Source organism: Spirulina subsalsa FACHB-351 (assembly GCF_026130165.1).
In the GTDB taxonomy this organism is placed as follows: Bacteria; Cyanobacteriota; Cyanobacteriia; order Cyanobacteriales; family Spirulinaceae; genus Spirulina_A; species Spirulina_A subsalsa_A.
This window is the reverse complement of record NZ_JAIHOM010000026.1, coordinates 1-49,624: the sequence shown is the minus strand read 5'-3', so window position 1 is coordinate 49,624 and position 49,624 is coordinate 1. Positions and strand designations below refer to the sequence as shown.

The 49,624-nt window shown below is 48.0% G+C and carries 40 protein-coding genes, 4 pseudogenes and 1 CRISPR repeat array; of the genes and pseudogenes, 20 read left to right on the top strand and 24 right to left on the bottom strand.

Translation table 11 applies throughout. From position 1 onward, the window contains the following. Together K4A83_RS23110 and K4A83_RS23105 are read left to right on the top strand one after the other, a co-directional pair. Positions 1-112, top strand: a pseudogene (locus K4A83_RS23110) (RNA-guided endonuclease InsQ/TnpB family protein); the annotation flags it as partial. A gap of 4 nt (positions 113-116) precedes the next feature. Then, a pseudogene (locus K4A83_RS23105) lies at positions 117-242 on the top strand (CRISPR-associated endonuclease Cas2); the annotation flags it as partial. Between the two features lie 68 nt (positions 243-310). Next, positions 311-1,073: a CRISPR direct-repeat array (repeat unit 37 nt; unit sequence GTGAAATAACCTTAGATCGCCGTTAGGCGTTGATCAC). Positions 1,074-1,143: 70 nt separating this feature from the next. Here the strand turns inward: K4A83_RS23105 and K4A83_RS07205 are convergent. The 10 genes from K4A83_RS07205 to ccmS form a co-directional block, all read right to left on the bottom strand. Continuing rightward, positions 1,144-1,776 (bottom strand): ribonuclease HII, encoded by a 633-nt coding sequence (locus K4A83_RS07205; RefSeq protein WP_265263790.1) that lies wholly within the window; start codon positions 1,774-1,776, stop codon positions 1,144-1,146. A gap of 107 nt (positions 1,777-1,883) precedes the next feature. After that, complete coding sequence (locus tag K4A83_RS07200; protein WP_265263789.1) at positions 1,884-3,941, bottom strand: Rne/Rng family ribonuclease; 2,058 nt, start codon at positions 3,939-3,941, stop codon at positions 1,884-1,886. A gap of 1,509 nt (positions 3,942-5,450) precedes the next feature. Next, positions 5,451-6,629: a cysteine desulfurase family protein gene (locus tag K4A83_RS07195; protein WP_265263788.1), complete on the bottom strand. Its 1,179-nt coding sequence runs from the start codon at positions 6,627-6,629 to the stop codon at positions 5,451-5,453. A 112-nt stretch (positions 6,630-6,741) separates the two neighbouring features. Further along, complete coding sequence (locus K4A83_RS07190; protein WP_265263787.1) at positions 6,742-7,329, bottom strand: DUF1997 domain-containing protein; 588 nt, start codon at positions 7,327-7,329, stop codon at positions 6,742-6,744. Between the two features lie 134 nt (positions 7,330-7,463). Further along, the gene (locus tag K4A83_RS07185; protein ID WP_265263786.1) at positions 7,464-8,540 is read right to left on the bottom strand and encodes a hypothetical protein; all 1,077 of its coding nucleotides are present in this window, start codon (positions 8,538-8,540) and stop codon (positions 7,464-7,466) included. A gap of 110 nt (positions 8,541-8,650) precedes the next feature. Continuing rightward, positions 8,651-9,202 (bottom strand): diheme cytochrome c, encoded by a 552-nt coding sequence (locus K4A83_RS07180; RefSeq protein WP_265263785.1) that lies wholly within the window; start codon positions 9,200-9,202, stop codon positions 8,651-8,653. Between the two features lie 19 nt (positions 9,203-9,221). Then, the gene (locus tag K4A83_RS07175; RefSeq protein ID WP_407809934.1) at positions 9,222-10,130 is read right to left on the bottom strand and encodes an AAA family ATPase; all 909 of its coding nucleotides are present in this window, start codon (positions 10,128-10,130) and stop codon (positions 9,222-9,224) included. A 100-nt stretch (positions 10,131-10,230) separates the two neighbouring features. Beyond that, entirely contained in the window at positions 10,231-11,238 is a 1,008-nt protein-coding gene (locus K4A83_RS07170) for a bifunctional riboflavin kinase/FAD synthetase (RefSeq protein WP_265263783.1), read from the bottom strand. A 3-nt stretch (positions 11,239-11,241) separates the two neighbouring features. Beyond that, on the bottom strand, positions 11,242-12,144 hold the full coding sequence (locus K4A83_RS07165) for an MBL fold metallo-hydrolase (protein ID WP_265263782.1): 903 nt from the start codon (positions 12,142-12,144) through the stop codon (positions 11,242-11,244). A 443-nt stretch (positions 12,145-12,587) separates the two neighbouring features. After that, a complete protein-coding gene (gene ccmS / locus K4A83_RS07160; RefSeq protein ID WP_265263781.1) occupies positions 12,588-13,028 on the bottom strand; it encodes a beta-carboxysome assembly chaperone CcmS in 441 nt (146 codons plus the stop codon). A 192-nt stretch (positions 13,029-13,220) separates the two neighbouring features. Between ccmS and K4A83_RS07155 the strand changes: the two genes are divergently transcribed. After that, positions 13,221-13,646 carry a hypothetical protein gene (locus K4A83_RS07155; RefSeq protein WP_265263780.1) on the top strand — a complete coding sequence of 142 codons (426 nt, stop codon included), beginning with the start codon at positions 13,221-13,223 and terminating at the stop codon, positions 13,644-13,646. A gap of 318 nt (positions 13,647-13,964) precedes the next feature. Here K4A83_RS07155 and rpe read toward each other — a convergent pair whose 3' ends face one another. After that, positions 13,965-14,666: a ribulose-phosphate 3-epimerase gene (gene rpe, locus K4A83_RS07150; RefSeq protein WP_265263779.1), complete on the bottom strand. Its 702-nt coding sequence runs from the start codon at positions 14,664-14,666 to the stop codon at positions 13,965-13,967. Positions 14,667-15,074: 408 nt separating this feature from the next. Between rpe and K4A83_RS07145 the strand changes: the two genes are divergently transcribed. After that, positions 15,075-16,190, top strand: a complete 1,116-nt coding sequence (locus K4A83_RS07145; protein ID WP_265263778.1) for a hybrid sensor histidine kinase/response regulator — start codon at positions 15,075-15,077, stop codon at positions 16,188-16,190. A gap of 72 nt (positions 16,191-16,262) precedes the next feature. On the opposite strand, the gene uraH is transcribed toward K4A83_RS07145, so the two are convergent. Then, on the bottom strand, positions 16,263-16,622 hold the full coding sequence (uraH, locus tag K4A83_RS07140; RefSeq protein WP_265263777.1) for a hydroxyisourate hydrolase: 360 nt from the start codon (positions 16,620-16,622) through the stop codon (positions 16,263-16,265). Between the two features lie 130 nt (positions 16,623-16,752). Between uraH and K4A83_RS07135 the strand changes: the two genes are divergently transcribed. From K4A83_RS07135 to K4A83_RS07095, 9 genes are all read left to right on the top strand, one after another. Further along, positions 16,753-16,920, top strand: coding sequence for a DUF3285 domain-containing protein (locus K4A83_RS07135; protein ID WP_265263776.1), 168 nt, complete (start codon positions 16,753-16,755; stop codon positions 16,918-16,920). Positions 16,921-16,930: 10 nt separating this feature from the next. Continuing rightward, positions 16,931-17,449: an rRNA maturation RNase YbeY gene (gene ybeY / locus K4A83_RS07130; protein ID WP_265263775.1), complete on the top strand. Its 519-nt coding sequence runs from the start codon at positions 16,931-16,933 to the stop codon at positions 17,447-17,449. Between the two features lie 145 nt (positions 17,450-17,594). Beyond that, a complete protein-coding gene (locus K4A83_RS07125) occupies positions 17,595-18,092 on the top strand; it encodes a diacylglycerol kinase family protein (RefSeq protein WP_265263774.1) in 498 nt (165 codons plus the stop codon). A gap of 12 nt (positions 18,093-18,104) precedes the next feature. Continuing rightward, positions 18,105-18,695, top strand: coding sequence for an anthranilate synthase component II (locus K4A83_RS07120; RefSeq protein ID WP_265263773.1), 591 nt, complete (start codon positions 18,105-18,107; stop codon positions 18,693-18,695). Positions 18,696-18,822: 127 nt separating this feature from the next. Next, positions 18,823-19,605 carry an MBL fold metallo-hydrolase gene (locus K4A83_RS07115; RefSeq protein WP_407809933.1) on the top strand — a complete coding sequence of 261 codons (783 nt, stop codon included), beginning with the start codon at positions 18,823-18,825 and terminating at the stop codon, positions 19,603-19,605. 261 nt (positions 19,606-19,866) lie between these two features. Next, complete coding sequence (gene metG / locus K4A83_RS07110; protein WP_265263771.1) at positions 19,867-21,504, top strand: methionine--tRNA ligase; 1,638 nt, start codon at positions 19,867-19,869, stop codon at positions 21,502-21,504. Positions 21,505-21,662: 158 nt separating this feature from the next. Beyond that, positions 21,663-22,262, top strand: coding sequence for a LabA-like NYN domain-containing protein (locus K4A83_RS07105; protein WP_265263770.1), 600 nt, complete (start codon positions 21,663-21,665; stop codon positions 22,260-22,262). After that, positions 22,255-23,415 carry an LPS export ABC transporter periplasmic protein LptC gene (gene lptC, locus K4A83_RS07100; RefSeq protein ID WP_265263769.1) on the top strand — a complete coding sequence of 387 codons (1,161 nt, stop codon included), beginning with the start codon at positions 22,255-22,257 and terminating at the stop codon, positions 23,413-23,415. The genes K4A83_RS07105 and lptC overlap by 8 nt, the downstream gene beginning before the upstream one ends. Before the next feature lie 85 nt (positions 23,416-23,500). Further along, positions 23,501-24,154 (top strand): peptidoglycan-binding domain-containing protein, encoded by a 654-nt coding sequence (locus K4A83_RS07095; protein ID WP_265263768.1) that lies wholly within the window; start codon positions 23,501-23,503, stop codon positions 24,152-24,154. A gap of 223 nt (positions 24,155-24,377) precedes the next feature. Here K4A83_RS07095 and K4A83_RS07090 read toward each other — a convergent pair whose 3' ends face one another. The 11 genes from K4A83_RS07090 to K4A83_RS23100 all read right to left on the bottom strand — a co-directional run bounded on the left by K4A83_RS07090 (position 24,378) and on the right by K4A83_RS23100 (position 36,162). Then, complete coding sequence (locus K4A83_RS07090; protein WP_265263767.1) at positions 24,378-24,914, bottom strand: hypothetical protein; 537 nt, start codon at positions 24,912-24,914, stop codon at positions 24,378-24,380. A 50-nt stretch (positions 24,915-24,964) separates the two neighbouring features. Then, on the bottom strand, positions 24,965-25,771 hold the full coding sequence (thiD, locus tag K4A83_RS07085; RefSeq protein WP_265263766.1) for a bifunctional hydroxymethylpyrimidine kinase/phosphomethylpyrimidine kinase: 807 nt from the start codon (positions 25,769-25,771) through the stop codon (positions 24,965-24,967). Positions 25,772-25,784: 13 nt separating this feature from the next. Continuing rightward, positions 25,785-27,086 carry a cell division protein FtsZ gene (gene ftsZ, locus K4A83_RS07080; RefSeq protein WP_407809931.1) on the bottom strand — a complete coding sequence of 434 codons (1,302 nt, stop codon included), beginning with the start codon at positions 27,084-27,086 and terminating at the stop codon, positions 25,785-25,787. A gap of 145 nt (positions 27,087-27,231) precedes the next feature. Then, complete coding sequence (locus K4A83_RS07075) at positions 27,232-28,149, bottom strand: alpha/beta fold hydrolase (protein WP_265263763.1); 918 nt, start codon at positions 28,147-28,149, stop codon at positions 27,232-27,234. Beyond that, the gene (locus K4A83_RS07070; RefSeq protein ID WP_265263762.1) at positions 28,150-29,832 is read right to left on the bottom strand and encodes a CTP synthase; all 1,683 of its coding nucleotides are present in this window, start codon (positions 29,830-29,832) and stop codon (positions 28,150-28,152) included. 138 nt (positions 29,833-29,970) lie between these two features. Next, positions 29,971-30,789, bottom strand: coding sequence for an inositol monophosphatase family protein (locus K4A83_RS07065; RefSeq protein ID WP_265263761.1), 819 nt, complete (start codon positions 30,787-30,789; stop codon positions 29,971-29,973). 3 nt (positions 30,790-30,792) lie between these two features. Then, the gene (locus tag K4A83_RS07060; RefSeq protein ID WP_407809930.1) at positions 30,793-32,226 is read right to left on the bottom strand and encodes a BCD family MFS transporter; all 1,434 of its coding nucleotides are present in this window, start codon (positions 32,224-32,226) and stop codon (positions 30,793-30,795) included. Next, positions 32,199-32,354 carry a hypothetical protein gene (locus K4A83_RS07055; RefSeq protein ID WP_265263759.1) on the bottom strand — a complete coding sequence of 52 codons (156 nt, stop codon included), beginning with the start codon at positions 32,352-32,354 and terminating at the stop codon, positions 32,199-32,201. The genes K4A83_RS07060 and K4A83_RS07055 overlap by 28 nt, the downstream gene beginning before the upstream one ends. Before the next feature lie 79 nt (positions 32,355-32,433). Beyond that, entirely contained in the window at positions 32,434-33,963 is a 1,530-nt protein-coding gene (locus tag K4A83_RS07050) for a YifB family Mg chelatase-like AAA ATPase (protein WP_265263758.1), read from the bottom strand. 46 nt (positions 33,964-34,009) lie between these two features. Then, on the bottom strand, positions 34,010-35,278 hold the full coding sequence (locus tag K4A83_RS07045) for an ABC transporter ATP-binding protein (protein ID WP_321161003.1): 1,269 nt from the start codon (positions 35,276-35,278) through the stop codon (positions 34,010-34,012). Between the two features lie 65 nt (positions 35,279-35,343). After that, positions 35,344-36,162: a BMC domain-containing protein gene (locus K4A83_RS23100; protein ID WP_407809932.1), complete on the bottom strand. Its 819-nt coding sequence runs from the start codon at positions 36,160-36,162 to the stop codon at positions 35,344-35,346. A 493-nt stretch (positions 36,163-36,655) separates the two neighbouring features. Between K4A83_RS23100 and K4A83_RS23095 the strand changes: the two are divergent. From K4A83_RS23095 to K4A83_RS07005, 7 genes and pseudogenes are all read left to right on the top strand, one after another. Beyond that, positions 36,656-36,718: pseudogene (locus tag K4A83_RS23095) on the top strand (IS200/IS605 family transposase); the annotation flags it as partial. A 114-nt stretch (positions 36,719-36,832) separates the two neighbouring features. Then, on the top strand, positions 36,833-40,219 hold the full coding sequence (gene dpdE / locus K4A83_RS07030) for a protein DpdE (protein ID WP_265263757.1): 3,387 nt from the start codon (positions 36,833-36,835) through the stop codon (positions 40,217-40,219). Then, complete coding sequence (gene dpdF, locus K4A83_RS07025; RefSeq protein WP_265263755.1) at positions 40,216-42,774, top strand: protein DpdF; 2,559 nt, start codon at positions 40,216-40,218, stop codon at positions 42,772-42,774. The genes dpdE and dpdF overlap by 4 nt, the downstream gene beginning before the upstream one ends. Then, positions 42,771-43,655 (top strand): protein DpdG, encoded by an 885-nt coding sequence (dpdG, locus tag K4A83_RS07020; RefSeq protein ID WP_265263754.1) that lies wholly within the window; start codon positions 42,771-42,773, stop codon positions 43,653-43,655. The genes dpdF and dpdG overlap by 4 nt, the downstream gene beginning before the upstream one ends. Before the next feature lie 5 nt (positions 43,656-43,660). Continuing rightward, positions 43,661-46,741 carry a protein DpdH gene (dpdH, locus tag K4A83_RS07015; protein WP_265263752.1) on the top strand — a complete coding sequence of 1,027 codons (3,081 nt, stop codon included), beginning with the start codon at positions 43,661-43,663 and terminating at the stop codon, positions 46,739-46,741. A gap of 5 nt (positions 46,742-46,746) precedes the next feature. Next, entirely contained in the window at positions 46,747-47,454 is a 708-nt protein-coding gene (locus K4A83_RS07010; protein WP_265263751.1) for a hypothetical protein, read from the top strand. Between the two features lie 279 nt (positions 47,455-47,733). After that, positions 47,734-48,603 (top strand): crotonase/enoyl-CoA hydratase family protein, encoded by an 870-nt coding sequence (locus K4A83_RS07005; protein ID WP_265263750.1) that lies wholly within the window; start codon positions 47,734-47,736, stop codon positions 48,601-48,603. Positions 48,604-48,705: 102 nt separating this feature from the next. Here the strand turns inward: K4A83_RS07005 and K4A83_RS07000 are convergent. After that, positions 48,706-49,624, bottom strand: a pseudogene (locus K4A83_RS07000) (hypothetical protein); the annotation flags it as partial.

The following is a 49,624-nucleotide window of genomic DNA, read 5'->3' as shown; positions in this document are numbered from 1 at the left end:
TACGGTAGGGCATACCGGATCTAAAGCTTGGGGAGATTTGCCCTCTAGCCTGGTTGGAGCAATCCTGCTAGGTTATGGCGAGTCTGTGAACCAAGAATCCTCGTGCCTTTAGGCCGAGGAGTGTCAAGAAGGAGGATGATTTGATTTTGATTCGGTTGTCTCGGCAGTGTGTGCAGGATTTGCCGAAGTATAATCGGCCAAATACTTGGCTGTTGGATGAGGGTGGGTTTCGGGTGAGTTGATGGAGGTGAAGGAGGTGCTTGCAAAACTGTCTGAGGGGTGTTGTCCTGTAAGGGTTCTGGCGGGTGCCGTGAAATAACCTTAGATCGCCGTTAGGCGTTGATCACGGTTTTAAAAAGATTGAACAGGCAGCCTCTGAAATTGTGAAATAACCTTAGATCGCCGTTAGGCGTTGATCACACCGACTCGATAGAGGCTAAATTGAGCCACTGGGAGTGAAATAACCTTAGATCGCCGTTAGGCGTTGATCACACAGGTTTTTGGTGCCTAGAACGAGATTTCGAGTCGTGAAATAACCTTAGATCGCCGTTAGGCGTTGATCACAATCATCCTTCTTAGGTCTCTACTCGTTCTAGGCGTGAAATAACCTTAGATCGCCGTTAGGCGTTGATCACTATCTATCCAAAAGAGGCTTATATCGTTTCTACGGGTGAAATAACCTTAGATCGCCGTTAGGCGTTGATCACAAATAGTCCTCAACGGCTAAAGGCCCCTCAGTCAAGGTGAAATAACCTTAGATCGCCGTTAGGCGTTGATCACGGATTACACGATTTACGAGCTGCCCGCCTTTGACCGTGAAATAACCTTAGATCGCCGTTAGGCGTTGATCACACTAGGCTGCAAACAACCATCTCCCTCACTCAACGTGAAATAACCTTAGATCGCCGTTAGGCGTTGATCACAGATTGAGGCTCTTAAGGCTAGGGTTAGGGAGTTGGAGAGTGAAATAACCTTAGATCGCCGTTAGGCGTTGATCACGTCAGGAATCCTAGCTGAGTAGTTCCTCAACCAGAATGTGAAATAACCTTAGATCGCCGTTAGGCGTTGATCCGTAACGGCTTGAATGGTTAGGACATGGAATCAAGGAAATATTCAGCACGCGATCGCACCCAATCAAAAGCATTAAGAAAAACTGGTGTTGCGCGAACAAGGTTTAAACGATAAGCGATGGTAGGGAGAAGGTCCATATTGTTGCAAGGCTACTAGATGGCTTGGAGTGCCATATCCTTTATTGGCCAGGAGATCATACTGGGGGTATTCTGCGGCTAACTCTATAATCTGTTGATCTCGCCAGACCTTGGCGACAATGCTAGCTGAGGCAATGACGACAGATTTCTGATCCCCCTTGATAATATTTTGCTGGGGTAGGGCTAAATGGGGGATGGGGAATTTTCCATCCACAAAACAGATAGAGGGGGGAGGATTTAAGGCTTCAACAGCGCGACTCATGGCTAATAAAGAGGCCTGAAAGATGTTGATTTGATCAATTTCTTGGTGGGTGGCTTGACCAATTTGAACATCAAGGGCGATCGCATAAATTTGTTCTGCCAGAGCTACCCGTCGTTTAGCAGACAAGCGCTTACTATCCCGCACCCCCGCCCTCACCAATTCCAAACAAGCGACTGGAGACAAAACAACGGCCGCCGCCACCACTGCCCCAAACAAAGCACCCCGCCCCACCTCATCCACTCCCGCCACAGTTTCATAAGACGTTGCCAGCTCCGGTAATTCACTTTCTACAAAATAGGAAGACATGAATCAAGCATTAATTATCAATTAATAACTATCAACTCCCAACAGACACCTCCTAAAAGGGGATTTTAGGAGGTGTCTATAAACAGATAACTAATTATGACTCTGCCCTAGCGAGCAGAAGAACGACGACGACGGCGACGGATGACGGGACGATCTTCCTCCTCCTCAGTATTAGAGCCATTAGACTCTAACTCTGGATCATCAATCCCGGATTCCACAGACTCCACAGATTGAACAGACTCCACAGACGGCACAAACTCCTCGGAGATCACCGGACTATTTTCCTCAATCTCCTCCTCGTCCGGCTGACTATCCAACTCATTGACCGTGCTAGGAGACTCAACGGTATTGTTCAGAATCGGTTTTGCGGGTTTTTCCCGTTCCTCTTCTACCCCTTCGTCGGTTCCGACAGGACGAACAGAGACAATGACAGCTTTAGGATCTTTCAACTCGCGATCGACACGAATCAGGGGCGAAATCCCCATTATGGCGTAAATATCTTGTTCAACAGGAGTCATTTCTACCGAGACTTTTTCGGGAATAATAGTTTCCCGAATCCGAGAACTGCGGCTGGAACTGTATTTGTCACTACTATCCCGTTCTCGACCCCCAGAAGAATCTCGCAAAATTCCGTAGGACTCGTTATTGCCACTGTAATCGTTGTCTGTATCGAGTTTTTGCCCATTAGTACCCGAAGGACGGGGTTTACTCTTGTTCCCTAGTTCTAACTCACTTAAACGCCGTCGCCGTCTGCGTTTGTTGTTGCCGCCGGGTTCTTGGTAACTGGGATGATGGAGTAAATCTAAATCCGCACTACTCTCATCGCCTCCCACGTCAAACAGACCCTCAATTTCTTCCTCCCGTTTTTCGGGAGTTCTAACTAAGGTTGGGGTGGTGGAAACTACTCGTTCGGGCAGTTCTTCGCCACTTTCGCCGGGCAGTTGAACTAAATGCCCTAAACCACCACAGTGGGGGCATTCTTTGCCAAATAGTTCATAGAGGTTTTGACCTTGGCGTTTGCGGGTCAGTTCCACTAGCCCGAGTTCGGAAAGTTGGGCAATTTGGGGGCGGGCTTTGTCAGCGCGCAGGGTTTTATTAAAGTGTTCCAATAAAGCCAATTGATCCCGCCGGGAGTCCATATCAATGAAGTCCACCACAATTACGCCCCCCATGTTCCGCAGTCGCATTTGACGGGCGATTTCGGTGGCGGCTTCGTAGTTGGTCCAGAGGACGGTTTCTCGTGCCGTGGCGGAACGGGTAAAGGAACCGGAGTTCACATCAATGACGGTGAGGGCTTCGGTGGGTTCGATGATGATATACCCGCCGGAGGGTAAATCCACTCTGGGTTTGAGGGCTTCCCGAATGGCCGCATTGACGCGGAAGTATTCCAGAATGGGCAGGCGATCGCGATGATGATCAATTAACACCCCTTCTGGCGACCGTCCGCCACTCCAGTTCATTAATTGTTGTTTCACCCGCTTAACACCAGCCGCCGAATCTACTACAATCCGGTTCACTTCGGCGCTGTAAATATCCCGTAGAATCCGTTGGATAAAATCTTCATCCCGATTCAACAAGGCCGGAGGTTTGGTCATGTTGGCCTGTTGTTGGATGGACTCCCATTGCCGTTGGAGGTATTCTAAATCCTCCATAATGGCATCTTCGCCTTTTCCTTCGGCTTCAGTCCGCACTAATAACCCCATCCCGGCTGGTTTAATCAGAATGGCGAGGGCCCGTAAACGGCTGCGTTCGGCTTCATTTTTGATGCGACGGGACAGGTTTACCCCGCGTCCATAGGGCATTAAGACTAAATAACGTCCGGGGAGGGTAATATTTCCCGTTAAACGAGGGCCTTTGTTCCCCGTAGGTTCTTTCATGACTTGAACCAGAACCGTCTGTTGAGGGGTTAAAAGTTCCGTAATCGCTCCGGCACTTTTGCGCAAGCGTAAAGGCCCTAAATCGGTAACGTGCATAAAGCCATTGCGTTCGGCATCGCCAATGTTGACAAAAGCAGCATCAATGCCTTGAATCACATTTTCTACGGTGCCGAGGTAAATATCGCTAACTTGTTGATTACCAGTAGAGACAACAAGTTCTTGAATCTGATCTTCTGCAAAAACGGCTGCGATTTTATGCTGTTCAGCAATAATGATTTGCTTTGGCATCCAATTTCCTCAAAAAATAATTAGGTTAAGCATCTGTGCGTGATCAAAGGTTTTTCAGCCAGTACCTTGAACGAGAATCAAACGGAGTCAAACTAGATTGCCGGAAAGTGGAGGAGGACGTAAGCTATCCCATCGGGTTTCGGTTTTGATTGCTTCACCCCTTGGATAATCAAGCCAGTAGGATAATACTGAGGCAGCATCTCTTAATATTGGGCTGCACTGGGGGTGATGTGATGTTCAAGCGTGAGTTTTTAGCTGGGGGTTTTCCCTGTAATCAATTGAATTTAACTTTGATCGCGTCACAGAAACACAACTGTACAATTCAAGCCAGACGACTCACCCCCCTAAACTCCGCTCTGGTTACAGAACAGGGGATAAGTTGAACAAGACAACCACGATGAATTGAGGGGATGGGTAACACCATCGGATGAGCATGATCTGATTAACACAATCTAAATCCATACTATCTAATCAATACTGCCCCATAATCTGTTTCAGTTAGGGGGACGGGTGGCTGTCCAACAATCCTAGGTTAATGTTCTCCTAATCTTTGCTGTCCTAAGTGTTAGGGTCTAGCTTACGAACTGTATTCAGGGATTACGCCATGAAGCCCACTCTACAGTATTCACGGCTCTAGACCCACTTAGGGAAGAAAAGGGGAATTCTCAAGGGGAAATTTTGATTTCAGAGTTTTTAGGATTCGGTGTTTTCTGTTCTGTTCATCTTGCCTAGCCTCTCTAACCCCATCTCTCCGGGCGAAAACCTTGCTGAGAGAAAACCTCATTAACAGGAAACCTTACTCTGATTCATCAATGGGATGAAGGAGAAAGATTCAACCGGAAGATTCAACCGGAAGATTCAACCGGGAGATTAGGCCTAAGATTTCAGGAAAGATCAAGGAATCAGCTTAAAAGATTGCCCTCATCTTCTTTTTGTTTCTTCTGCTACTTGTCTTGAAGGGGTTGGAGTTCTCTAACCTGCTTTCTATGACTATGAATCAACAGTCGTCAATAGTTATACAATATACTCGCGCTTCATTGATCTCATGAGCCAGATTAAAACGCCGTCAGATATAAAACCCACTTTTCAAGAATTTTGAAGCAGCTGCCAAGCAGTAGAGCGCCCAAGCCACAACCGCTACTTTCCGCTCATTTTCACGAATAATCGGCGTGGACTCTCACCTAGTTTAGGATGAGGAGGAAACGCCTGAACTACATCGTAATTGATGCTAATTTTTGGGGTGCTGATTTTTCTGGGAGATAGCCCTAAGAACCAGCAAACTTTTGCCTGATCTTTAACCTGCTAACGCGGGATTTAGATTCCGTCGGGACGACAAAGGTCTAACCTTTGGCACAGGCTGCGTTTAGGGTGTACAGGACACCACAATTAAGGGTTGGTTTTGTGAACCACACTAGCCCAAGATTTAGAGAACACTAGTTTCATAATAAACCAGTCGTTCCTACTACGGGGTTTCTTAAGATAGCGACCTTCCCATTTTAGCACAAAGAGCTAGTGGGGAGGTTTCTTTGTTTTTGGATTGGCTTTGCGTAGGGCTTGAACGGTGGAAATGATGGCGGGGGCGACTTGATCGATTTCTTCTGGGGTGTTGAAACGCCCTAAGCCAAAGCGTAGGGAGGCGTAGGCGAGGGGTTCGGGGCGACCGAGAGCGGTAAGGACGTGGGAGGGGGCGATGTGGGTGGAGGAACAGGCGGAACCGGAGGAGAGGGCGACGATGGATTGGAGTCCTAGGAGGAGGGCGTTTCCATCAACGCCTTCGATACTGATATTGAGGTTGCCGGGGAGACGTTGGGTGGGGTGTCCGTTAAGGATCACGCCGTCGAGGGTTTGGAGTTTGCTCCAAAGGCGATCGCGCATTTCCCGCAATCTCTCCCCTTCGCCCGCCTCACTTAGCCCTAATTCAATGGCTTTCCCCAGTCCCACGATTTGGGGGGTATAAAGGGTTCCTGAACGCAAGTCTCGTTCTTGTCCGCCGCCGTGAATTTGGGCGGCTAGTTTGACTCTGGGGTTGCGTCGTCGAACATATAACGCGCCAATCCCCTTGGGACCATACACTTTATGGGCGGTAATGGACATGAGATCAATTTGCATGGCTTCCACATCAAGGGGAATTTTGGCGATCGCCTGAGCCGCATCGGTATGAAACAAAACCCCCTTTTCATGGCACATTGCGCCAATTTCTGCTAAGGGTTGTAACACCCCAATTTCATTGTTGGCAGCCATCACAGAAACTAAAATGGTATCGGGGCGGATAGCTTGGCTTAACACTTCTAAATCCACAAGTCCATCGGGTTGAACCGGGAGTTTGGTGACTTCAAACCCCAAGGAAGCCAAATAATCATAGGGATCTAAAACTGCCCGGTGTTCGGTGGCGAGGGTAATAATATGTCGGCCCTGTTGAAAATAGGACTCAGCCACCCCTTTAATGGCTAAATTATTGGCCTCGGTTGCCCCACTGGTAAAAATCACTTCATCGGGGCTACAGTTGAGGGCTTCGGCGATCATTTGGCGGCTTTTTTTGACCGCCGCTTCCGCTTCCCAACCATAGGCATGGGTAATGCTGGAAGGGTTGCCAAAATGCTCGGTAAAAAAGGGTAACATGGCCTCTACCACTCGGGGATCTACCGGAGTGGTGGCATGACCATCCATATAAATGGGACGCTGGGACATAAGGGAATTGGGGGGTAGGAGTTGGGAGTCGGGAGTTGGGAGTCGGGAGACGAGGAATTAAGAATTATTACCTATTACCTCTCCCCCTCTCTCTGTTCCCTGACACTGAAGTCTAGGGATCAATCAGTAGCCCATAATTCACGCCTAAAGCGGCATCTGAGGGGATTTCTTCCCCTCTAGCCCAGTGGTGATAATCGGCGATGAGATGGGAGAGTAGACGCTGTTTAATGCGGGAGAGAACCCCGCGCATTAACCCTTTCCCTGTGGTTTCTAACAGAGATAAAGGCGTGAATAACAATAACGGCGGGAGTTCTACACTCACCTCTACATTGGCCTGACCTTCTAGATAGGTCATCCCATCCCGAATGATTGGGGAGAGGATACCACGGACTCTCAGACTAAAACGGTCATTAATATAATCAATCCCTCGAATTTCGCAGGATTCGGAGTTGAGATAGACATTTCCCTTGCCATCAGCCCAAACGCGGAGGACAACCGTAGGCTGAAAATGGTAGATATCCAGTAGGTTGAGGGGGTGCATTTTTAAACGATAGCGATCGCCTCCTAAACACTCCATCAGGGAAGAATCGGCGATCGCATGAACCAAACGTTGGGGTTGGCGCAAATAGTGGTTAATCGGAATCGTTTCCGCTTCGACGGCAATAGCAACTGTTTCCGCCGCCGCTAAATAAAGTTTCATAAAAATACTAGAAAAATGAGAAAATTAAGCCCTTCGTTTAATCTTACTTTACACAATTGCCAATTAATGCCCCTCAATTGTGAAGTTTCTCAACGAAGTTTCTCAACATTTCTAGCTCGCGCCCTCTCTATTTTCTAGATCACAGGATCATCCTCCATGCCATCCTCCCTAAGATAGAACAACCACTGGCGTTGAGCTTGGTACTGATCAATAGCTTCCTTTATTTGTTCTAAATTCAGCCCAAACTGTTGGACTAGAACCAATGGATTATCCCCAAAATCGTCAAAATGTGCCGTATTTTTAGGAGTGAATGGCAAATTTTGTCGATCTACTTTTTGATGCAGTCGATGAGCCATTTTTAGGGACTCTGTTACCACAAAATAGGGTGAATCTTGCCCTGAATTCTTCACCACAACCCTCGCCTCTAATTCAGGAGCATCTTGAACAGTAATCTGACCCTCTAAAGAGTGGAGAGGAGTATTGTGAGGAAGGACTGTAACTCTTTGTGGTTGGTGGGGAGAAAGCTTGATCGGTTGTCCGGTTACAACAAAAGCAGGAGTATTAGGGCGGTGATCCGGGGGAGATCCTGCGATCGCACAATGCTCCCCCTGACAAATACTCTGCCCGGTTCCCTGTTGTAAGGCCAAATTCGTTAAACGAACCCGGTTTTCCACCACCCCAGAGGGTATACTGCGCTGAATCACTAAAGCAGAAGGGGTTTCCCTCTGAATAGGCATTGGCTGGTCTTCTGACATAGCTAGCCTTGCGGGTTTAACTCCTGTCACCCCAGGACGCAACGGCACAGGTTCAGGACGAGCAAAACGGATGGGAGAAACTGGAGGCGGAAGAGATTGTAAACGTTCTCTTAACAAACTACGCCCGTCGGGGATGGGGGCAGGCAGAGGGAGAGTTTGACTTAACAAAGCTTTTTGAGCTTCAGCCTCTTGTATAGCCTTTTCGACCTCTGGTAAATCAGGGATAATGCTACCATGAGCCTCTGGCACCCCTTGAGGAATCGGTTCAGTGAATTGCCATTGCCCAGACTGGGGAGACTGAACCGGAAGAGACTGACTTTTCCCTCCCCCACTTACCATAACCCAAGTGATCAAAGTTCCTAAACCCGCCAAAGCAAATAAACTGGAACTTTGCCACCAACAATGATTTAACCCAGACTGCAATGAATAGGAAAAATGAATTGATTTTTTTTTCATGAATTTTGGGGCGATTTGGTCAGAGTTACTAATCCCAAAAGCAGTATAGCGTTTGATTCTTGATCCCGCCTCACCCCATTGAGGATTGATGATCAATGACCAACAATGGATTAAGGGGCGTTTTCCCATTCAGGATTTAACGCCCGGAAATTGTATTCATTAGCACGATAATGGCAACTCACACAAGTTCGAGAAGTAGGAGGCTCAGGAAACTCTACTTTCGGGTGTAGGGCAGCAAAATAGCGGGACTCCGTGACCCGGAACGGAATCGTTTCCCCAGTCTGATGGGGGCGGGAAAAAGCGCTTAGATATTGCCACATTAAGTAAATCTCAGGTCGGAAGATATTCGGTAAGCGCACCCCATAATGTTGATTAGGGTTTTGTAATAAATCCCGCCAGGTTGCTGTAGGAAAAACTTCCGGGGGAAGGGCTAAATGACAACTACTGCAATTGTCTACATACACTTCTGCGGCTAGTCGCAGTTCAGAAGGAATCGGATCAACAGACTTGGAGAAGGAGGCCGGAGATTCTTTAGGACTCATGGCTTGAGCCATGCCTGTTCCTAACAGTACACTCCAACCGATCACCAACAGAAATAGGAACCAAGGGGATTTCCGTTGTTTTTTGGGGGGGGTCTTGTGATCCGATTTAACTTGATTCATGAGTCTGGTAAAGGTTCAGTTATTCCACGGGAATGGTGCGCAATAGTCGTTCTACGATAGTACGGCCTTGTTTGCCACCTGCGGGAATCAGACGATGAGCAAGGACATGAGGTGCCAAGAATTTCACGTCGTCGGGGATGGCGTAATCTCGTTGATTGAGTAAGGCGTAAGCTTGGGTCGCTTTTTGTAGGGCAACGCTGCCACGAGGACTAACACCTAGAACAATTTCTTCGTCAGTACGGGAGGCGCGGACGAGGTTCAGAATATATTGTTGAAGTTCGGGGGCAACGCGCACTTGTTGGGCTTGTTTTTGCAGGTTTAAGACTTCTTCGAGGGAAATACAGGGTTCGAGGGAGTCTACGCTAATGTTATTGTGCTGACGTTGGAGCATGAGCATTTCCTCGCTTTCGGAAGGATAGCCGAGCGTCAGGGAGAGGGTAAAGCGATCCATTTGGGCTTCGGGGAGGGGAAAGGTGCCTTGATATTCAATGGGATTCTGGGTGGCGATGACGAAGAAGGGCTGGGGGACTTTGCGTGCTTGTCCGTCTACGGTGACTTGGTGTTCTTCCATGACTTCGAGGAGAGCGGACTGGGTGCGGGGGGTGGCGCGGTTGATTTCGTCGGCTAGGAGGACGTTGGCAAAGGCGGGGCCGGGGAGAAATTCAAATTCTCGGCTGCTGGGATTCCAGATGTTGGTTCCGGTGATGTCGGTGGGGAGGAGATCGGGGGTGCATTGAATGCGCTGGAATTTGCCGTTGACGGAACGGGCAAGGGATTTGGCGAGGAGGGTTTTTCCGACTCCGGGGACATCTTCGAGCAGGGCGTGTCCACCGCTAATCAGGGCGACGAGGACAAGGCGGATGGCGTTGTCTTTGCCGACGATGGTCTGCGCTAAGTTTTCGGTTAGTTTGGAGATGCGATCGCTCATAAAGTCTAATGACAGGGGGTTCACAAGGGAGGTAGACATACAAATCAAGGAGTAGATGCTAGGTTTTTCCTGTAGCTACAGCCCAATCTTAGCGGTTTCTTTAGACTTCGTGGGGGGATTCGGGATGCAAAAGTTGTCGGGTGGTTAAACAATCTTGGGCGATTTGTTGTTTTAATTCATCGAGGGAGGAGAATTTCTGTTCTGGTCGCAGAAATTGTTCTAGGGTAATGGTCAGAGTTTGACCGTAGAGGTCGCCAGACCAGCCGAGGATATGGATTTCTAGGGTTCTCTGGTGGCTATTGTCCACAGTGGGACGACAGCCAAGGTTCATCACGCCGATTTGGGGGGCGCTGGGGGGAGAGGCTTCGGGATTGGACCAAACACGGACGCTATACACTCCGTGACGAGGGAGGAGTTTGTCTTCACTGACTTCTAAGTTGGCGGTGGGGAAGCCAATAGTACGCCCTAGCTGTTGTCCGGTGACGACGGTTCCGGTGATGCTGTAGGAACGTCCAAGGAGGTTATTGGCGCGGAGGATGTCGCCGTTAATCAGGGCTTGACGAATTTGGGAACTACTAATGCGTTCGGTTTCGAGACGATGGAGGGGGGTGATCAGGACTTCACAGCCGAATTTTTGCGCGATCGCCTGTAAGTCCTCCACGGTACCGGCCCGCTTATGACCAAAGCGGAAATCAGCCCCCACAGCAATCCGGGTGGCTTGCAATTGGTTAATTAATAAATGCTCTACAAAGTCTTGGGGACTCAGGGCGGCTAAGTCCTGATCAAAGGGCAATAACACCAGTTGCTCAATGCCTAACCGTTCTAAAATTTGGGCTTTTTCCCCTAAGGGGGTTAAGAGTTGGCGTTTTTGACCACTAAAAAATTCTTGGGGGTGGGGTTTAAATGTGACCACCGTTGGATAGACATGAACGCTCCCTCGTTCTTGTCCGGTTGGAGGGTGGGAATGAACAATCACCCGATCGGAGTCCAAAACCGGATCTAAAACCGGGCGCACGACCTTCTGATGCCCTCGGTGAATGCCGTCAAAGTTGCCGAGCGCGATCGCAGTTGGGGTTAAAACAGTAGTAGGAGATGATGTAATCCACACGCTTTACATTTTGACACAATTTGACCCGCTCTGGGGTTCAATTTTGTGATGACCGACAGCCATTAAATCAATACATTGTTTTTCCTTCGCCACAAATGCCCCCGGATAAGCCGCGCTCACCTGCTCATGGACTTGATCCAAAAATTCATCATTATGCAAGGGATCATGATGAAAAATAGCCAATTGCTTAACATTAGCGGCCTTGGCGACCTTAACCGCTTCTTGCCAAGTGGAATGACCCCAACTTACCTTACTGCTCGTTTTGGAGTGATATTCCTCATCAGTATAGGTAGCATCGTAAATCAATAAATCCGCATTGTGGGCAAGGTGGAGGACATTTTCATCTAAACGATCGGGGAAATGTTCCGTATCGGTCACATAGGCCGCGCTCAATCCCTGCCAACTGACTCGATATCCTACTGCTTCGCCGGGGTGGTTCAGTTTAGCATTCTCAATGGTGACATCCTCTAGGTGTAAAACTTCTCCCACTTCTAAATCATAAAACTGTAAATTCGCCTGCATAATTTGCAAGGGAACCGGGAAATTGGGGTGCAGCATTTGGTCATTATGCCGTTGCTTAATCGTCGCGCCATTGGGGGCAACGGTGCCATAAATATGGAATTGATTCCCCGGAATAAAGGCGGGGGTAAAAAAGGGAAAGCCTTGGATATGATCCCAGTGGGTATGGGTAAAGAACATATGAGCTTCAATGGGCATTCGAGACAGCAAGGACTGTCCCAACACTCTTAATCCCGTTCCCCCATCAAAAATCAGGTTTTTATCCCCGACTTCCATGGCGATACAGGGGGTATTTCCCCCATAGCGTACTGTTTCGGCACCGGGACAGGGAATGCTTCCTCGCACACCCCAAAATGTAATCTTGAACTGTTGGTTTGGTTTAGACATCGGCGTTTACAAAACAAGATAGGCGTTGCTGACTGATCCCCTTATGGTCAAGCAAGCGGGTATTTTTGGCTTGCATTGAGCGATCGCGAAACGTCTCGCCTGGCGAGAATCGCGAAAACAATCACTGATTCTATTTCCCTCTTTTCTAGCAACTCAACAGGAATAAAGCGTATCGGGAAAAATTGTCAGCCAAGGCAAAATCAATAGGTAAGAACTAGGATGGCGTTCTTCTACTCTCATGTTGTACCCATGAAGCATCTCGCCTGAACCTTAGACCCGACCACTCCTTAACCCCTAGCTGTTCCTATGTGGGGACGTAAAGTGCGTCGCTCTTTTTGTTCAACCATCCTCAACCAACTTTACGACTCTGGAGGGCTTGATGTTTCTAGATTAACAAAGGACAGAGGGGATTCTAGCGGATGGATTCAAGGCAGACGGTGACGTTAATCACACTCAAGGGGAAACAACTCAGCTAACCGCTCTTCTAGTAAGGTTAACAAAGACTCTGGCTCTTGGTTTACTTCCTCGAAACACAAGGGAGGAGAAGGATTAGGGGCAAAGTAAATCAGTTTGATTTGCCCTCGACCAATCCCCAACATCAGCACTTCTGCCTCGGGTTTATACCCATCGATTAAGCCCAGAATTTCTTGTAAATGATTGCCCACTTTTTCGTTGAGAGTGATCAGGGCGCTTTTCGTAAACGAGACAAAATGAGGGCGAGGGCGCAGGTCAATGCCAAAAATGGTATCGGGATCTTGATGCTCTTGCCATAGTCCCCAAGCGAGTGCGGCTAATTCCTGTTGGTGCGTTTCAGCAAAATAGTCTAACTGCTGTCGCCAGGCCTGTTGTTCTGGAGGGGGTTGGGGAGTGCCAAAATTAAACATTCGGGGTTGCAGTAGAGTGTTCTCGATCAATTATCGGGGAAAACTTGGCACTAGGGGGATCTCCCCGAGAAATACTCTAGAACTTGCTGTGCCACTTCGTGGAGCTATGCCTACACCCTTGTAGGTGGGATAGTTCACCCTTAAAATGAGAACAACACCAGCTGCCACCAATGAGGTTAAGAGTTAGCAACTATGCGTAAAATACAAGCCTTTTTAACAATTCTTTGCACCCTGTTGTTAGTCTGGGGAACAACGGCTTGTGGGGGGTCTGTAGAGGCGATCGCACCCCAAGCACCTACATCCATCCCATCCGAGTTAGGCATTGACGCAGTCCTAGACAATGCAACTCCAGCAGAAGTTACGAGTCCAGTTCAAGCCCTCAGCGAAGAAGTCGCCCCCAGTGACGAGCTAGAAGCCACAGAACAACCTACCCTAGAGGAAACCCTCGAAGAAGTCGCCCCCAGTGACGAGCTAGAAGCCGCAGAACAACCTACCCTAGAGGAAACCCTCGAAGAAGTCGCCCCCAGTGACGAGCTAGAAGCCGCAGAACAACCTATCCTAGAGGAAACCCTCAGCCCCGAGGTAGAAAGTCCCGAACCTTCCACCCCAGAAGAGTGACACACTCACGACCTGATCAAATCGGGTTCAAGACTGATATTGAGAATCAAGAAAAGCCGTCGTGAAGTTCTCCCCCGCTAACCCTACGGGGATAACGGGGGCTTCTCAAGCCAACAAAGAGAGTTGAACTCCCACCATTACCTTAAATGTTGGCTTGAAGGCTCTCGGTTTCATGGAGAAAAACTAGACAATCCTCGATAATTGAACTTCCTGCTTCACAGGCCGACCAATGTCAAAGCCTCCACATTGGAAGGACGGGGTTTTAGACCCATTTTTCTGATAACCCCATCCAACCTGATTTGATCTCAACCCGAAAACCTACGCCGTCACCAACTCAGGCGCATTCGCCGGGCGCTTGCTGTTGCGAATCCCCTCAATCGCCGCCCCGTAGTCAGGCGCACCGAAGACCGCAGAACCCGCCACAATCGCATTAGCTCCCGCTTCAATCACTTGCCAACTATTGCTAGGTTTTAGACCCCCATCCACTTCAATCCAAGGATCTAAACCCCGTTCATCACACATTTGACGCAGTTTTTGGATTTTGGGAACAACATTGGGGATAAAGCTTTGACCACCAAAACCGGGGTTAACACTCATAATCAAAATGAGGTCACACACCTCTAAAACATACTCAATCAACTCCAAAGGAGTAGAAGGATTGAGAACCACTCCCGACTGTTTCCCTAGTTCACGAATTTGGCAGAGGGTGCGGTGGAGGTGAGGAGAAGCGTTGTGTTCTGCATGAACCGAGATAATATCCGCTCCAGCTTTAGCAAAGTCTTCAACGTACTTCTCCGGTTCAACAATCATTAAGTGTACGTCTAAGGGCTTCTCAGTAATAGGACGAATGGCCTTCACCACCAGAGGTCCGATAGTGATGTTGGGGACGAAGCGACCATCCATGACATCAACATGAATCCAATCTGCTCCGGCTTGGTCAACAGCTTTGATGTCTTCTCCAAGACGGCTAAAATCGGCGGACAAAATGGAAGGGGCGATAACAATGGGTTTGTTGCTCATGGTGTGGTGGTTCTCCGTTATGGGATATGCGGTTTTTGAGTAATGTTCACTCAAAACTTAACACTTTCTCCCCCCATTCTCAGGGAATTTGGGTTTTTCATCAAGGCACGGAGTCTAAAAGTCCTCTAATTTAATGGTCAATGGGGTGTCGAGAATCTACAATCACTGTCGAGAGGGGAATTGCTGCCCCTTGCTTGCCCAGCACCTGCCTAGGGTCAAGCATTGCGCCCCTACGCTCCTCCCTGACCCATTGAGAATTCATTCAACCGATTGAGAATTGCCCATTCATTAATCTCCCGGCTCTCGAAAGTCGATGATAAGATTAAGTAGGGTTGAACAAGGTTAAACCGTCTTCTGTATAGGATTTCTCCCACCCTACAACTACTCTTTTTTATCTGTAGTTAAACCATGAAGACTACCCATGTTTTAATTGTTGAAGATGAGCTTTTAATTGCCAAAGGACTCAAGCGAAAACTCGAAAGATTGGGGTATTCTGTACCGAGAATTGTCTCATCGGGAGAAGCTACTATCCACGCCGTTGAAGAGCTTTATCCAAACCTTGACATTATCCTCATGGATATTGTAATTCGAGGGGATTTAGATGGAATTAATACTGCATTTTTACTGCGAGAAAAATTTGATATTCCCATTATTTATCTCACCGCTTACACTGATGAAGACACCTTAGCTCGGGCAGAGGAAACGGGATCTTATGGCTATTTACTAAAACCTTTCAAGGAGCGCGAAATTCACGCTACCATTAAACTTGCTCTAAAAAATCATCAAAAAGCTCTTGCTCTGCAAAACAGCTTGATACAAATTAAGGCAAATCAGCAAGAAAAGGAACAATATTTGTCCACCACTTATCATGATTTACGCAACCCCTTAACTACGATTCAAATGTCAGCTTTTTTACTGGAAAAACGAACTGATAAACTTACTCCAGAAAAAATAACCCAGCACTTTAAACGCATCCAGAATTCTGTAGATCAAATGAATCAATTATTAGAAGATTTATTGATTTTGCAAAAAGTAGAAGCGGGCAATTTGTTTTTTGAGTCCAGCCCTCTCCCCTTAATTCCCTATTTTGAAAAAATTATCGACGAGTTTAGAGAGTTGAGTAGTGAAAACCACTCCTTGAGCTTTCATTCTGACTGTTCAAACTGTGTGACTCATATTAACCAAAAGCTGCTTGATCATATTGTCAAGAACCTTTTATATAACGCCATAAAATATTCACCACAAGGGGGAAGAATTGCGATTACCCTAGACTGTAACCGAGAGGAAATCTGGTTTAATATTCAAGATCAAGGAATTGGCATCTCTCCAGACTATCAAGAGAAACTCTTTCAGCCCTTTGTGCGGGCGGCCAATGTCGGCACAATACAGGGGACAGGATTAGGTCTTTCTATTGTGAAACGAGCGGTAGATTTACAAGGGGGTCGGATTAAGGTAGAAAGTAAGGTCAATTGTGGGACTTGTTTTACTATAACGCTTCCCCAGATTTTGGTTCCGAGTTGTTAATGGCTTTGATGGTTATCTAATGATCGTGAACACTCTGTCGTGAACACTCTAAAGTTGCCACTAGAGAAGTGCTTAACTGCCGCGATAGGTACTATAGGACCAAGGGGCGGTTAACAGGGGAACATGATAATGGGCGGCAATATCTGACACCCCGAAACGAATGGGAACCTGATCTAAAAACACGGGATCGGGCGAATTTTCGCTAAACTCACCAAAATAGTCGCCGACAAAAAAGACTAATTCATACACCCCGCGTTTTAACTCTTCATCCTGTAACAAGGGAGCATTTGTCCGTCCATCGGTGTTGGTGAGGACGGTTTTCAGGTGTTTTTTTTCGCCTCCCTCTTCCAATCGCCATAATTCAATCTTCATGCCCTCCGCTGGCAAACCATGAGCAATATCCAAGACGTGGGTTGTTAGTTGGCCAACCATGATCAATACCTTACCCTCCGATTACCCGGTTTTCCTTCTCTTCCATAGCTTACAATTTTGTACGGTTTCCAGCTTTGCAACAAACTGTTACATTAATTAAAACAACTCTAGATTTGACAAGTTCAAACCAATGACTGAATCCTCTCCCTCTCCTGCTAATGCTGAACCTCAAGCGAGTTACGTTAAACTGGCTATGCGCAATATGGTTAAGAAGCGCGGCACGTCTTTAACACACTTTTTCCTCTCTACTGTGGGTCTTTTAGCCTTATTAGTGGGTTTAGCTTATCTGACACGGTAGGGGGGGAATCATGGCGGAAACAGAGGTTTTGCCTGTTGTGACACTGTACCTCGAAGATCATTTTTTTGGGGACTCCAATCCGAGTCCCATTGAGTCCCAACGGTGGCAGAGTTGGTTTGCGACTTGGTTAAACGAGTTGGGGGGTGAACTGCCGGGGGCGGTGGGGTATGAGCTAAGTTTGCGTTTAACGGGCGATCGCGCCATCCAAACCTTTAACGCCCAATATCGCCAAAAAGACCAGCCCACCGACGTTCTCGCCTTTGCTGCCCTAGAAAGTGAACTCCCCACTCCCTCCCCCCTAGACTCAGAACCCCTATATCTTGGCGATCTGATCATCTCTGTAGAAACCGCTCAACGCCAAGCCCAACAACAATCCCATCCCCTGACGACTGAATTGGCTTGGTTAGCCAGTCATGGGTTTCTGCATTTATTGGGGTGGGATCATCCTGATGACGAGAGTCTACTGAGAATGTTATGCCAACAGAAAAAATGCTTAGAAAAGGTCGGTTTTGTAATCACTGATCTATAAAGTAAGCAAAGCAGTGTTAGAACTATGGTAACTCAACCCTAGAAAACTGGCTTTCTCCACTCCAACCCACTCCTCGATCAAGTTACCATTCTCGCTTGTATCCTGCTTCAGCTTCTTCCCTGACTTTCTACTGGACTTAGTGACCATGAAAATTGACCAACATCTAACGGCCCCGAGTAACGTTTCCCCCTCTCTGCCCTCCCTCTTTGGTTCAAACTCTCCCTTGCTTGTGGAAGACTCCTCAAAACCCAATCGTGGACTGGCTTGGCAAGTTGCACCCAACCTCTGGCTGAGTTTCCGCTACGCTTGGGCTGGGGTGCGTTACGCCTACACCACTCAGCGCAATTTTCGGATTCATACCGTGATTGGTGCATTCGCTGTGAGTTTAGGCATCGGACTCCATGTGACCAACGTAGAAATGGCTGTGGTGGGCTTAACTTGTGCCTTAGTCTTAGTCTTAGAACTCCTCAACACCGCGTTAGAATCTGTAGTTGACCTAACGGTGCAGAAGTCGTACCATGAACTGGCGAAAATTGCCAAAGACTGCGCAGCCGGTGCAGTCTTAATTTCTGCTTTAACGGCGGTTTTTGTGGCCAGTTGGATTCTATTACCCCCCTTACTGACCCTGATTCGTTCGCTCTAAGGAGTCCTTTCATTGCTGCTTGTTATTGATAATTACGATAGTTTTACCTATAATTTGGTGCAGTACCTCGGGGAATTAGCCTCAGAATTTCCTGTTGCCCAAGAGATTCAAGTCTACCGCAACGACCAAATTGATTTAGACCAGATTCGGCAACTCAGACCCGATGGCATTGTTATTTCTCCCGGTCCGGGTCGTCCCGAAGATGCAGGGATTTCTCAGGCTATTATTGCCGAATTGGGGGTCAATACCCCTATCCTTGGGGTTTGCCTGGGTCATCAAAGTATTGGTCAAGTCTTTGGGGGGAAAGTGGTTTTAGCCCCGATCTTAATGCACGGTAAAACTTCGGCAATTCAACATGATAATCTAGGGGTGTTCCAAGGGCTACCTAGTCCCTTTAAAGCCACTCGCTACCATAGTTTAGTGGTCGAGAAAGCCAGCCTTCCCGATGTCTTGGAGGTAACGGCATGGGTGGAAGATGGGACAATTATGGGACTCCGGCACCGTGATTATCCCCATATTCAGGGGGTGCAATTCCATCCTGAAAGTATTCTAACCACCGAGGGAAAACAACTGCTCCGTAATTTTTTAAAAGCCTTGGGTTAAGAACAGGAAATCCGGTTCTTGTGGAACAATTGCTCAATGGAGTACGACAGTATAGCCCATATTTTTCTTTGCCTCTCTTTTTCCATTGGCGCATACAAACTTAGCAGAACAGACAAGGGAAATAATGATGAAACGGCGACAGTTGATCCGTTATGCTGGGGCCAGTGTTCTCACTGGGGCTAGTATAATTGGAATGTCCTCACGGCATAGCGTAGAAGCCCAAAGTAATAGTCCCACCAGTAATAATCTCACGGTGCGATGGTTCGGTCACACCTGTTTTCTGTTTACGGGGGAAGGTCTGCGGATTTTAGTGAATCCCTTTCGGTCTATTGGCTGTACGGCTGGGTATCCTGCCCCGGCAGTTCCGGCGGATTTAGTATTAATTAGTAGCCAATTGTTTGATGAGGGGGCGGCGGAAATTGTTCCCAATAACCCTTTAGTGTTTTTTGAGCCGGGATCTTTTCAGTTTCGAGGCCGCAATATTCAAGGAATTGCGATCGCCCATGACCGAGAAGGCGGCCGACGTTTCGGAACGAATGTCACTTGGAGTTGGACTCAGGGAGGCATTAGAATCCTCCATTTAGGCGGTGCAGCAGCCCCCATTGAGATTGAACAACAAATCCTCATGGGTCGTCCTGATTTGCTCCTCGTCCCCGTGGGAGGAGGCCCCAAAGCCTACAATGCTCAAGAAGCATTACGGGCTATCCAGACCTTACAACCTAAACTGGTTATTCCCACCCACTACCGCACCAGCGCGGCCGATGAAAGCACTTGTGATATTAGTCCCCTGAGTGAGTTCCTACAAGTCGCTAGCGCCTACCCCGTGTCTCAAGTGGGAAGCAATACCTTACAGTTATCCCCCGGCAACTTACCCACCTCGGGGACAGCCATCCGAGTCATGAGGACTTAAGGCATGATTAATTATCAATTATCAAGCGTAGATTTTTCATCCTTATGGTAATCAGGGAGAGGGGAAATCCTCTCCTGTCAGTCCAGCGTCTTGGGGGAAGCCTCCCCCATTAATTTTTAATTGTTAGCACTAAACTTTACGAAATCATCGCAAATTTTGTCCATAAAAATACTAGAATGGAGTAAGTCTCAACTTCTTAACCCTTATTAGACCTTTAAACCTGATCTGAGCTAACGCATCTTAGACCGTAACACCAAAGAAATGAGTCCTCAAAATCCAAATCTGCCACCATTTTCCTTAACAACACCCCTCTATTATGTGAATGATGTTCCCCATATTGGGAGTGCTTACACTACGATGGTGGCTGATGCAGTGGCTCGTTTTTATCGTCTGCGTGGCCATTCTGTTCTGATGATTACCGGAACGGATGAGCATGGCCAAAAGATTCAACGCACAGCCCAAGAAAAGGGCGTTCCTCCTCAAGAACATTGTGATGACATTGTTCATAGTTTTAGTGAACTTTGGCAAAAACTGAATATCCACCATGACCGCTTTAGTCGGACAACAGCCGACAAACATGAAAAAATTGTTAAGGAATTTTTTACCCGAGTTTGGGACAATGGGGATATTTATTTAGCCCAGCAAAAGGGCTGGTATTGTGTCTCTTGTGAAGAATTTAAGGAAGAACGAGAGTTATTAGAAGGGGGGTATTGTGCCATTCACCCCAACAAAAAGGCCGAATGGCGAGATGAGGAGAATTATTTTTTCCGCCTCTCGAAGTATCAGGAAAAGTTAGAAACGCTTTATCAGGAGCAACCGGACTTTATTCAGCCGATGAGTCGTCGGAATGAGGTTTTAAGCTTTGTAGAACAGGGTTTACAGGATTTCTCGATTTCTCGGATTAACTTAGACTGGGGGTTTCCTGTTCCAACTGACCCCAAACATACGATTTATGTGTGGTTTGATGCCTTACTGGGCTATATGACAGCCCTCCTTGATCCGGATGATGAACCAACAGTCGAGAATGCTTTAAAAAATTGGTGGCCGATTAATTTACATCTGATTGGGAAGGATATTTTACGGTTTCATGCGGTCTATTGGCCGGCGATGTTGATGGCGGCCGGGGTGACTCCCCCTAAACAGGTGTTCGGTCATGGGTTTTTGACCAAAGATGGGCGAAAAATGGGGAAAAGTTTGGGCAATACCATTGACCCCATCGACCTCGTAGACCGTTATGGTGCAGATGCTGTTCGTTATTATTTCCTTAAGGAAATCGAATTAGGGCAGGATGGAGACTTTAATGAAACTCGCTTTGTCAATATCTTGAATGCGGATCTGGCGAATGATTTGGGGAATTTACTTAATCGGACGCTGGGGATGGTCAAGAAATATTGTCAGGGACAAGTGCCTGATCTGGATCCTTCTGAATTGCCTAGGGATTGGAGTTTGAAGCAATTGGGGGACAATTTAGGCGATCGCGTTGTAGTCGCCTACGAAGCGTTACAGTTTAGCCAAGTCTGTGAACTGGTGTTATCTCTCATTCGCGCTGGGAATAAATTCATTGATGAACAAGCCCCTTGGAGCTTATACAAACAAAAAAAACAGACCGAAGTTGAACAAGTTTTGTATGCTGTCCTAGAATCAGTTAGACTTTCTGCTTATTTACTCACCCCCATTATTCCGGGATTAAGTAGCAAGGTATACAAACAACTCGGATTTGATCTTGATTTAGATGCCCAGAGCCAAAACACCGATGATCACAATTCAGAAATGTTTACCCAACATTCCTTTGCAGAACATAGATTTGCAGAACATAGTCAATGGGGCTATCTGCCACCAGGTCAAAAGTTAAGTCAAGCCCAGCCTATCTTTGCTAAATTGGAACTTCCTAGGGAGTGAGTGTCGTCAAAATAGGCAGACTTCCAAACCAAAGTAGGGTATAAGATAGACCCAGTTTGTACCGCAGGAGTGCGATCGCCTGCCGCCTTTTTCCTGATAAGAAAAACCAATCTAACCTATTTTCAAAACTTTTTAATAAAAACAAGGAATCAAAAATCATGTTAGGAAATAACTTTGGAGATGACCCGGTTTTCCCACCCGAACAGGTCTTAGAAAACCGAGGGCGAGTTGCTATCTTTATTGATGGCTCAAACTTGTTCTATGCCGCCCTACAACTGGGTTTAGAAATCGACTATACCAAGCTGCTGTACCGTTTAACCGCCGGATCTCGTCTGTTACGGGCATTCTTTTATACTGGGGTAGATCGCACCAACGAGAAGCAACAAGGCTTTTTACTCTGGATGCGACGCAATGGCTACCGCGTGATTGCCAAGGACTTAGTACAATTACCCGACGGCTCGAAAAAAGCTAACTTAGACGTGGAAATTGCCGTTGATATGATGGCACTGGTTCACTCCTACGATACGGCGGTATTAGTCAGTGGGGATGGAGATTTAGCCTATGCCGTCGATGCCGTGAGTTATCGGGGAGCGCGGGTGGAAGTGGTGAGCTTGCGTTCCATGACCAGTGATAGCCTAATCAATGTAGCAGACCGCTATATTGATTTAGACCAAATCAAAGAGGACATTCAAAAAAACCCAAAACATGAGAGCAACTACCGAGGTTTTTCTGGAATTCGCATTTTAAACGATGAATAGACATCCTTCTTGGTGGACTCGTCAGGCGGTATTGTGGGGACTACTCCTGCTCACTGCTTGTCAACCTTCCTCAAACTCAACCGACGCCCCCCCCACGGACTCCCCACCCCCGACTGCGGTGGAGGAGCGCCTTATATTGCGTAACGTCACCTTGGAAAATTCGAGCGATGAGGGGGAGGCCATTTGGAAAATTAACGCTCAAGAGGCGATTTATACCCAAGACCAGAAGAACGCTCAACTCAAGGAGATTACCGGGAATTTCTTCCAAGATGGGGAAGTTATTATTAAAATGAGTGCGGAACAGGGAGAAATTCGCCTAGAGGAAGATGGGGAAAAAATCTTTTTACGGGGCAAAATTGTAGCGACAGATCCCCGGAATGGCTTGATTATGCGGGCAAAAGAACTCGATTGGTTTCCTCAAGAGGATCGCTTGTTCGTTCGGGAGGAGTTAACGGGCAGTCATCCTGAACTGGAGATGTCGGGCAAGGAAGGGGTGTATTTTACCCGAGAACAGCGCATTGAGGTGACGGGGGGGGTGATTGCTACGGGAACGAATAATCCGTTTCAATTACGCACCGAGAAGGTGAAGTGGGACGTTGAAAAGCAATTAGTCACTAGCGAGACTCCTTTAGAGGTGGATCGTTACGACGAGAGCAAGAAAAATGTGACCGATCGGGTGGTGGCAGAACGGGGTAAATTTGACCTGAATCAGCAACTGGTGACACTGGAGCAGAATATTGAGTTAAATTCTGTGGATCCTCCGGTGCAAATTGCCAGTAATTCGGCGGTGTGGAATTTGATTTTACGGACGGTGCTGAGTGATCAACCTTTGCGTTTAATTCACCATGCTGAACAGGTGACAGTGACGGCAAATCAAGGTTTTGTCAATTTAGAGGAAAATTATTCTCGTTTGGAAGGGGGGGTGAGAGCGAGAAGTGAGAAACAAAAATCTGATCTCTTTGCCGATCGGGTGCGTTGGGATGTGGTGACGCAGGAGGTGCAGGGACAGGGGAATGTTACTTATAAGCAGGAGTCTGATCCTCCCTTACATTTGACCGGATCTAGTGCTTTGGGGAAACTTAATGAGCAGAATGTGGTAATTAATAGCGATCGCCAGCAGCGCGTTGTCACCACGATTATTCCGCCCAATTGATTCATCTTAGAGGTCTGGGGCCACTTTGAGCAGTTAAATTAATCAATAAGTATTGAATTTTCAACGAATGACGAGAGGTTGTGGAATGGTGATCTCAATTAGGCGATCGCTCCTACTCATGAGCTTAATCCTACTCAGTCCCCTAGGCAGCCTTCCCAGCCTTGCCCAATCTGTACCCATACGCCCCCTTCTCCGTATGGGAAGCCAAGGGGAAACCGTGCGGGAACTGCAAGCCGCCCTGAGACTCTTAGGGTATTACAGTGGCGACGTAACCGGGATCTACGATGAACAAACCGTGATTGCCGTCTCCCTCTTCCAACGGGCTAGGAATCTGCCCGTTAATGGCATTATGGGCGAGGAAAGTTGGGTGCGTCTCTTTCCCCCTCCAGAAGCCTCTAATGTAGTCCCTAGCGCCCCCAATAACCCCTTAACGGCATTTCCCCCGGCTCGTCCCACTCTTCCCCAGCAAACTTTTCCCCAGCAAACTTTCCCCCAGACCATTTTCCCTCAGACCTTTTCCCCCTCTCCCACCTTGCCCCCCGTTGTCCGTTTCGGCAGTCGAGGGGAAACGGTGCGACAGTTACAACTGCAACTGAGGAGTTTAGGGCTGTTCAATGGTGCCGTTGATGGGATTTTTGGCAATCAAACCCTAGAAGCTGTGCGGGCCGCGCAACGGCGGTTCAATTTGCCTGTTGATGGCATTGTGGGGGAGGAAACTTGGCGAAGGTTGTTACAGTGAACAGTAATCCGTAAGATGTGGGAATTAATTAGGGTCTGCTGAAAAAGCCCAACGCTAGACTCAACAAGGGAATAGGGAATAGGTGATAGGGAATTTCTCCCCTGCTCCCCTGCTCCCCTGCTCCCCTGCTCCCCCGCTCCCCTGCTCCCCCGCTCCCCTGCTCCCCTGCTCCCCTGCTCCCCCGCTCCCCTGCTCCCCCGCTCCCCAAGTTATTCAGTAAGCCCTAATTATTATTGTTATTGCTCCGCACATAAAGGAAACCAATCCCAAAAGCCGTTAATACAGTCAGAGCAATCACAATACAAACTAACCAGATACTCACATCCATTGATTTCTCAGAGGATTGAGGTCTTAAATCCGGTTCTTCGGCAATTTCCATAATCAAATCATCAGGATTATCCGGGTCATACAGGGGAAAGCCGCCCCCTCCGGTAGCATGATCCCGCCTTGCTTCTGCAACAGCCTCAGACCCCGAATTTTGCGCCGTAATCGGTCGCCCATAAGCATCTTGGGTGGTAGTCCACTTTTCTAGGTTTTTCATCCCTTCCAGCACCTTTTCCACTTCCCGACGCAGTAGCTGATTTTGTGTTAATAACTGCTGATTTTCGCTTTTCAGGGTGGCTAACTGAGTTTGAGCCGCTTGTAACTCACTGGCCAATTCCCGATAAATGCTAATCGGTACCGATGGACGGTAATGATTAGCCTCTGGAGTGAAAGAACCGTTTTGGGGATTAGGTTGGGAAGGACGGGGTTTAAACATTATCGGTTAACCACAAAAGTGAGCAAAAGTCAAGATAAACGACTCAACGATTAGGGGGCAAGGTCAGGTAAGAGGGGGAAAAAATGCCCCACGGGTCCTGTTCCTTGACCGAGGGGAATGGCATAGTGTAAGGCTTGGGTGACATAGTTTTTCCCTTGTTCCACGGCATCGGAGGGGGAAGCGCCGAGGGCTAATTGAGCGGCGATCGCGGCCGACAACGTGCAACCAGTGCCATGGGTGTGGGGAGTTGCCACCGTTTCGGTTTTAAACACCGTGAGGGTATCCCCATCAAACCACACATCAACACCCTTTAACGCGCCCGTCATGCCTCCTCCTTTGACCAAAACGGCCTTAGACCCCAATTGATGAATTTTCTGGGCGGCTTGCTTCATATCGGCCAAATTATTCAACTCCAAACCGCTTAAAATTTGGGCTTCATAACGGTTCGGAGTCAGGATAGTGGCTTGGGGTAACAAACAAGAGGTCAAGGTTGCGATCGCCCGATCATCAATCAACTGGGCCCCCGTGCGAGACACCATCACCGGATCCACCACCAAAGGATAGATCCCCAACTCCTGCACCACCTCAGCCACCGCCTCAATAATGCCCTCGTTGAGCAACATCCCCGTTTTAGTCCCATCCACCCCAATATCCGTCACCACAGCCCGCACCTGAGCCGTAACCGCCTCGGGCGATAAAGCATCCACCCGACTCACCCCTTGAGTATTTTGAGCCGTCACACAAGTGACCGCACTCATCCCGTGAACACAGTGGAACGAGAAGGTGCGTAGATCCGCTTGAATCCCCGCACCACCGCCACTATCCGAACCTGCAATGGTTAGTGCTTTCTTCGTCATGCTCCCCTAATCCTCAACGTCGGGGGAAACGACGGCGTTGTAAGAACTCGGGAATATCTAATCCCGTCCCCTTGAGGGGAGAACTGACATCCTGAGAAGGTGTAGGATTAGCAGCAGGTTTGGGGGGAGTCGTAGGTTGATTCACCGCCCGATTAGGCTTTGGGGCGCTCGGCACCGTCCGACTGCTAGTGGTACTTTTCGCGGGTGCTTCCCCAGAAAAACCCGTCGCAATCACCGTAATGGTCAATTCCCCCTGACTTTGGTCATCAATCACCGCACCAAAAATAATATTGGCGTTAGGGTCTACCACCTCATAAATCGTCTCCGCCGCCGTATTCACCTCATGGAGGGTCAAATCAGAGCCGCCTGTAATATTAAAGACCACCCCTTTCGCCCCTTCAATGGAAGACTCCAACAAAGGCGAAGAAATAGCCATACTGGCCGCCTCTCTAGCCCGAGACTTCCCGGAACCAGTACCAATGCCCATCAAAGCCGACCCCGCATCAGCCATCACAGCGCGCACGTCCGCAAAGTCCACATTGACTAAACCGGGGATGATAATAATATCGGAAATCCCTTGAACCCCTTGGCGCAGGATATCATCCGCCACCATAAAGGCTTGTTGTACCGGAGTTTCCGGGGAAATCACCGACAGTAACTTGTTGTTGGGAATCACAATCAACGTATCCACCCGACCTTGTAGGGCGGCAATGCCTTCATTGGCTTGGGTCGTGCGGCGATGGCCTTCAAAGGTAAAAGGACGAGTGACAATCCCCACCGTCAAGCAGCCAATTTCCTTGGCCACTTCTGCGACAATTGCCGACGCACCGGTTCCCGTACCGCCGCCCATACCCGAGGTAATAAAGACTAAATCCGTGCCTTCTAAAGCGTTGGCAATTTCATCCCGGGATTCTTCTGCCGCTTTTTGACCAATGGCCGGATTTCCCCCGGCACCCAATCCTCTGGTCAATTTTTGACCAATTTGTAAACGATGGGGCGCGGCCGTTAATTCTAGGGCTTGGGAGTCGGTGTTAATGGCCCAGAATTCCACCCCAGTAATACCACTGGCAATCATGCGATTCACCGCATTACAACCGCCACCACCCACACCAATCACCTTAATCTGGGCGGCGTTGCTGGGTACAATTTTGTCAAATGTCATAGTTTCTTGGGCAGGAGTACCATAGTCAGTGCTTTGAGGAAGAGAGAGTCCGGGGTTATGAAAGGGTGAGTTACTTGCCACAGTTCCAGGAATGTTAGGGTAGTTTGGATAGTTATTGTTATAGGTCAGCCCTAGTTTACTATCAAGTGCCATAGTCTGAGGGAAAACCCCTTTCAGAATAAATGATAGAATGGCGGGTTTGGGTGGTTTTTTCTATAAGCACTCTAGGCAGTTGACCCTGATGAGGATTTTAGAACAGTTTATCAAAACATGGCGCGGGAAAACCTCAAACCCTAGGTTACGCGAACTTCTCTAACCAAGGCAATAACACCTGATGAAATTGGGCGGGAACTTCATCATGGGGGCAATGTCCCACCTTTTCCAAAGGGACAAAGGTTAGATGGGGATTTTTCCCGAGAAAGCGCTGAGAGAGGGTAAAGGGAACCATGCAATCTTGCCTTCCCCAAATGAGTAAAATGGGCCGGGATATCTGGGGAAATAATTCGAGCAGACGGGGGGAAAATTCGGGTTGACGGATGGACTGAAACAGGGCGCAAAAGGTAGCAGCCGCTCCTTGATCGTAGGCGGGGGCGGCTAAAATTTCTACTAATTCATCGGTGATGGCTTCTGGGTGAGGATAGGCTAAACTGGCCCAGCGGCGAATGGTGAAGCGACGACGTAGGAGTTGAAAGACAGGGACTAAAAGGGGGGGAGAACCAAATAACCCCTCAAGGCGATTGACAACAGGACGCACAAAAGGGGGTAACATTTCCTGACGGACGGACACATCAGGGATATTTAAAAGCACAACACCCTTGACCATTTCTGGATGGTGGGCGGCTGCCACTAGGCAAACTAAGGAACCTAAAGAGTTGCCCACTAATACGATGGGTGCGCCAATAAAGGTTTGCCAAAACTCATAGATTTGTTCTACCCACAGTTCAACTGTGTAGTTGGGGGCGGCTTTGCGAGAGGCTCCAAAACCGAGTAGGTCGAGGGCGTAAACGGTGCGCTTTTGGGAGAGGATGGGGATATTGTGCCGCCAGTGTTCTAGGGCTGCTCCAAAGCCGTGAATGAGTAGGAGAGGGGTTTCTGGGGAGGTTGGGGGGAGAGAGTGCGATCGCCTAAAACTATAACGCACTTGCCAACCCCGCCAAATCCAATCCCGTTGAAACCCAATCCGTTCATGCCAAGGTTTTAAGGGTTCTGCCTTCACTTAGGACACCTCGGCCGTGAGCTTTTCAGGAGAATTGGTCGAGACAGGGGCAGATTCACCCGAGAGATGGGCTAAAGCATTGGGGTCATCATGGGTAAGGGCGGCCTGTACAAAGCCCTGAAAGAGGGGATGGGGGCGACTGGGGCGGGAACTAAATTCTGGGTGGAATTGGGTAGCGATAAAGAAAGGGTGGGGGGAATACTCAATCATCTCGACTAAACGACCATCGGGAGAAGAGCCACTAATCACATAACCACTTTCGAGGAATAGATTGCGATAGGTGTTATTAAATTCATAGCGGTGGCGGTGACGTTCATAAACCACTTCTTTGGCATAGAGGGAGGCGGCGCGGGTGTCGGGGGTGAGGCGACAGGGATAAAGACCTAAGCGCATGGTTCCGCCCCGGTCTACTACATCTTGTTGTTCGGGGAGGAGGTTAATCACAGGATAGGCGGTTTCGGGGTCAAATTCGGCGCTGTTGGCCTTTTCGAGGGCGGCGACGTTGCGCGCCCAGTCGATGATACTACACTGCATTCCTAAACACAGACCCAAGAAGGGGAGTTGATGTTCTCGGGCGTATTGAATGGCGTTGACTTTGCCATCTACGCCACGAATGCCAAAGCCACCGGGGACGACTACGCCGCTCACGTTTTTGAGGTAGGATTCCGCACCGTTAGCTTCGATGTCTTCGGCGCTGACCCAGCGAATATTAACATCACTGCCAAAGGCAATGGCTGCGTGACGCAGGGCTTCGACGACGGAGAGGTAGGCATCGCTGAGTTTAACGTATTTCCCCACTAGGGCAATTTCTAGGTGACGGGTGGGGGCTTTCATGCGTTCTACAAGGGTTTGCCACTGTTGGAGGTCGGGAGTGCGGGCTTCAAGTTTGAGGAGGTCAATAACTTGTATGGCGAGGCGTTCTTGTTCCAGAATCAGGGGGACTTCGTAGATACTGCTAGCATCGGGGGAGGTGATGACGTTTTCCACGGGAACATCACAAAATTCTGAGAGTTTTTCTTTGATGCCTTGTTCGAGGGGATGTTCACAGCGACAAATGAGAATGTCGGGTTGAATGCCGATGGAACGGAGTTCTTTAACGGAATGTTGGGTGGGTTTGGTTTTCAGTTCTCCGGCGGCGGAAATCCAAGGGATGAGGGTGACGTGCATATAAATCACGTTATGACGGCCGACATCTTTCCGAAACTGGCGAATGGCTTCTAGGAAGGGTTGGGATTCAATATCCCCGACGGTGCCGCCAATTTCGCTAATTACCACATCGGGATGGGTGTTTTTAGCGACGCGGTGAATCCGTTCTTTAATTTCGTTGGTGATGTGGGGAATGACTTGCACGGTGCCGCCGTGATAGTCGCCGCGCCGTTCTTTGTTGATCACGGCTTGGTAAATGCTGCCTTGGGTGACGCTGTTGAGACGGGACATTGAGGTATCTGTGAAGCGCTCATAATGTCCTAAATCGAGGTCGGTTTCTGCTCCGTCTTCGGTGACGAAGACTTCCCCATGTTGGAAAGGACTCATGGTGCCAGGATCGACGTTGATGTAGGGATCGAGTTTGAGGATGGAGACGGAATAATCGCGAGATTTGAGGAGTCGTCCTAAGCTGGCGGCCACGATGCCTTTCCCAATACTGGATACAACACCACCGGTTACAAATACAAATTTAGTCATGATCAAAAAGACCTGGTTTCCTCGGAGTGGCGGGTACACTGGATGCTCTCCGGTGTTCTATTCTATCATAGGGCTTGTTGAGAAGGTCTGGCGAGGCAATAGGGAGCAGGGGAGCAGGGGAGCAGGGGAGAGGGGGAGTTAAAAGACGCGATCGCCGATGAACTGAACAAGGGGTAAAAACTGCTCTACTAAGGCTTGACGGCTGACCACTAAACTGGGAAAGGAGCGTTTTCCGTAGTCTTCTCCCACTTGCAGGGGAAAGACGGGCTGGGGTTCTAGGGGGATAAATGCCCCCCCAGCGCCTTGGACAATGACCCAAACGGCGGCTATATCCCAAATTTTCGGGGTGGCTTCAACTCCCCCTAGACTGGCTCCACAGGCGACTAGGGCGCTGCTGTAACTGGAGACTCCAATCATGCGCACTTTGCAGGGGAAGGGGTTTTGGAAAACATCGGTACTGCGGGCGCAGAGGTTGAAGATATGGTTTAAGCTGGGTTCGTCGGGACTGGTTTGGATGGGTTTTCCATTGAGATAAGCTCCACTGGGACCCGTGAGGCCCGAATCGGCGAACCAATAGCCGTGATAGGTTTGTTGGATGGGGGGGAAGTGGACAAAACCAAAGACGGGGATGCCACGATAGAGGAGGCCGAGGGAGATTCCCCAAATGGGGAGGCCGCGAGTAAAGTTGGTGGTGCCGTCGATGGGATCGACGACCCAACAAAACTCTTGGGGGGGGAGGATGTGTTCTGTTTCTTCGGTCAGGATGCCGTGATCGGGAAATTGTTGGGCGATCGCCTGCTGAATTTCTTGATCGGCCCAACGGTCGGCTTGGGTCACGAGGGACCCGTCTGATTTGCGACTGGCTTCAATCTGTCCAAAATCTTTCATTAACTGCTGACCAATGGTATTAGTCAGGGTTTGACAGAAGACTAAGACCTCCTCCCAAAAGCTATTCATGATTTAATCTAAGTCTCCTTCCATTACAGTGGCGATCGCTTCTTTGGTGTTGTTCCGAAACTCGGTGACATCCACTTGAGCCAGCAGAAACATTGCCCCAATCATCACAATCGCTTGTAACAAGAATACACTGCCATAGGCCCAGAGCGGTTCACTAAACACCTGTTTCCCTATATCTAGAATAATCCCCCCGGACCAAGTGGCAATCCCTCGCGCTAGGGCTTGGGAAAGGCCCCAGGTGCCGATAAAGGTTCCGGCTGTGGAGGCGACGGTGAGATCCAACATTAAACTAATGGCCCCCAAGGTTGTCACCCCGGCCGCCAAGCCAAAGAGTAACATCGCCCCTTTTAAGATCAGGGGATTTTGGGTGAAACCGGCCAGAATAATCAACAGGAAACAGCCTGCGACTACCCCACAACCTACTTTGGTAACGGGGGTTTTGCCGAAGCGGGGAATTAAAGCAAATCCGGTGATGCTATAGCCGACTAAAATCCCAATACCCCAATAAGAATTGAGCATGGTTGTATCTCCAATGGACATCTTGAATATTTCCCCACCATAGGGTTCAAGGACGGCTTCTTGCAGGAATAAGCTAATAGTAACTAGGAGCAAAAAGGAGAAAAATATTCCTGTTTGCCGACTGACTGTTAAGACTTTTAACGCTTTTAAAAGGGTGACACTATCTTCTCGATCTGAAGCAGAAGAACGGCGAGCATAGAGGGAATATTTGCGCTCAATTTTCCAGGTGCTGAACCAGGATAACCCTACAACAATTAAGGGAATGACGAGAAATAAGCTATTAATTGGGCCGGGTAAAATATCGAGGGGACGGCCTTCTAATCCTTCTACTTGGGTTAGGAAAATTTTGCCTGTGATGCCCCCTAAAATAATCCCCACCATTAACATTGACCAAACCACGGCCACAATGCGCGATCGCTCTTGTTCGCTGGAAATATCGACTAATAAGGCCGTAAAGGGGGTTGAACTGGCACTAATGGCTAACCCATAAAGCAGAAAAATTAGGATTAAAACTCCTGTCCAAAATAGGGTTAAACCATTCCATTCCCAGACTCCCGTTTCTGCAACAATGCCCCCCAATTGCCAGACAACTTGGACGGATAAAAAGATCGCAATGCCGAAAATGACGGTTCCGATGCGAACATAACCTGTCCGGTGGAGGCCAAAGAGGGGGCGAGAGTCGGACATTTGACCAAACCAGACCCGGGTCGGTGAGATAAAATACTGCACGGCTACCACTCCGGCCGTAATAGTCCCCGGAATCGCTAATTCACTGATCATCACCCGGTTAATGACGGCTACGGTTAACACCGACATTAGACCTAATCCAAGGTTAAACAATCCAATCCGAAACATGGTGGGGAGGTTAATCGATCTAGAGGATTCCTCCCTTAAGCTTGATTCTTCTTGCGTAGCCATTGGTTTTCTTGAATGTTGTCGCCTTTGACGAAAATAGCACGGGATGCCCGCAAGCCCTCCGTTTTCAAGGGAGAGTTGGGGCGACTCGCTGGTTTTAACCGATTTCCCGACTTGATGGTGATGAGCAAAGCTTATCACTTTGAGGGAACGGGGAACAGTCCGAGGGATGGGGTATTCTGCTCACATTTCTGATAAAAGGTAGGGAGATTAACTCATGCGGTCAATCGTTCTATACTGAATGGCTTCGGCAACGTGGGGGGCTTGAATGGTTTCGGACTGGGCGAGGTCGGCAATGGTGCGGGACACTTTGAGGATGCGATCCATGGCGCGGGCGGAGAGGCCTAAGCGTCGGATGGCACTTTCAAGCAAGTTTTGTCCGGCTGGGTCAAGGGTGCAGAATTGCCGTAAATCCCGGCTGGTCATCTCGGCGTTACTTTTGACTTTGGGGCGGTCTTGGAAGCGGTTTGAGGCGAGTTGACGGGCGTTTTGGACGCGCTGACGAATGGGGGCGGAGGCTTCGCCGGAGGTCTGTTGGGTCATTTCTTCGGGTTTTAAACGGTTGACGGCGACTTGTAAATCAATGCGATCCATCAGGGGGCCGGAGAGTTTGGCCCAGTATTGTTCCCGTTGTCGGGGGGAACAGGTACAGGGTTGAATGCGATCGCCATAGTAACCACAAGGACAGGGATTAGTGCTGGCAACTAGGGTAAATTGGGCGGGGAATAGTACGGATTGGCGGGTGCGGGAAATGGTGACAAAGCCATCTTCTAGGGGTTGACGCAGGAATTCTAAAACATTGCGCTTAAATTCCGTTAATTCGTCTAAAAATAACACCCCCCGATGGGCGAGGGAAATTTCTCCCGGTCGAGGAATACTCCCGCCCCCGACTAAGGAGGGACCCGAGGCGGAATGGTGGGGACTGCGAAAGGGGCGTTGTTTGATTAGGGTGCCGCGATCGCGCAAAAAACCCGCGACGGAGTGAATTTGAGACACTTCTAGGGCTTCGTCAAAATTCAAAGGGGGGAGAATACTGGGTAAACGCCGCGCTAACATGGTTTTCCCACTCCCCGGCGGTCCGACAAAGATTAAGTTATGCCCCCCGGCCGCTGCAATTTCCAGGGCGCGACGGGCATGATTTTGACCTTTCACGTCCTGTAAATCGGCTAGGCGAAAGTCTGGGGGAGTAAATTCTCTCTGGCTATCAAATTGGACGGGGGGGTAATCTTCGGGATTGTCGAGAAAATCCGCCACTTCGCTTAAATGTTTGAACCCATAGACGGCTAAACCCTCGACAACGGCGGCTTCTTGGGCATTGTCGAAGGGAACGACTAACCCGGTAATGCCGAGTTTTTTGGCGGTGGCGGCAATGGGTAAGACTCCACTGACGGGGCGCAATCCCCCATCTAAGGACACTTCCCCTAAAAAGAGGAAATCCCCCAAGAGTTGGGGGTTCACTTGTTCTGAAGCGGCGAGAATGCCCACACTCATGGGGAGATCAAAAATGGGGCCTTCTTTGCGTAAATCGGCGGGGGTGAGGTTAATGAGAATTTGCTGACGGGGAAAGGCAAATCCGGCATTTTTTAAGGCGGCCTTGACTCGTTCTCTGGATTCTTGTACGGCGGTGTCGGGCAGTCCGACTAAAATCATTTTGGGTAGACCGCCGGATACGTCTATTTCTACCCCAACTTTGATCGCATCAATTCCGACGATGGATGCACTCCAAACTCTGGCTAACATGGTTTCTGGTTAACGGGACAGGGACAAAATCCTACCAGAGACGGGTTTAAGCGGTTCCGGTAGGGAGGTTGAGCAACATTAATCCGGGACGACGGATATTTTGCTCTGTGGCTGGGTCGAAAAAGTGAATTTTGTCGGGGTTGAGGGCAAACCAGAGAATCTCCCCGACTTTCACCGTTTCCTCGGAGGAGAGGCGAATTTGTAAGGGGATGCTGGGATCACTGACTAAGTGAGCAGCAATGTAGGTGTCATTGCCGAGGGCTTCCACGAGATCCACCTGCACCTCTAGGTTTTTGGTGGCGGGAGGACTCAGCATCAGGTGTTCTGGACGAATGCCTAATAAGAGGGAGCGTCCATCATAGGGGTTTAAGACATTTTCCCATGCTTCGGGGAGGGTGTAGCGGAATTCTTGGTGAACTAAGGTGGAGAATCCGGCGATTTCTACGGGGAGGAAGTTCATGGGGGGAGAGCCGATGAATTCGGCGACAAAGCGGTTGGCGGGGTGGTTGTAGAGTTCGAGGGGTTTGGCGATTTGTTGGATTTCGCCCTGATTCATCACGGCAATGCGATCGCCCATGGTCATGGCTTCGGTTTGATCATGGGTGACGTAGATTGTGGTAATCCCTAACTGCCGTTGCAGTTTGACAATTTGGGCGCGAGTTTCGGCCCGTAATTTCGCGTCTAAGTTGGATAGGGGTTCATCCATCAGGAAGACTTGGGGATTGCGTGCGATCGCCCTTCCCAAAGCTACCCGTTGTTTTTGCCCCCCAGATAACTGTTTCGGCAGTCGGTCGAGTAGGGGTTCAATTTGCAACAACTGCGCCACTTTCCGGACTTGTTTAGCGATTTCCTTCTCCCGAGGGGAATAATAACGAAATTTTCGCGGCAGAGGTCTTGTCACGCCTTCTAGCAGCCTCTGAATTAACCTTTCCCCTAGGGGTGCATCCTCCTGTCCCATCCGTCGTAAGCCAAAGGCGATATTGTCATAAACCGAGAGATGGGGATACAAAGCGTAATTCTGGAAAACCATGGCAATGTCGCGGTCTTTGGGGGGTAAATCGTTAACCATGCGATCGCCCACCGTCACCGTTCCCGCCGTCAAAGACTCCAAACCCGCTAAAATCCGTAACAGGGTACTCTTACCACAGCCCGACGGCCCCACCAACACCATAAACTCCCCATCCCGCACCTTCAAATCAATCCCCCGCAGGACATTCACCCCCGCCCCCGTGGAATCCTTCCCCTCCGGTGACTTCGCCCCTCCCTTCCCGGAAGGAAACTGCTTATAAACCTTCTCCAGTTGAACCTGTGCCACAATCTTTATTCACCCAATCTTTAAACTCAGAAAATCCTTTGCCCCGCAACACTACGCAAACAGCCTCAATCCAAATAATCCGGGTTTTCCCTTGGGGATGGTTGCCTTTGCACCTCCTCCTCCACCGTCTCCTCTTGGGGAATTTCCAACTCCAGAGACTCCTGTTGAGACTGTTGTAAGCGTAACGGCGTTTTTTCCAACTCCGGCAACGCCAAAAGGTGTTCCTTCTCCCGTTGACGACGCTTCGGCATCAAAATCGGTAACGGTTCCACCTTCTCCAACCAACATTCCGCCACCGGGAGCGTATGTTCCAAATCCTCCAGGGGCCGGGGAATCACCATCACCGCGCTAAACTCCCCAATCCGTTCCGCCTCAAACATTCCCGCCTCAACCGCCACCGCCACATTAGCCACAGAACCGCGAATCACTGCCGTACATAGACCATCCCCAATTTTCTCATACCCCGCCAACTGCACATCCGCCGCCTTTAACATGGCATCGGCCGCCCCCACCAGTGCCGGAAACCCTCGCGTTTCCAACAAACCCAAGGATTGATTACTCAGACGACTATAGCCCCTTTGTTCTTGCTGCATTTGGGCTAAATGGGTCCCAATGGGGAAAATTACCTCTAAATTCGGCAAAGGACGAGGTAAAACCATCTTAGACACCAACTGGCCAAACTGTTCAGCCGTTTTCGCCCCTTCCTCCACCGCTAACCGGACATCCGCCGTTTTTCCTCGGACAATCGCCGTACAGTACCCACTCCCTATTTTTTCATACCCCACCAACGTCACCCCGGCCGACTTCAGCATCATATCCGCCGTTCCCACCACGGCCGGAAAACTACGAGTACAGACCAAACCTAGCGCGCTATCAGTCATCATGCGTCTTTGAGCAGCACTTTGAGCAGCACTTTGAGCAGTGCTATTGTGGGGTCGAGTTTGAATTAAACGGCTGTGGAGTTCCATCTTGGACATGGTGTTACCTATTTGGGCGAAGGATTGAAAAGCTCTAAGCGAAGTCCCCTAATACTACTCTAGTGTATCCTATGGCAGTCTGACGGAGGGTCAGGAAAAGTAATAGCAGAGATTAGCCCAGAAACCCGGTTTCCCGCTTAAGGTCAGAAACCGGGTTTTTGGGTGGGTTTAGGGGGAAAACGAGAGCATCAAGGCACCCCAGTTTCTTCTTTAGCTAGGGGAAAACAAGGCCATCCGTAGGTTGGGTGCAGCGGAGCGCGAAACCCAACAACTCATCGCCCAACAGTAGCTAACATTGCCCTATTTCATACGAAGCAATTATGTTGCCACTACTAGAGTACAAAACCCACAATCATGTTAAATTCTTGCTTAATTACCATTTTGTCTTTATTCCTAAAAGTGGACAAGTAGTTATTTCGTTAGTACAGCAGGTAATATTAGTAGTGAAACGGTCAAAAAATAGATCGAAGACCCTCATCATGCGGTAAATTAAAAGAACACGGGGAATAAATTCCCCTGAGTCGTTTTTCCTCTCAGGTCTAAAGACACTGAGTTTCCAAGCTCCCACCCTTTTCTTATGAGCAAGGAATTAAATGATATTAAAGCATCCGGGGATTTAAGGTGCGGGGTGCTGGTGCGATCGCACACTAATCATCTGGGAATCGGTAAAATTCTTACCCAGTCTGATTCCCAAGTGGAGGTGGAATATTTCTGCTCGGTAGGGAATCGCATTCACAAAACCTTGCCCGTAAAGGATTTGCATCGGGTGAAACTTGAGCCGCAAACCCGTTGCTACATCTGGACAGAAGCCCAAAATCGATGGCGGATGGGGAGAATTTTCGCCCGAGACGACAATCGCCCCATTTATCAAGTGGATTTACCCGATGGTCAAACTCAGAGTTTTCCTGAATCTGAGATTTATGTGCGGTGCAACCGTCCCATTGCCGACCCCATTGATATTTTGGCCATGAAAGGCAATGACACCCCCTACTTTCATGATCGCCGATTCCCCTTCGTCCAATCCCTGATCGAGCAGCGTGCCGTCAGTCGCGGTATGACTGGACTGTTTTCGGCTAACATCGCACTCTATCCCCATCAAGTTGAAGTAATCCGGCGAGTCCTAGAAGATCCGATTCAGCGCTACCTCTTAGCGGACGAAGTAGGACTCGGAAAAACCATTGAAGCGGGTGCAATCCTGCGCCAGTATCTCCTGGATGAACCCCAAGGGAGAGGAATGATACTGGTTCCTGAGCATCTGGTGGAACAGTGGCGGCAGGAGTTGGAAGAGAAGTTTTACCTATCCGACTTTGGCGATCGCATCGAAATTTTGGCCGTTAATCGCTGGCATCAAATCGATCTTCGCGGGAATTTAGATTTTCTGATCTTAGATGAAGCTCATCACATCGCCTCCCTCGCAACCGCCTCCGATAGGACACAAAAGCAATGCTTTGAAGTCTGCAAAACACTGGCTCATCAGGCTAAACGTTTATTGCTCTTATCGGCGACACCAGTTCTCAATCATGAGCAAGATTTTCTAGCCATGCTGCACTTGCTCGACCCTAAGACTTATCGATTGGACGATTTAGCAGGATTTCGAGAACGGGTGCAAAAACGTCAAGAAATTGGGCGAATTTTACTCTCGTTTAAGGAAGGAGCTAAACCCTATAGTCTGAAAATCAACCTGAAAAAACTCAAAGGGTTATTTGCGGAGGATCGATATTTAATTGACCAAGCCGAGGCGTTAGAAGCGAAGCTTCAAGGGGAGATGGATAGTCCAGAAAATCGCGATCGCCTCGTTGGATTAATTCGCAATCATATCAGCGATACTTATCGACTTCACCGGCGGATGCTTCGCAATCGTCGCGAGTCAATTGAGGATGTGATTTTTGATCGTAATCCCATCCTCAGCGCTGAGTATGATTTAGATGAGAGAACGCCGAGAATTCATGAACTCCTCGATGAATGGCGGATGATTGCTCCTTCGGAACTGGCCTATCAACGGCTGTTTTTACTGTTGTTTCGCGCCAGTAGCACTTGGTTAGGGATTTTTCAACAAGTTATTGAAAGTCGGTTAACAGGCGTTGCGGTTCCCACCCTGAATTCTGATTTTAGTGCGGAGGATCTTCATCGGTTGACCCACACGCCTCACTTTGCCGGAGAAACTGAGATTTTAGAAGCTTTCCTGGAACTGGTGAGAGAGCCTTCGGAAGAGGGCGATCGCCTCCAGTTATTAATCATGATTCTGCTTCAAGAACTCTCAAAGCGCTTAAAAATTCCCCCCTATGGCAGCCCGGGGGAACGAACGAAACGAGTGCAGCAGTTGATTGCCAGTCCCTTGATAAAGTTACCGATGGGTAAAATTGTGGTATTTACCAGCTTTACCCAAGTTTGCCATCAAATTATGCGGGTTTTAAGGGAAGCGTTTGGGAAACAGGCAATCGCCGCTCACTACCTTGGACAATCATCCCAAGAAAGCAAGGCTAACATTAAGCAATTTTGTAACCATTCTCAATGCCTCATTTTAGTCTGCGATCGCTCTGGGGAAGAAGGACGCAATTTACAAATGGCCAATTGGGCGATTCATTTCGATCTGCCAGGATCTCCGAACCAACTGGAACAACGAATTGGTCGAATTGACCGCATTGGTTCTCAACGGGAAATCAAATTTTCGGTTTTGACTGGTCCCGAATTAGCAGATAGTTTTCAAGAGGTTTGGTATCAAATCTTGAAAGAAGGATTTGGAATTTTTCATTCTTCTATTGCCAGTTTACAGTTCTATGTAGATGAAAAATTACCCCGACTCGAAAGGCTTTTATTTGAATTAGAACCCAGCAGCCTTTTTGAACAAATTCCTCAGATACAAGAGGAAATTGAATTAGAAAAAACCAAAGTTGAAGAGCAAAATGCTTTAGATGAAATAGATGCCCTCAATGAAAATGCGGCTCAGTATTTTCAACAATTAGATGAGTATGATGCTCAACATCATAACCTCATGCGAGCCACCGAATCTTGGCTTCGCGATACCTTGCAATTTAAGCAAAGTAATTGGCAAAATTTATCAGGTTTACGAACCTACAAACCGACCCGAAATACCTTAATTTCTACTCGTGATATTCTTGATCGTTTTGGGCATTGTTTGCAAGAACCCGGAACCTATAACCGTCGATTAGCCAATCAGCATCAGAAACATCACGTTCGCCTGTATCGAATTGGGGAACCATTAATTGATGCTCTTAATGACTATATTCACTGGGATGATCGCGGTCAAGCCTTTGCAATGTGGCGATATGATTTGACCTGGGATGAAAGTGAAGGGATGGAATGGTTTGGGTTTAGGTTTAATTATGAAATCGAAACGGATTTAGAGGCAGCTCAGATGATTTTAAAAAATCAGCCGGGAAATCGGGCTAATTTTCAAGCCTTAAAGCGATTGGCTGATGCCTTATTTCCTCCTCAGTTAGAAACCGTATTTTTGGATGCCAGATTTGAACCCATGTCCGGGGTTGAGGACCCGAAAGTTTTAGAGATTTTACAACGTCCTTATGACAAGCGCCAGAACAATGGGTCGCGTGATTATAACTTAGGCAAACAAAAGTTACCCATTCTCGATCAGTTCATCGATTCCTCGCAATGGGCCAATTTTTGCCGCCAGGCGCGAACACAGTCGGAAGCATTCCTGCGCGAACAACCAGAATTTATGGCACTATGCGATCGCTTTTTTGAAACCGCCCAACGGAAACTCGATCACCGGGTTGACCAAATTCGTCTCCGGTTGAATCGACTGTCTGAATCTCAGGATGGTATCCACCAAATTTTAGAACAAGAACTAGCCAGAGAAAGTGCGTTGAGTCAAGCCCTTTTAAGTGGGATTTACAATCCTCGGATGCGCTTAGATTCTGTAGGATTTTTTATTATTGCTGGCTATCCTCCCAGTGTAGAATTCAAAGAGGAGGATGAACCATGACTCACTCATGCCAAAAACTCATCAACCTCATCCAAACTGGCGATCGCCTCCCCTCAGACTGCCCAGACTGGAGCGAAACCTCTTATCAACGCTTAATTACTGCCCTCAACCCCCCTAATCCGAAAAACGCACCAGGTGCAGGAGATATTGCCAGTTTGGTGCGCCATATTTTACGCCGAGAAGATGAACTCCAAGGGGGTAGTCCCCAAACCCTCAAAGTTCCTCGGTTCTCTCCTTGGCCCACCCACAAAGAAATCTGGCAAAAACATGGGTTTGATATTTTAGTAGAAAATTCACTCAATTATGTAATTCGCGCTCATCCTTGGCAACCGGAATGGTTAGACTTGAGCCGTCGCTATCCTCCGGATGCCCCGGGTTTTAAAGCAGAAGAGCGGCGCAATTGCGAACCGCAACCGGGAGATCCTTTTCTCTCTCTTTTAGGCCGCACAAATTATCGCAATATTGGACAGAAAGAGGCGATTCGTGCGGTATTGACAGCCCCTAAAAATGCCACGTTAGTGGTTAACTTACCCACCGGATCCGGGAAAAGTTTAGTGGCACAACTTCCAGCCCTATTGGCTTCTCAAACTGGCGGGGTGAGTATTGTCGTCGTTCCCACCACCGCATTAGCCCTGGATCAAGAACGAGCTTTAAGCCAATGGATTGACCATCCTACAGCTTATTATGGGGATAATTCGTTAGAGGGAAAAACTAGACGAAAAGCTATGCGCGATCGCATTTGTAACGGGAGTCAACGCATTCTCTTTACCTCCCCCGAAAGCCTGATCTCTTCCCTCGCCCCGGCACTATATAAAGCCGCACAATTAGGGAGGTTGCGGTATTTGATTCTTGATGAAGCGCACATGGTAGAGCAGTGGGGCGATGAATTTCGTCCCGCCTTCCAAGAAATTCCCGGTTTGCGGCGAGATTTATTGCGAATTGCTTCGTTTCAGACCTTGTTACTGACAGCAACCTTAACCGAATCTTGTTTAGAAACCCTAGAAACTTTATTTGGAGAACCGGGAGAATTTAAAGTCATCTCAGCCGTGCAATTGCGTCCAGAACCCGCCTATTGGTTCGCTTGGTGTCCGGATGAAGAAACCCGAACCCAACGACTCATAGAAGCCATTGCCCACCTGCCTCGGCCTTTAATTATTTACACGACCAAAGTAGAGGATGTCAAGCGGTGGGACACAGAATTGTCCGAGGCTGGATTTAAGCGCTATCGAACCATGACGGGGAAATCCTCCACTCAAGAGCGCTGTGAATTAATTGAACAGTGGCGCAACCAACAGGTTGACTTAGTGATAGCAACTTCGGCTTTTGGCTTAGGAGTTGACCAGTCCGATGTTCGCGCCGTTATTCATGTTTGTATTCCGGAAACCATCGACCGTTTTTATCAAGAAGTTGGGCGAGGGGGACGAGATGGTAAGGCCGCAATTTCCCTGACTTTACATACGACCCCTGATGTTAAAATTGCCCAATCCCTAAATGAGAAATCCTACATTACCATCGAGCGAGGTTTAGAGCGATGGCAAAGTATGTTTAGCCAAAAAGAACCGATAGGAAATGATCGCTATCGGATTCCCATTAATATTCCTCCGACTCTACGGGAGAAAGATATTGATATGAATAGCGAACAAAACCGCGCTTGGAATATTCGGACCTTAACCCTGATGAGTCGGTCTGGTTTAATTGAAATTGATGGAGAACAGCCTCCTAAATTCAATTCCCTGATCTCCGAAGCCGAACTTCAACAAATCTGGGAAAAATATCGAAACTCTCGCGTGATTAGAATTAGGAATCAATGTCATCTTGATCGCCAAACTTGGGAAAGCAAAGTAGAACCCGTGCGGAAAAAAGGTCTGGACTGGGCTTACCAAAATCTGAAGTTAATGAAAGAGGCATTACGTCCGAAGTATTGCCTCTCAGAAATCTTTGCTCAAACTTATAGCATTCATCCGAGATTATCATCACAATCAAGAACCAAAGTAACGGTTTCTAAAGCCTGTGGCGGTTGTCCTCATTGTCGCAAAGTTTCTCAGAAACCTTTTCCGGGAATTATGCCTTATCCTAAACTGATTTGGACCAAACCCCAATGGGAAATTGGTCTTGAATTAAGCCGGATACTGGAGCGGGAGAAATTGTTGATTCTCTTTTATGATGCCCTGGATCGGCAAGGTTGGAAACAGGATGGCGATCGCATTTTAAAATGGTTGATTGAACAGGGAATTAGAAATCTGGTTATTCCTCCCCAATCGCGCACCTATTTCTGGAACCATCTTCAGCCTAGCCAACTTTCAACGGGCTTTATTTTCTACTTTGAAAAGTATGAACCTATCAAAATGCCGCACATTCCTACTTTAATTTTCCATCGAGGCAATGACACTATTCCTGAAACCTATCTATTCCTTAATCATTCTGCCCTAGCGCCCCGAATTTTGATGCTACCAGAACATACTCCTGACCCCAGTCGAGAAGATAGAAAGCTGATTGAGATTTTTTCAGGGCGTTATTTTCGCTTAAACCACTTTCTCCTGGAGATCGGCTTATGAGTGTCCTGAAAACAAAGCTTGCTAATCCGAGTAGGATGCGAGGTATTTTCCGCTACTTACTGCAAGTCGAAGGACAACGGCAGAAACGGGAAATTCTCGAACAACTTTTATCGCCTGAAAAATTGGCGGAGGGTAAAACCCCCTCTCGTCCGATGTTTAATGCGGCGTTGAATGAAAGTCTCAAATGTAAACTGTTGATAGAAGTTAAAGAGGGGGCGATCTCGATTAATCCCGAACTGCCGCAACTAGCGCGTGACCCAGAATTGGGAGATGACTTATTACCCGATACATTGATGGAGCTATTCTTCAATTCTGATAATGAAGATGAATTTGATTTTGGATTGGATTGTGCCTGGTATTTAGCTCAAGATATTTATGATGCGATCGGCACTTGGGAAGAGGTAGAAAAGCGAGTCTCTGAGCAAAAAGTAGCGGAATCGTTAGATTTGAAGTTATCGAGTAATACTCTATTTGGTCACCTAGAAGATTGGATGTCTTATTTCGGGTTAACTTGGAGACATAGTTTAAACGGCAAAAAAGTGGCCGTTGCCGATCCAACTGTTTATATTAGGCGCAACCTAGAAGCGTTATTTAATGGACAATCTGAATCCAAGCTCTCCCTAAAAGAATTTATGGATCGCCTTGCGAAACGCTGTCCGCTCTTTGAAACCGGAAAATTTCGAGAAAAAATCGAAGAAAAAATTGGTCGCAGGCCGCCGAATTACCTCTCAACTAGCACTGCTTTTGCCTTATTTCGCCTGAAAGACGAGGGATATATTGACCTACGCCGGGAATCCGATGCGGAGTTGATGATTCTCCCCAAAGCAAATCAAACTGTTGATGACGAAAGCCGAGTTTCCCATATTATTTGGACCCCATAACAACTATGACTTTTACAAAATTTGTCTGTTGGAACCGAGACAATGTACGTCGGGTGATGGAAGTAGAAGCGACCCAAGTGACTGATTGGGTCTTTCTCGCCACCCATCATCCCCTTCCTATGTATCGCCAAGAACTGATTGAGGGAGACTCGCAAATTGTTTACAGTGAGCAACAATTTCTTCGGGATTTCTTGGCTTCCCCAGATTTTGCATTTGTCCCAGTTTTAGGACAATCGGGAACGGGTAAATCTCATTTAATCCGGTGGTTATCAGCCAATATTCTCTCCACGGAAAAGCGTAAAGTCATTCTCATTCCTAAAATTGGCACCAATTTAAAAGATATCATGAATTTAATTCTGGAAGGAATGGAGGGACATCCCTTTGATGAATACCGAGAGCGATTAAATCGGGCTACCAATAGTTTAAATGAAGCGCAAGCTGGGGAACAACTGCTTAATCAATTAGCGGCAGCCGTTGGCCCTAATGCTCGTCGCGATCGCAGCAAACTCTCTGAGGCAGAAGACTACTTAGTTGAAGAATTAGGGACGCTCCTCTATGACCCCTTTTTCCGCCAAGAACATTGGCTAAAAAAGGGCGGAATTATTGACCGCTTAGTAATTCATACCCTGGGTCATCGGGATCGCTTAGAAATTATTGAAGAACGACGGCAATTTTCAATTGAGGATTTACCTTTAGCGGTTCGCAACTTTGAAAAAGCCGGAGAAAAATCTCGCGATTTCTATAGTTTACTCATCGGGGATGAAGACATTCAGCAAGCGACGGTGCAATGGTTAAATCAACATTTGGATGAGGCGATCGCACAAGTTTTGAGTTTGGGTCGTGAAGACTTGCAACGATTAATGCGGGAAGTTCGGGAAGCCCTTGCTAACCAAGGCATAGAATTAGTATTACTTATCGAAGATTTTGCTAAGTTGCAGGGGATTGACCGGGAAGTATTAGAAGCGGTTTTAGCACGACCTCAGCAATTTGGTGGGAAACCCCTCTGTGCCATGCGAACGGCTTTAGCCTGTACAACGGGCTATTTTCAAAGCTTAATTGAAACCGTGCGTCAACGAGTCAGTTTCAGCGTAACGATGGATATTGGCTCGATTAATCAGGAATCCTTAATCACTCCCGCAGACATTCAAGAATTTGTAAGTCGTTATTTGAATGCCGTTCGCTTAGACGATGGAGAGCTTCAAAACTGGTTTAAATCTCGCCATCAAGACTCTGAAGGAAAGGAGCTAAAAAGTGCTTGCCTAGACTGTGAACATCATCAAGCTTGCCATGCTGGGTTTGGGGCAATGAATCAGATTGGTTTTTATCCTTTCACCCCAACTGCATTAGAAGAGATGCTCAGTCGGGTGAATACCGGAACTTTCAATCCGCGAATTTTTATTCGAGATGTTATCAAATGGACATTAGAAAATTCCCAAGCGGATCTTGAAACTGGACAATTTCCATCAGCTTCATTGCGGGAACATTTCGGCAAGCCAAAACTGAGTGCAATTCTCCAAACAGATATTCACAATAGAGACCCAGAACATGGCGCTCGTCGTGCAATTTTGCTAGATTTGTGGACTGATGGCAGTCAATTGGTCGATTTACCCACTGAAGTTCACACAGCTTTTGATATTCCACCCTTGGGGTTAACGATTCAAGAAAGCAAAGTCAGTAGAACAGTTTCTCTCACCCAGGAAACTGCATCAGCTTATGTGGTTAAGCCCCAAACTTCAGGAGAAAGTCCAAAAGTAGCGACAGATTTAGAAATTCCTCCTCGCCTCCAAGAAAAATTACAACAACTCGATAGCTGGAACAACCAAGATATTCTCTCGCAAAATTTAGCTAAGGAGTTGCGGGAGTTTATTTACCCGGCTGTTGTAGAACGAATTAACTGGAATACAGAAATGTTACTGGAGGGAGTCTTTGCCAGTAGCAGTAGCAAAATATTTAAGCAAAGAAACCTAACGTTTTACAGTCCTAGAGTCACTCGGGAAACCATTTCTGGAGTCAAGTTATCCCTGCCACTTAATCCAGAGGATGAGAGTGAGTTCCGGGAAACTGCGATCGCCTTTCAAGGGATTTTACAATACAAACATTACAAACATTGGAATTTCCCCAATGGCGATCGCTACTTCCGCACCTACGCTAAATATTTAGAACGCTGGAGTCAGTATGTCTTAGAGCAAATTCGCCTCTATCCTCGGGAATCGGGTGAACCTTGGAACCCCATCCCGGCAGCGGTGGAGTTACTGGCGATCGGCGCAACAATGGCGGGACATTCCACCAACTCCCTCGAAGAGTTGATTAACTCTTTATTCCTAGATTTAGACCCCAAGGACCTAGACAATCGGAGTAAAAGCTGGAAAGAGTTAATCAAAACCTTAGAACAACATCGGGATGGGTTATTAGAAATTGTCACCAGTCGAATTGTCTGTACGAAAGGCAGTTCTAAAGACTACCAGATTGTTGATGTGGTTCAAATCCTCGAACCTTTACGACAGGTGAGTTTATCTTGGCAACCGCAATCGGAAATTCCCGAAGATGTCCGCAGTTATGATATCTTTAAAGCCCTTGACAGAACTCGCCAAAACGTTGATGAGTTATTAGAAAGGGCGATTCAGGAAGAACGCGATCGCCTGCTGAGTGTTTATCGAGAGTTAGTCGGTGAATTGGGGGAAAACTTTAAAAAATCAGAAGTGATTGAACAAATGAAGATAGCCCGCGATCGGGCGACAGATGCCGGAGTTTTTGGTCTAAAAAATACCCACTCGTTCGATACAGCCCTTGACAATTTTGCCAAAGCTCCGATTAGCAAGTATGTCCAAACCATGAACCAGCTAGAAGCAGAAAATGAATCGGCTAAATTACTGCAATATCTCAGCCAAGACTATCAAAAATCCATCAAAAGTGCGACCGAATTCCTCCAAGTAATGAATAAGAGTCTCGATTTGTCCATAACCCGCGCTCAAACGGAAGTAGATAATCTCAGTTTGAGTGGGGAGAAAACCCTAGAATCGGCTCAAAAAGGGATTTTAGAAGGGTTAGCAACTCTGGAAAATTTGCTCACGGATATTAAAGGATAAAAATCATGCTCCTAGAAAAAGCACAACAACTCAGCACCTTAGCAGACCAAAAAATCCAGAGGGAGAAATATGTCAAGCATCGCCAAGGATTTGAATCCAGACAGAAGCAGATAGAAAATGCGATCGCCTCATTAGAACCCCTTGACAATGCTGTAAAAATTTTTCGTGATCGTGGTTTGGCAGATTTTGATGTCAGCAATAAAGCCGATCAACTCTTGGGACTTATCATTCAAGCCAAAAAAAGATTTGAAGAAAACCCTGAATGGATTATTGAAAATAACAATTTTGATGGTAATCGGTTTAAATCCAGCATAGATAGTTTGGCGAAGTCGCTCAGGCAACATTTAGAGCGAAATTGGAAACAATACTTAGCTCAACAGATGCCGAGTACCAATGATGAATTATTGAACCTGCTGGCTAAAATACCATCGTTTCGGGCTGATGTTGAACATATTCAAAAATTAAAAGCTGACATTGATCAGGTAGAATTTCCTGAAACTCAAAGCATATTTGGACATTTAGAAAATTCAATTAAGAATCTAAAAAAATGTTGGGAGGACTTGAGCGGTGATGATGTACCAGAAGCGGTGTTAATCTTTCTTAGACGTGCCGCTGATCCTGAAGGTGCGACACTTGACCTGCTGACTCCAGAGGTCACAGAATGGCTCGATCGCCACCAAATTTCCCAAGCCTTACGAATTCGCTTACTCTAAAACCTTTTTAGACTTCTCCACGGGTTAAAACCGTGAACTCTTTTTTGGGAATGTTAAGGAAATTAAACACCTTAAGTGATATCCCGACACTTTTTGACCTGCCCCAAACTCAGATAGCCACATAAATACTTACCTTTTTTACTTTAATAGAAATATGGTGATTGATCTTGACATATTCAAAGATTGTCAGATAGGGTGAAGGCGTTTAAGTAAAATTTCTTAAGGAAAATACATGGATTTAATTGATTTTTGTCCTATAGGTTTGGAGTTAAGTACCCTATGGCCAGTCCGTTGAAGTCTCCTGATCCTAAACTGAACACACATCACTTCGGCAAGCAGGTTTGGGCTAACCTGGATTATGATTTACGTTGTGTCTGGCTTCATTGGTATCCCACGCCAAGACCATGTTTTAACTTAGATATGCTGAGTAGCCTAAAAGAGTATTCACTCTATATACAAAAACTTCATCAAAACGAAATTAATTGCGCTTCAAATAATTCTTTTAATTATAGGGTTCTTCTCTCTGAGGTTCCTGGAGTCTTTAATTTAGGAGGAGATTTAGAGAGATTTATACATTGGATAAGAACTAAGAATGAATCGGCACTTTTAAATTATGGTCGTAGTTGTATTGAGGTTTTATACGCCAACTACATCAATTATGACTCCTCCACGATAGGAATTGCCTTAATTCAAGGTCTATGCCTTGGTGGAGGCTTTGAAGCTGCACTTACACATGATATCATCGTAGCCGAAGAACGTTCACAATTTGGCTTTCCAGAAGTACTCTTTAATTTATTTCCGGGAATGGGGGCTTATTCTTTTTTAAGCCGACGTTTGGGGCAGAGATTAGCCGAGGATATTATTCACAGTAAAAAACGTTATTCAGCACTGGAAATGCTGGAATTAGGCATTGTTAATTATGTCGTAAAAGATGGTGAGGGGATTCAATCGGTTAAAGATTTAATTCGGCAAAAAGAACGGAATCATAATAGTCTTGCTGGGTTAGCGAGAACTCGACGCATTTCACAAAAGTTAGATTTTAGTGAGTTAGAATCTGTTGTCGAGGTTTGGGTAAAACACGCACTCCAGCTTACCGATAGAGATTTACGATTGATGGAAAGATTAGCCAATAAACAGATGAACTATTGAATTATTAAGAATTATTCCCTATTCCCTTGTTGAGTCCAGCGTTGGGCTTTTTCAGCAGACCCTAAGTAGGGGTAATTCATGTTACCCCTACACCCCATTCCCCTAATCTTGACTCGGTACACAAAGCGGAATCCCCCAAGCCGAAAACTCTAGAGCCTCTCCCAAATCCCCATCCTCTAACCCCCCCCGTGGAGCCATCCAACAATACAACAGGCCCTCCTCCTCATCCTCAACCCACTTCATCTGGGGAGTCGTCACCGCCAAAGGGAGAACAGACGGAACAACAGGGTTAGCTCCCTCACCCGTCTCCCAACCATCCCCGCCACCCGTCACAACCTCACCCACCTCAACTCCACCCCTAACCACTGGAACAGAACTCGCGCCAGCCCCCCGAGGTCGAGACACACTAGACCCCCCTTGTGCAGCCTGAAACACCCGACCCGGTTCTACCCAAACCCCTAACCCCCCAGTACCACCGCGACCCCCGGCACCCCCAGCACCACCGCCACCACCCCCCACACCGCGACCCCCGCCGCCGCCACCGCCCCCAGTGCCACCCTGGCCCCCTTGTCCCCCCGTACCGAGCAACTCCAAGCGACCGGGCGCTGTCCTGATTTCTGCCCCAGACAGCACAATCCCAACCCCACCATCGCCCCCATCACCACCGCGACCTCCAGCACCCCCGCCGCCTCCGCCTGCATTTAAGCCCACCTGCACACTACTCCCGCCATCCCCATTCACTAAGCCATCCTGACCATCCTGACCGCCCCCTGTGCCAGCCCCTCCGCGACCGCTTCCGGTTCCCCCATCTCCTCCATCCCCATTAGCCGTTCCCCCATCACCCCCGAGGCCGCCCCCATTGCCGCCACTGCCCCCATTGCCAAACAGATTAACCCCCCCAGCGCCGCCCCCTCGTCCCGCATCACCGCCGCCACCGCCGCCATTAGTCGCCGTTGCACCCCCGCCGCCGCCAGCCCCCCCAGCACCGCCATCACTCCCAGTAACGGGCATTCCATCCCCC

Excerpts from the sequence above, each read along its gene's own strand:
- uraH (WP_265263777.1), bottom strand. The coding sequence starts at position 16,622 with ATGGTTGGCCAACTAACAACCCACGTCTTGGATATTGCTCATGGTTTG.
- K4A83_RS07105 (WP_265263770.1), top strand. The coding sequence starts at position 21,663 with ATGTTAGGAAATAACTTTGGAGATGACCCGGTTTTCCCACCCGAACAG.
- K4A83_RS07125 (WP_265263774.1), top strand. The coding sequence starts at position 17,595 with ATGAAAATTGACCAACATCTAACGGCCCCGAGTAACGTTTCCCCCTCT.
- K4A83_RS07090 (WP_265263767.1), bottom strand. The coding sequence starts at position 24,914 with ATGTTTAAACCCCGTCCTTCCCAACCTAATCCCCAAAACGGTTCTTTC.
- K4A83_RS07005 (WP_265263750.1), top strand. The coding sequence starts at position 47,734 with ATGGCCAGTCCGTTGAAGTCTCCTGATCCTAAACTGAACACACATCAC.
- rpe (WP_265263779.1), bottom strand. The coding sequence starts at position 14,666 with ATGAGCAACAAACCCATTGTTATCGCCCCTTCCATTTTGTCCGCCGAT.
- K4A83_RS07065 (WP_265263761.1), bottom strand. The coding sequence starts at position 30,789 with ATGAATAGCTTTTGGGAGGAGGTCTTAGTCTTCTGTCAAACCCTGACT.
- lptC (WP_265263769.1), top strand. The coding sequence starts at position 22,255 with ATGAATAGACATCCTTCTTGGTGGACTCGTCAGGCGGTATTGTGGGGA.
- ccmS (WP_265263781.1), bottom strand. The coding sequence starts at position 13,028 with ATGTTTAATTTTGGCACTCCCCAACCCCCTCCAGAACAACAGGCCTGG.
- K4A83_RS07155 (WP_265263780.1), top strand. The coding sequence starts at position 13,221 with ATGCGTAAAATACAAGCCTTTTTAACAATTCTTTGCACCCTGTTGTTA.
- K4A83_RS23100 (WP_407809932.1), bottom strand. The coding sequence starts at position 36,162 with ATGATGACTGATAGCGCGCTAGGTTTGGTCTGTACTCGTAGTTTTCCG.
- K4A83_RS07200 (WP_265263789.1), bottom strand. The coding sequence starts at position 3,941 with ATGCCAAAGCAAATCATTATTGCTGAACAGCATAAAATCGCAGCCGTT.
- K4A83_RS07205 (WP_265263790.1), bottom strand. The coding sequence starts at position 1,776 with ATGTCTTCCTATTTTGTAGAAAGTGAATTACCGGAGCTGGCAACGTCT.
- dpdG (WP_265263754.1), top strand. The coding sequence starts at position 42,771 with ATGAGTGTCCTGAAAACAAAGCTTGCTAATCCGAGTAGGATGCGAGGT.
- K4A83_RS07175 (WP_407809934.1), bottom strand. The coding sequence starts at position 10,130 with ATGAGCGATCGCATCTCCAAACTAACCGAAAACTTAGCGCAGACCATC.
- K4A83_RS07095 (WP_265263768.1), top strand. The coding sequence starts at position 23,501 with ATGGTGATCTCAATTAGGCGATCGCTCCTACTCATGAGCTTAATCCTA.
- K4A83_RS07050 (WP_265263758.1), bottom strand. The coding sequence starts at position 33,963 with ATGTTAGCCAGAGTTTGGAGTGCATCCATCGTCGGAATTGATGCGATC.
- K4A83_RS07070 (WP_265263762.1), bottom strand. The coding sequence starts at position 29,832 with ATGACTAAATTTGTATTTGTAACCGGTGGTGTTGTATCCAGTATTGGG.
- K4A83_RS07135 (WP_265263776.1), top strand. The coding sequence starts at position 16,753 with ATGACTGAATCCTCTCCCTCTCCTGCTAATGCTGAACCTCAAGCGAGT.
- K4A83_RS07145 (WP_265263778.1), top strand. The coding sequence starts at position 15,075 with ATGAAGACTACCCATGTTTTAATTGTTGAAGATGAGCTTTTAATTGCC.
- K4A83_RS07060 (WP_407809930.1), bottom strand. The coding sequence starts at position 32,226 with ATGGCTACGCAAGAAGAATCAAGCTTAAGGGAGGAATCCTCTAGATCG.
- K4A83_RS07115 (WP_407809933.1), top strand. The coding sequence starts at position 18,823 with ATGAAACGGCGACAGTTGATCCGTTATGCTGGGGCCAGTGTTCTCACT.
- dpdH (WP_265263752.1), top strand. The coding sequence starts at position 43,661 with ATGACTTTTACAAAATTTGTCTGTTGGAACCGAGACAATGTACGTCGG.
- metG (WP_265263771.1), top strand. The coding sequence starts at position 19,867 with ATGAGTCCTCAAAATCCAAATCTGCCACCATTTTCCTTAACAACACCC.
- K4A83_RS07195 (WP_265263788.1), bottom strand. The coding sequence starts at position 6,629 with ATGTCCCAGCGTCCCATTTATATGGATGGTCATGCCACCACTCCGGTA.
- dpdF (WP_265263755.1), top strand. The coding sequence starts at position 40,216 with ATGACTCACTCATGCCAAAAACTCATCAACCTCATCCAAACTGGCGAT.
- K4A83_RS07190 (WP_265263787.1), bottom strand. The coding sequence starts at position 7,329 with ATGAAACTTTATTTAGCGGCGGCGGAAACAGTTGCTATTGCCGTCGAA.
- dpdE (WP_265263757.1), top strand. The coding sequence starts at position 36,833 with ATGAGCAAGGAATTAAATGATATTAAAGCATCCGGGGATTTAAGGTGC.
- ftsZ (WP_407809931.1), bottom strand. The coding sequence starts at position 27,086 with ATGGCACTTGATAGTAAACTAGGGCTGACCTATAACAATAACTATCCA.
- ybeY (WP_265263775.1), top strand. The coding sequence starts at position 16,931 with ATGGCGGAAACAGAGGTTTTGCCTGTTGTGACACTGTACCTCGAAGAT.
- thiD (WP_265263766.1), bottom strand. The coding sequence starts at position 25,771 with ATGACGAAGAAAGCACTAACCATTGCAGGTTCGGATAGTGGCGGTGGT.
- K4A83_RS07180 (WP_265263785.1), bottom strand. The coding sequence starts at position 9,202 with ATGAATCAAGTTAAATCGGATCACAAGACCCCCCCCAAAAAACAACGG.
- K4A83_RS07165 (WP_265263782.1), bottom strand. The coding sequence starts at position 12,144 with ATGTCTAAACCAAACCAACAGTTCAAGATTACATTTTGGGGTGTGCGA.
- K4A83_RS07185 (WP_265263786.1), bottom strand. The coding sequence starts at position 8,540 with ATGAAAAAAAAATCAATTCATTTTTCCTATTCATTGCAGTCTGGGTTA.
- K4A83_RS07010 (WP_265263751.1), top strand. The coding sequence starts at position 46,747 with ATGCTCCTAGAAAAAGCACAACAACTCAGCACCTTAGCAGACCAAAAA.